The 57,671-nt window shown below is 70.9% G+C and carries 49 protein-coding genes, 4 pseudogenes and 1 riboswitch (2 of these 54 only partly in view); of the genes and pseudogenes, 19 read left to right on the top strand and 34 right to left on the bottom strand.

The annotated features are described in order from the left end of the window. Positions 1–141 carry the 5' end (the start) of a PadR family transcriptional regulator gene (locus OG937_03420; protein ID WUD70792.1) on the bottom strand. 444 nt of this gene lie to the left of the window's left edge, so only the first 141 of its 585 coding nucleotides appear in the window; its start codon is at positions 139–141; the stop codon falls past the left edge of the window. Positions 142–210: 69 nt separating this feature from the next. On the opposite strand from OG937_03420, the gene OG937_03415 reads away from it, so the two are divergent. Both OG937_03415 and OG937_03410 read left to right on the top strand, forming a co-directional pair. Further along, positions 211–909: an ABC transporter ATP-binding protein gene (locus OG937_03415; protein ID WUD70791.1), complete on the top strand. Its 699-nt coding sequence runs from the start codon at positions 211–213 to the stop codon at positions 907–909. Between the two features lie 5 nt (positions 910–914). Then, complete coding sequence (locus OG937_03410) at positions 915–3,710, top strand: ABC transporter permease (protein ID WUD78616.1); 2,796 nt, start codon at positions 915–917, stop codon at positions 3,708–3,710. Between the two features lie 100 nt (positions 3,711–3,810). Here OG937_03410 and OG937_03405 read toward each other — a convergent pair whose 3' ends face one another. Next, entirely contained in the window at positions 3,811–5,409 is a 1,599-nt protein-coding gene (locus OG937_03405; GenBank protein ID WUD70790.1) for a 2,4,6-trichlorophenol monooxygenase, read from the bottom strand. Between the two features lie 82 nt (positions 5,410–5,491). Further along, on the bottom strand, positions 5,492–6,100 hold the full coding sequence (locus tag OG937_03400; protein WUD70789.1) for a flavin reductase family protein: 609 nt from the start codon (positions 6,098–6,100) through the stop codon (positions 5,492–5,494). A 125-nt stretch (positions 6,101–6,225) separates the two neighbouring features. Here OG937_03400 and OG937_03395 point away from each other — a divergent pair, with 125 nt between their 5' ends. Next, positions 6,226–7,230 carry a LysR family transcriptional regulator gene (locus OG937_03395; GenBank protein WUD70788.1) on the top strand — a complete coding sequence of 335 codons (1,005 nt, stop codon included), beginning with the start codon at positions 6,226–6,228 and terminating at the stop codon, positions 7,228–7,230. Positions 7,231–7,473: 243 nt separating this feature from the next. Continuing rightward, positions 7,474–7,974, top strand: a complete 501-nt coding sequence (locus OG937_03390) for an SPW repeat protein (GenBank protein WUD70787.1) — start codon at positions 7,474–7,476, stop codon at positions 7,972–7,974. A gap of 213 nt (positions 7,975–8,187) precedes the next feature. Here OG937_03390 and OG937_03385 read toward each other — a convergent pair whose 3' ends face one another. Both OG937_03385 and OG937_03380 read right to left on the bottom strand, forming a co-directional pair. After that, entirely contained in the window at positions 8,188–8,487 is a 300-nt protein-coding gene (locus OG937_03385; GenBank protein WUD70786.1) for a hypothetical protein, read from the bottom strand. A 63-nt stretch (positions 8,488–8,550) separates the two neighbouring features. Then, on the bottom strand, positions 8,551–8,721 hold the full coding sequence (locus OG937_03380; protein WUD70785.1) for a hypothetical protein: 171 nt from the start codon (positions 8,719–8,721) through the stop codon (positions 8,551–8,553). A gap of 121 nt (positions 8,722–8,842) precedes the next feature. Here OG937_03380 and OG937_03375 point away from each other — a divergent pair, with 121 nt between their 5' ends. Together OG937_03375 and OG937_03370 are read left to right on the top strand one after the other, a co-directional pair. Beyond that, positions 8,843–9,274: an NfeD family protein gene (locus OG937_03375; protein ID WUD70784.1), complete on the top strand. Its 432-nt coding sequence runs from the start codon at positions 8,843–8,845 to the stop codon at positions 9,272–9,274. A gap of 3 nt (positions 9,275–9,277) precedes the next feature. Further along, a complete protein-coding gene (locus tag OG937_03370) occupies positions 9,278–10,318 on the top strand; it encodes an SPFH/Band 7/PHB domain protein (protein WUD70783.1) in 1,041 nt (346 codons plus the stop codon). A gap of 104 nt (positions 10,319–10,422) precedes the next feature. Here the strand turns inward: OG937_03370 and OG937_03365 are convergent, their stop codons facing one another. The 5 genes from OG937_03365 to OG937_03345 all read right to left on the bottom strand — a co-directional run bounded on the left by OG937_03365 (position 10,423) and on the right by OG937_03345 (position 14,086). Then, positions 10,423–10,761: a helix-turn-helix domain-containing protein gene (locus tag OG937_03365; GenBank protein ID WUD70782.1), complete on the bottom strand. Its 339-nt coding sequence runs from the start codon at positions 10,759–10,761 to the stop codon at positions 10,423–10,425. 445 nt (positions 10,762–11,206) lie between these two features. After that, entirely contained in the window at positions 11,207–11,515 is a 309-nt protein-coding gene (locus OG937_03360) for an SCO5918 family protein (protein WUD70781.1), read from the bottom strand. 48 nt (positions 11,516–11,563) lie between these two features. Further along, entirely contained in the window at positions 11,564–11,899 is a 336-nt protein-coding gene (locus OG937_03355; protein WUD78615.1) for a CBS domain-containing protein, read from the bottom strand. A 110-nt stretch (positions 11,900–12,009) separates the two neighbouring features. Next, positions 12,010–13,509, bottom strand: a complete 1,500-nt coding sequence (locus OG937_03350) for a DEAD/DEAH box helicase (protein ID WUD70780.1) — start codon at positions 13,507–13,509, stop codon at positions 12,010–12,012. Between the two features lie 373 nt (positions 13,510–13,882). After that, positions 13,883–14,086 (bottom strand): cold-shock protein, encoded by a 204-nt coding sequence (locus tag OG937_03345; GenBank protein WUD70779.1) that lies wholly within the window; start codon positions 14,084–14,086, stop codon positions 13,883–13,885. A 241-nt stretch (positions 14,087–14,327) separates the two neighbouring features. Between OG937_03345 and OG937_03340 the strand changes: the two genes are divergently transcribed. Further along, entirely contained in the window at positions 14,328–15,137 is an 810-nt protein-coding gene (locus OG937_03340) for a TetR/AcrR family transcriptional regulator (GenBank protein WUD70778.1), read from the top strand. A 31-nt stretch (positions 15,138–15,168) separates the two neighbouring features. On the opposite strand, the gene OG937_03335 is transcribed toward OG937_03340, so the two are convergent. From OG937_03335 to OG937_03315, 5 genes and pseudogenes are all read right to left on the bottom strand, one after another. Next, a complete protein-coding gene (locus tag OG937_03335; protein ID WUD70777.1) occupies positions 15,169–15,552 on the bottom strand; it encodes a VOC family protein in 384 nt (127 codons plus the stop codon). A gap of 235 nt (positions 15,553–15,787) precedes the next feature. Beyond that, the gene (locus OG937_03330; protein WUD70776.1) at positions 15,788–16,294 is read right to left on the bottom strand and encodes a hypothetical protein; all 507 of its coding nucleotides are present in this window, start codon (positions 16,292–16,294) and stop codon (positions 15,788–15,790) included. A gap of 62 nt (positions 16,295–16,356) precedes the next feature. Continuing rightward, complete coding sequence (locus OG937_03325) at positions 16,357–16,875, bottom strand: GNAT family N-acetyltransferase (protein ID WUD78614.1); 519 nt, start codon at positions 16,873–16,875, stop codon at positions 16,357–16,359. Between the two features lie 142 nt (positions 16,876–17,017). Continuing rightward, a pseudogene (locus tag OG937_03320) lies at positions 17,018–17,527 on the bottom strand (pyridine nucleotide-disulfide oxidoreductase). A gap of 285 nt (positions 17,528–17,812) precedes the next feature. After that, the gene (locus OG937_03315) at positions 17,813–18,802 is read right to left on the bottom strand and encodes a YafY family transcriptional regulator (protein ID WUD70775.1); all 990 of its coding nucleotides are present in this window, start codon (positions 18,800–18,802) and stop codon (positions 17,813–17,815) included. Between the two features lie 95 nt (positions 18,803–18,897). Between OG937_03315 and OG937_03310 the strand changes: the two genes are divergently transcribed. From OG937_03310 to OG937_03295, 4 genes are read left to right on the top strand one after another with little or no spacing between them, the layout of a single operon-like run. Continuing rightward, positions 18,898–19,296 carry a VOC family protein gene (locus tag OG937_03310; GenBank protein WUD70774.1) on the top strand — a complete coding sequence of 133 codons (399 nt, stop codon included), beginning with the start codon at positions 18,898–18,900 and terminating at the stop codon, positions 19,294–19,296. Positions 19,297–19,338: 42 nt separating this feature from the next. Beyond that, complete coding sequence (locus tag OG937_03305; GenBank protein ID WUD70773.1) at positions 19,339–20,166, top strand: alpha/beta hydrolase; 828 nt, start codon at positions 19,339–19,341, stop codon at positions 20,164–20,166. Continuing rightward, on the top strand, positions 20,159–20,470 hold the full coding sequence (locus OG937_03300) for a hypothetical protein (GenBank protein WUD70772.1): 312 nt from the start codon (positions 20,159–20,161) through the stop codon (positions 20,468–20,470). The genes OG937_03305 and OG937_03300 overlap by 8 nt, the downstream gene beginning before the upstream one ends. Further along, complete coding sequence (locus tag OG937_03295) at positions 20,467–20,835, top strand: hypothetical protein (GenBank protein WUD70771.1); 369 nt, start codon at positions 20,467–20,469, stop codon at positions 20,833–20,835. Before OG937_03300 ends, OG937_03295 begins: the two co-directional genes overlap by 4 nt. Before the next feature lie 47 nt (positions 20,836–20,882). Here the strand turns inward: OG937_03295 and OG937_03290 are convergent. Beyond that, positions 20,883–21,308 (bottom strand): annotated as a pseudogene (locus OG937_03290) (transposase). A 660-nt stretch (positions 21,309–21,968) separates the two neighbouring features. Here OG937_03290 and OG937_03285 point away from each other — a divergent pair. After that, a complete protein-coding gene (locus OG937_03285; protein WUD70770.1) occupies positions 21,969–22,115 on the top strand; it encodes a hypothetical protein in 147 nt (48 codons plus the stop codon). Between the two features lie 105 nt (positions 22,116–22,220). On the opposite strand, the gene OG937_03280 is transcribed toward OG937_03285, so the two are convergent. Together OG937_03280 and OG937_03275 are read right to left on the bottom strand one after the other, a co-directional pair. After that, positions 22,221–24,578, bottom strand: a complete 2,358-nt coding sequence (locus tag OG937_03280) for an FtsX-like permease family protein (protein ID WUD70769.1) — start codon at positions 24,576–24,578, stop codon at positions 22,221–22,223. Beyond that, positions 24,575–25,282, bottom strand: a complete 708-nt coding sequence (locus tag OG937_03275; protein ID WUD70768.1) for an ABC transporter ATP-binding protein — start codon at positions 25,280–25,282, stop codon at positions 24,575–24,577. Before OG937_03275 ends, OG937_03280 begins: the two co-directional genes overlap by 4 nt. A 214-nt stretch (positions 25,283–25,496) precedes the next feature. Here OG937_03275 and OG937_03270 point away from each other — a divergent pair, with 214 nt between their 5' ends. The 3 genes from OG937_03270 (at position 25,497) to OG937_03260 (ending at position 28,369) form a co-directional block, all read left to right on the top strand. Continuing rightward, on the top strand, positions 25,497–26,813 hold the full coding sequence (locus OG937_03270) for a histidine kinase (protein ID WUD78613.1): 1,317 nt from the start codon (positions 25,497–25,499) through the stop codon (positions 26,811–26,813). Continuing rightward, positions 26,810–27,508 carry a response regulator transcription factor gene (locus tag OG937_03265; GenBank protein ID WUD70767.1) on the top strand — a complete coding sequence of 233 codons (699 nt, stop codon included), beginning with the start codon at positions 26,810–26,812 and terminating at the stop codon, positions 27,506–27,508. The genes OG937_03270 and OG937_03265 overlap by 4 nt, the downstream gene beginning before the upstream one ends. Before the next feature lie 150 nt (positions 27,509–27,658). Then, positions 27,659–28,369: a class I SAM-dependent methyltransferase gene (locus OG937_03260; GenBank protein WUD70766.1), complete on the top strand. Its 711-nt coding sequence runs from the start codon at positions 27,659–27,661 to the stop codon at positions 28,367–28,369. An 18-nt stretch (positions 28,370–28,387) separates the two neighbouring features. Here the strand turns inward: OG937_03260 and OG937_03255 are convergent, their stop codons facing one another. The 5 genes and pseudogenes from OG937_03255 to OG937_03235 form a co-directional block, all read right to left on the bottom strand. Further along, positions 28,388–28,804 carry a GntR family transcriptional regulator gene (locus tag OG937_03255; GenBank protein WUD70765.1) on the bottom strand — a complete coding sequence of 139 codons (417 nt, stop codon included), beginning with the start codon at positions 28,802–28,804 and terminating at the stop codon, positions 28,388–28,390. A gap of 4 nt (positions 28,805–28,808) precedes the next feature. Then, positions 28,809–29,618, bottom strand: a complete 810-nt coding sequence (locus OG937_03250) for a hypothetical protein (protein ID WUD70764.1) — start codon at positions 29,616–29,618, stop codon at positions 28,809–28,811. A gap of 351 nt (positions 29,619–29,969) precedes the next feature. Next, positions 29,970–31,172 (bottom strand): cytochrome P450, encoded by a 1,203-nt coding sequence (locus OG937_03245; GenBank protein WUD70763.1) that lies wholly within the window; start codon positions 31,170–31,172, stop codon positions 29,970–29,972. A 36-nt stretch (positions 31,173–31,208) separates the two neighbouring features. Next, the gene (locus tag OG937_03240) at positions 31,209–32,513 is read right to left on the bottom strand and encodes an FAD-dependent oxidoreductase (protein WUD70762.1); all 1,305 of its coding nucleotides are present in this window, start codon (positions 32,511–32,513) and stop codon (positions 31,209–31,211) included. Beyond that, positions 32,503–32,729: pseudogene (locus tag OG937_03235) on the bottom strand (ferredoxin). Before OG937_03235 ends, OG937_03240 begins: the two are co-directional and overlap by 11 nt. Before the next feature lie 1,100 nt (positions 32,730–33,829). Here OG937_03235 and OG937_03230 point away from each other — a divergent pair. Further along, positions 33,830–40,810 carry a glycoside hydrolase family 92 protein gene (locus OG937_03230; GenBank protein ID WUD70761.1) on the top strand — a complete coding sequence of 2,327 codons (6,981 nt, stop codon included), beginning with the start codon at positions 33,830–33,832 and terminating at the stop codon, positions 40,808–40,810. 99 nt (positions 40,811–40,909) lie between these two features. On the opposite strand, the gene OG937_03225 is transcribed toward OG937_03230, so the two are convergent. The 5 genes from OG937_03225 to OG937_03205 form a co-directional block, all read right to left on the bottom strand. Next, positions 40,910–45,133 carry a carboxypeptidase regulatory-like domain-containing protein gene (locus OG937_03225; GenBank protein WUD70760.1) on the bottom strand — a complete coding sequence of 1,408 codons (4,224 nt, stop codon included), beginning with the start codon at positions 45,131–45,133 and terminating at the stop codon, positions 40,910–40,912. A 622-nt stretch (positions 45,134–45,755) separates the two neighbouring features. Further along, entirely contained in the window at positions 45,756–46,997 is a 1,242-nt protein-coding gene (locus OG937_03220; protein ID WUD70759.1) for a CoA transferase, read from the bottom strand. Beyond that, positions 46,994–48,220 carry an acyl-CoA dehydrogenase family protein gene (locus OG937_03215; protein ID WUD70758.1) on the bottom strand — a complete coding sequence of 409 codons (1,227 nt, stop codon included), beginning with the start codon at positions 48,218–48,220 and terminating at the stop codon, positions 46,994–46,996. Before OG937_03215 ends, OG937_03220 begins: the two co-directional genes overlap by 4 nt. Before the next feature lie 384 nt (positions 48,221–48,604). Then, a complete protein-coding gene (locus OG937_03210) occupies positions 48,605–49,270 on the bottom strand; it encodes a nucleotidyl transferase AbiEii/AbiGii toxin family protein (protein ID WUD70757.1) in 666 nt (221 codons plus the stop codon). After that, positions 49,267–49,614 carry a transcriptional regulator gene (locus tag OG937_03205; GenBank protein ID WUD70756.1) on the bottom strand — a complete coding sequence of 116 codons (348 nt, stop codon included), beginning with the start codon at positions 49,612–49,614 and terminating at the stop codon, positions 49,267–49,269. The genes OG937_03210 and OG937_03205 overlap by 4 nt, the downstream gene beginning before the upstream one ends. 177 nt (positions 49,615–49,791) lie before the next feature. Further along, positions 49,792–49,885: riboswitch (TPP riboswitch) on the top strand. Here OG937_03205 and OG937_03200 point away from each other — a divergent pair. The 3 genes from OG937_03200 to thiE all read left to right on the top strand — a co-directional run bounded on the left by OG937_03200 (position 49,876) and on the right by thiE (position 52,848). Then, complete coding sequence (locus OG937_03200; protein WUD70755.1) at positions 49,876–51,282, top strand: cytosine permease; 1,407 nt, start codon at positions 49,876–49,878, stop codon at positions 51,280–51,282. (Overlaps the previous riboswitch by 10 nt.) Before the next feature lie 70 nt (positions 51,283–51,352). Continuing rightward, positions 51,353–52,162 carry a hydroxyethylthiazole kinase gene (gene thiM, locus OG937_03195; protein ID WUD70754.1) on the top strand — a complete coding sequence of 270 codons (810 nt, stop codon included), beginning with the start codon at positions 51,353–51,355 and terminating at the stop codon, positions 52,160–52,162. A gap of 5 nt (positions 52,163–52,167) precedes the next feature. Next, a complete protein-coding gene (thiE, locus tag OG937_03190; protein WUD70753.1) occupies positions 52,168–52,848 on the top strand; it encodes a thiamine phosphate synthase in 681 nt (226 codons plus the stop codon). A 284-nt stretch (positions 52,849–53,132) separates the two neighbouring features. On the opposite strand, the gene OG937_03185 is transcribed toward thiE, so the two are convergent. The 6 genes and pseudogenes from OG937_03185 to OG937_03160 form a co-directional block, all read right to left on the bottom strand. Next, entirely contained in the window at positions 53,133–53,294 is a 162-nt protein-coding gene (locus OG937_03185) for a hypothetical protein (GenBank protein WUD70752.1), read from the bottom strand. A gap of 454 nt (positions 53,295–53,748) precedes the next feature. After that, the gene (locus tag OG937_03180; GenBank protein WUD70751.1) at positions 53,749–54,849 is read right to left on the bottom strand and encodes a Gfo/Idh/MocA family oxidoreductase; all 1,101 of its coding nucleotides are present in this window, start codon (positions 54,847–54,849) and stop codon (positions 53,749–53,751) included. Positions 54,850–54,914: 65 nt separating this feature from the next. Then, a complete protein-coding gene (locus tag OG937_03175; GenBank protein ID WUD70750.1) occupies positions 54,915–55,526 on the bottom strand; it encodes a nuclear transport factor 2 family protein in 612 nt (203 codons plus the stop codon). 680 nt (positions 55,527–56,206) lie between these two features. Further along, positions 56,207–56,593: a helix-turn-helix transcriptional regulator gene (locus OG937_03170; protein WUD70749.1), complete on the bottom strand. Its 387-nt coding sequence runs from the start codon at positions 56,591–56,593 to the stop codon at positions 56,207–56,209. A gap of 259 nt (positions 56,594–56,852) precedes the next feature. Next, a pseudogene (locus OG937_03165) lies at positions 56,853–57,227 on the bottom strand (LLM class flavin-dependent oxidoreductase). A gap of 68 nt (positions 57,228–57,295) precedes the next feature. Further along, positions 57,296–57,671: the 3' end of a helix-turn-helix transcriptional regulator gene (locus OG937_03160; protein WUD70748.1), read on the bottom strand. 512 nt of this gene lie beyond the right edge of the window; only the last 376 of its 888 coding nucleotides appear in the window; its start codon lies beyond the right edge, outside the window; it ends in the stop codon at positions 57,296–57,298.

Raw genomic sequence — 57,671 nt, 5'->3', positions numbered from 1 at the left:
GCGGTCCAGGATCTGGTAAAGGTGCCCGATGTTGAGGCCGCCCCACTGCGGGCCGATGGCGTCCTCGAAACGGCTCTTGAGCTCGTAGCCGTGGCTCGGTCCCTCGGACAGCAGCGCGAGCACTGCGTGGTGCAGTGGCATTTTGCATCCCCTCTGTATTGTGACAATGTACCCCTGCATTGCCGCAATGCATGAGGGGTGGTCGGAAGCATGAGCGTGACCCTGCGGGACGTGTCCCGCCGGCACCCGGGAGTCGTGGCGCTGGACGGCGTCGGCCTGGAGATCGGGGACGGCGAATCCGTCGCACTCACCGGCCCGTCCGGCGCCGGCAAGTCGACCGTGCTGCACCTGGTCGGCGGCATGGACCTGCCCGACTCCGGCACGGTGGAGGTCGACGGCACCGCACTGACACCGGGCGGGCTCGACGCCCATCGACGCAGGATCGGCTTCGTCTTCCAGCGCTTCCACCTCCTGCCCGCGCTGACGGTGCTGGACAACGTCCTGGCGCCGGTGCTGCCCCGCCGGGTGGACTTCGACCGGCGGGCCCGCGCCATGGAACTCCTGGAGGCCGTGGGCCTGGCACAGCGGGCCGGGGCGCTGCCCTCGGAGCTGTCGGGCGGTCAGCAGCAGCGCGTCGCGGTCGCCCGGGCGCTGATCAACCGGCCCGGCCTGCTGCTCGCGGACGAGCCGACCGGCAACCTGGACAGCGCGACCGGCCGGGAGATCATCGACCTGCTGCTCTCGCTGACCGAGCAGTACGGGATGACGCTGCTCGTCGCGACGCACGATGTGGAGGTGGCCGCGAGCTGCGACCGGATCGTGCGCCTGCGCGACGGACGGATCGTGGCCGACGAACGCGTGACGCCGGCGGCCGACGTCCTCGACCGGCTCGGGGGGCTCCGCCCGTGATCGCCATGATCTGGTCCCAGCTGCGGCGTCATCGGGCCCGCGCGCTGGCACTGGCCGCCGGCATCCTCGTGGCCGCGACCAGCTTCACCCTGCTCACCTCGACGGTGACCACCAGTCAGGCGCGGACCACCGAGACCGTCCGGGAGAACGCCCGCTCCGCGTACGACGTCCTGGTGCGCCCCCACGCGAGCCAGACCGCGGTCGAGCGCGACGACGGACTGGTCGAGGCGAACTTCCTGTCCGGGATCTTCGGCGGCATCGGCCTCGGCCAGTACGACCGGATCAAGAAGATGCCCGGGATCGAGGTCGCCGCGCCGGTCGCCAACGTCGGCTACCTGATGGTGTCGGGGACGCTGAAGGTCGACGTGTCGTCCTTCCTGGACGGCACGGCACCTTCCCAGATCCTGCGGATCAAGCCGACCCTGACGGCGGGACTGGGCCGCTACCGGACCGCCGACCAGTACGTGTACCTGAGCCGCAACCCGATCGAGCCGTCGAAGACCTTCTCCGACTCCACGTTCCCGGGCTTGGTGGAGGAACACGCGGACCACCGGACCTATCCGGTCTGCTGGTATTACAACTACAACAAGACCGACACCCACATCGAGCACACCGACGACGGCGGATTCGGACCCCTCAAGCCCAGTCTCCTGCGCGAGGACCGCCGCGAGGAGTCGCCGTTCGACCCCGACATGAACTCCTGGCTCACCTGCCGGTCGGGACAGGACAAGGCGATCGCCGAGATCCCGGTCTCCTACCCGGTGCTCCTGTCGGCGGTGGACCCCGCCGCCGAGGACCGGCTGGTGGGCCTGGCACACGCCATCACCTCCGGCCGTATGCTCAACGACCGGGACAAGCCCGTCTGGGGCCGCAAGGAGAACTGGTCGAACGAGCCCTACTGGACGATCCCGGCCGTGCTCAGCGACCAGACCCTCACCTCCGGCACGGTGAACGCCACCGTGGAACGGCTGGACGCGGGCGATCCCGCGGCCCTGCGGGCGAAGCTGGGCAGCCCCGCCGCCCACGACTTCGTCGACGACCTGCGCGGAACACCGGTGGGACGCGTCAGCGCCGACCTGGAGCGGGGCTTTCCCGGGAAGTCCCTCTTCGCCCCCCTGGTCGACAGCTACTGGACGGTCGGCCCCGTCGGCTACCGCCGCGCCGGGGCGGGCCTTGCCCCGCGCGCCCGCGCCGACCAGTCCCCGGAGGTGTGGCGCACCAACGCGGACCGCCAGTTCGTGGAGTTCGTGCCCGAGGAGAACACCGGCACCCAGTTCCGCGAGGTCGTCAGCCACCCCGGAACCGCCTGCTGGGGCACCCGGACCTGTGCGCACGAGGACTACGGCAGGACGCCGATCCCGTACCTGACCCCGGTCGGCCGCTACGACGCCACCGAGCTGCCCGGCTTCTCCTCGCTGTCCGAGGTGCCGCTGGAGACCTACCGCTCGCCCCAGGTCACCGGCGCCGACGAGGCCGGGCGGACGGCGCTGCGCAACCGGCCGCTGCGTCCGGACCGCAATCTCGGCGGCTACCTCGCCGCACCGCCCACCATGCTCACCTCCCTGGACGCGCTCCCCGTCCTCACCAAGAGCCGCCGGCAGCCGACCCCGCAGGACAAGGCCCCCATCAGCGCCATCCGCATCCGGGTCGCCGGCGTCACCGGCGTCGACCCCGCCTCACAGGCACGGGTCAACGCGGTCGCGGGCCGCATCCGCGCCGCGTACCCCGGTCTCCAGGTGGACATCACCATCGGCAGCTCACCGGCACCGCAGACCATCGCGCTGCCCGGCGTCGACGTCGTCGAGAACTGGACCGCCAAGGGCGTGGCCCTGCGCATCCTCAAGGCCGTCGACGCCAAGAGCGCCGTGCTGTTCGTGCTGGTCCTCGTCGTCTGCGCGCTCTTCCTCGCCCAGGCCGCCCTGGCCTCCGTGCGATCACGCCGCACCGAGATCGGCACCCTGCGCTGCCTGGGCTGGAGCCCGCCGGAGATCCTCCGGCTCATCCTCGGCGAACTCGTGGCCATCGGCCTCGGCGCGGGCGCCGCGGGCGCCGTGCTCGCCTACGTCCTGGGCCTGCTGCTGAAGCTGCCCGACGCGGGGACCAAGGCGGCCCTCGTGCTGCCCGTTTCGCTGCTGCTCGCGGTCACCGCCGGGCTGTTCCCGGCCTGGCGCGCCACCCGGCTGAAGCCCCTGGACGCGATCACGCCCCCGGTGACCGCCACCGGCCGCGCGGCGCCCGTCCGTTCGGTCCTCGGACTGGCCGTACGCAACCTGCTGCGGGTACGCGGCCGTACCGCGCTCGGCGCGGCGGGACTGGCCCTGGCGGTGGCGGCCTTCACCGTCCTGCTCGCCCTCACCCTGGGCTTCCGCGGCGAGGTGGCCGGCTCACTGCTGGGCAACGCCGTCGTCGCACAGGCCCGTACCGCGGACTACCTGAGCGTCGCCCTGTCGCTGCTCCTGGGAGCCGCCGGCGCCGTGGACGTCCTGGTGCTGTCCATGCGCGAACGGGCCGCCGACCTCGCCGTCCTGCGCGCCACCGGCTGGACGACCCGTGAACTCGCCCTGCTCAGCTACTACGAAGGTGCCCTGCTCGCCCTCCTGGGCGGCCTCACCGGCGCGGTCACCGGGCTCGGGACGGTCCTCGCGATCGGCTGGGGCACCCTGGACGGACGCCTCCCGGCCGTCGGCGGCGCGGCGCTCCTCGCCACCCTCGCCGCCGTGGTCCTCGTCTGCGCCGCCCTCGCCCTCCCGGTCCGCGCCCAGTCACGCATCGCCCCCGCCCATCTGCTGGCGGTGGGATGACGGATGCCGGGAACGGCGGGGGACACCCCCCGCCGCCGGGGCCGTCCTGCGGCCCAGGACCCTCGGGCCCCGGGCCGCAGGACGGCCGGGGGAGGCATCGTCACGGCCGATCGGCCGCCTCCTCCGGCCGAGGGCCGATGTAGCCCTCGTGGACGTCCTGGCCACGGGCGTACCCGGGCTGGAAGCGCACGCCGGCGTAGTGCGAGGCCTTCTCCGCCTCCTGCGCCCGCCGGCCCAGCTCGGAGGTGTCGCCGAAGCCCAGCACGTCGCGGGCGAGCTGGGTGAGCGGCCCGTCGACCTGGTACTCGGTGCGCTGCATGGTGAGCATGTTGATCAGGTAGAGCGGCGTGCCGTTGAACTTCTCGAACATCTCGTGGCGCGTGCCCCACTCGGTGAGGAAGCGCTCGCTGATCTGCCGGAAGATCTTGATCCGGTCCCGGGCGCTGATCTCGGCACCACGCAGCGCCTCCTCCAGCTTGGGGCCGATGTAGGGGTCGTCCAGCTCGCGCTTGGTCGGCTGGATGACCACGCCGCGGCCGCAGAAGTCGATCAGCTTGTTGACCATGTCGTGCTGGTTCTCGAGGTAGTGGGCCCGGCCGAAGTCGATGTAGATGTTGTTCGGCTTGTACAGCCCGCCCGGGGTCTCAAAACCGGTCTCCTCGGCCGCGAGCATGAACGCGCGGCAGGTCTCGCGGAACCGGATCAGTTCGGCGAGCTGCGACTGCACCACGGGCTGGCGGCTGGTGCCCAGGGCCTGGGTGATGAGCAGCGCGAGGCCGACCATGAGTTCGGCGTGCGTGCACTGCCGGATCTGGGTCTCCAGGTGCACCCAGTCGAACTGCCGCTGCGGGTACCACTTGGCGTGGTCGGGGTTGCCGATGTGCTGGACCTGTGCCCAGGGGATCAGCACGTCGTCGAAGTAGACCATCCCGTCGAGCTCGTCGCCGATGGTCGCCAGCGGACGGTCGTAGGGGTCGGCGTCGGGCTGGGCCCGCGATTCCCTGGCCACCACGGTCACGCCCGGAGTGGCCAGCGGCACCATCGCGTAGATGGTCTGCTCGGGCGTCTGGCCGGGCCGCCACAGGTTGCCGATCAGGAGGTTGTTGACGAAGGGGAGCGAGGTGCCGATGGCCTTCCAGCCACGGACGACGATGCCCTCGTCGTTCTCCTCCATGATGCGCAGCATGGGGGTCTCGGCCAGCGCGTCGTCGCGGCCGCGGTCGAACTGCACGTCGACGAACATGGGCGAGATCGCGAGGTCCTTGGAGGTGACCTCTTCCCACTGGCGCTGGATGTTGCCCGAAAGGTCGCGGCGGGGTCCGGTGAAGCGGGAGTTCTCGGCCCACGGCTGCTGGTCGTCGACCTGGGTGAACATGACGACGTTCATACCGGCCGGCGGGCGGGTGAAGATGCCGCCCTTGAAGTGCCGGAACAGGAACTCGGCGTACTTGCGGCGGCGGACGGCGTCCTCCTTCGACCGCGGCAGGAACCAGTGCATCGACTGGCGCTTGCCGTTCCCGTCGATGAAGGTGGTGGTCTCCTGGTGCTCGGGGTCCAGGTGCAGGTCGTAGTACTCGGCGATCGCCTGGGCGTATCCGCGGGTCTTGGGGTGCGTGGTGACGTCCTCGACGAGTTCGCCTCCGACGTAGACCTTGCGGCCGTCGCGCAGCGACTCCAGGTATTCCTTGCCGGTCCTCATGGCGTGTCTCCCGTGGTGGTGTCGTTCATGTGACGGTGGAAGGTGGCGGCCCCGTACAGGCGGGCGGGCAGACCGGTCGGCGTCATGCCACCGCCTCCGTCATCGCCGGAACCGCCTCCATGTCCACGCCGCGTTGGTAGCGTCCCTGCCCGAACAGCAGGGGGGAGCGGAGGCCGGGCGCGATGACGGCCCGCACGGTGCCGATGACGACGAGGTGGCTGCCCACGGGCCGTGCCTCGGCCGTCTCGCAGTCGAAGGTCACCAGCGAATCCCGCAGCACCGGCGAATTCACCTCGGCCGGCAGCTCGCTGCCCGCGAGGACGTGGTCGTCGACGAATTTCACGGTTCCCTGGCGTGAGCACAGCTGTGACACGGGGACTTGGTCCAGGCTGAGCAGGTTGACCGCGAAACGGCTCTCGCGGTGGATGTCCGCAGCGGTGACCGTGCGCTCGTTGACGCACACCAGCACCGTCGGCGGCTCCAGACAGACCGACGCGAACGCGCTGACGGTCATTCCCCAGGCGCGGCCGTCATGACGGGTGGTCACCACGGCCAATCCGCCGACCACTCGGCGCATGGCCGAGCGGAAGGCATCGGCATCCGCCGTCTTTTCCGGCGGCCGCGGCGCGGCGTCGAGCCGCACGGTGTCTTTACCGCACAGGCCGCCGCCGGTATTTCCTGATTCCATCATCCGATCTCTCCAAACCGGCGACGGCGCGAGTGCCACCGCCCAGGAGGGGAAACCTGACGCAGTTTCGGCCGTCCGGGCCGCACCGCTCGACCGGGACGCTATGATCTGCGCAACACACCCGTCAAATGGATATGTTGAATTCACGGTATTCGCGCCGCGAATATATGGACTGGTCAGGGATGATGAACCTGCGGAACGTCGATCTGAATCTGCTCGTGGCGCTGGACGCCCTGCTGTCCGAGCGCAACGTCAGCCGCGCGGGGCGGCGTCTGGGCCTCAGTCAGCCCGCGACCAGCTCGTCACTCGCCCGCCTCAGGAAGCTGTTCGGTGACCCGCTCCTGGTGCGGCAGGGCAGGGAACTCGCGCTCACGGCGGAGGCCGAGCGGCTGGTGCGACCCGTACGGGAGATCCTCGACCTGGTCGAGCGGACCATAGCGCAGCGTTCCGAATTCGACCCGGCCACGGATGTGCGGAGCTTCTCCATCAGCGCGTCCGACTACGCGACGCTGGTATTGCTGAGCCCCTTTGTCCAGGCGGTGGCCGCCGAGGCCCCGGGGGTGACGATCCACGTCCTTCCCCGATCGAGAGATGCGCGGCAATTGCTCGACTCCGATGTGGCCGACCTCATCATCGAACCGAAAGAACTGATGGGCGACACCGGATTCCCGTCGTATCCGTTGTTCGGCGACCAGTGGCTGTGCGCGGTGGACGCCGCGAATCCGGCCGGTTCGGCGCAGCGAATAACGATCGACGAATATCTCCGTCTTCCGCACCTCGTGTACAGCATCGGGCCGGACCGGCAACTCAACCTGGCCGACCAGCACCTCGCCCGGCTCGGCACCCCACGCCGGATCGAGTTCACGGTGGAGAGTTTCCTCCTCGTCCCCTTCTTGATCCGGGGTACGTCCCTGGCCAGCCTGGTCCTCGAGCGGGCGGCACGCCAACTCGCCGCCGCGACAACCGACATCCGCTTCCTGCCACCGCCCGTCGCCCTGCCCGACATCCACGAGAGGATGTACTGGCATCCCCGTCACACCACCAACCCCGCACACCTCTGGCTGCGTGAGCGCCTGCTCGCCTCCGCGAGTGTCCTCGGCGGCATGGACGGACCCCACACGCACCAGGACTGACCCACCCGCTCGGCGGTGCGGGCCGGCCGTCCGCGGTTCCCGCTCGTTTCGCCCGGGGCCATCAGCACTGTCATTGAAAGCATTCATCGCTCTCGGGGCGTGTGCGCCGCCGAGCTCTCCCGCGTCACCGCCGCCGACGCCCCCCCGCCGACCGCGCCCCCGTCCTGCCTGGTCGGACCCGATCCGGACTCGAATGCATGAGGCCGGGTAGGGGGATATGTGGAATGACCAAAATGGCGGGAGATGGTCCGTATGTCGCGCACACAACCCGGCATCGAGCAGCACCCCGATCTGCTGGAACTTCGCGCCGATTACGAGCGTGCGACCGCGACTCATCGCGGTCAGGCCATAAGGGCCATGGCTCTGCTCACGGGCTTCTATCTGGCCGCTTCACCGTGGATCGTGGGTTTCAACGCGCTGTTGGGCTTCAACGCGCTGTCGACGATCGCCGTCAACAACCTCATCGCCGGTATCGCGTACGCCCTGCTCATGGGCGGGGTGGGGCGAGGCTTCGAGCGCACCCACTCCAAGGCCTGGGCTGCGGCGATCATCGCCCTGTGGACGATCATCTCGCCCTGGTGCATCGCCGGAGATGTCAGTACGTGGCGCACCATCACGAACAACGTGATCGTCGGAGTGATCGGCGTGGCGCTCGCGCTCGCCGCGGCAACAACGCGTCCCGCTGGCGCTCGCGCCCAGGAGCACGGCATGTCACACACCCCTGGAGGACTGGGGCGCGGGTGACGCCGACCGGTCGGCGCGGGCCCGGCTGAGGCCCGCGCCCCGCGTCATCTGCGCGGAGCTGCCTCACCAGGATGCGGTCGACCGGACGGAGGGGCACGCTGGAGGGGCGGAGCACCGGGTGACCGTGGTGCCGCCCTCGGACACCGGCGGCTCCGTGGTGCGCGTGGACCTCGGCACTGCGCCTGCCCGTGTGCGCCACGCTATTCCCGCCCGTCACGCCGAAGCCGCGTCGTACTCGTCGAGGGCGGCGACGATTCGTGCTGCCCGGGCGTCCTCGCGGGCGATGTCGCGCATGCTGTGCAGGTCGTGGACGCCCAGGGCGCCCGTCGGATGTTCGATCCCCGCGTCGCGCAGCACCTCGTCAACGGCTTCGAGCTCGGCGCGCAGCCGCTCGATCTCGGCCCGCCGGGCGTCGGGGGTGCGCAGTGCGTCCACGATGGCGACGAACGTGGCGAGGTGCTCGTCGGCGATGCCGAGGCAGTCGGCGGCCTCTTCGGCTGTCATGTGCGGCATGCGGGAATCCTCTCGCGCCGGCGCCCGGCCCGGCGGGGAGCCATGGGGCGTCCGGCGAGCCGTTCAGCCGAGCGCGGCCGTGAGGGAACCGCTGAACCGCGGTACCGGCTGACGGGCGAGGTGCTGATCGTCGACGCCGTCCGTGACGAACAGCGGCGCCCCACTCCACACGTCCAGGGCATGTGGTGGCTGCGACGGCGTGCGCTGCTCGTCCACCTCGGCGTTTCCCCTCATTCCGGCTGAAGCTTTGATTTCCGGCATCTGGTACGGGTAGGCCACCTAAGGGGGAACCTGGTCGCCGACCGAAGGGGCGCGTCGGCCGGCCATTCACCTACCGCACGCGGCAGGAGGGGCCATGGACCCGTGGCTGATCTGGCTCATCGCCGCGGCAGGGCTGGCCGTGGCGGAGCTCTTCACGCTCACTGCCGCGCTGGGGCTACTGGGTGGGGCTGCGTTGGTCACGGCGGGATCCGCGGCAGTCGGGCTTCCGCTGCCCTTGCAGTTCGTGGTGTTCACCGTCGTTGCTGCGAGCACCGTTCTGTTCATCCGTCCCGTCGTGCTGCGCCACGTGCGCCGGCCCCAGGCGGAGCGGTTCGGCGTAGAGGCGCTGGTCGGCAGGAGCGCCTATGTCGTCTCGGAGGTCACGGGCATGGGCGGCAGGGTCCGCATAGGCGGCGAGGAATGGACGGCCCGAGCCTATGACGAGACGCTGGTGATCCCTCCCGGAACGACCGTCGACGTCATCGAGATCAGCGGCGCCACCGCACTCGTCTACCCCCAGGAGTGAACCATGGAATCGGGGCTCCTCGTCGCTGGAGTGATCGTCGCGCTCTTCGTCGTCTTCACCGTGCTGCGGGCGGTACGCATCGTGCCCCAGGCACGTGCTCGCAATGTCGAACGGCTCGGCCGTTACCACCGCACCCTGAAACCCGGCCTCAACGTCGTCATCCCCTACATCGACCGTGTCTATCCGGTGATCGACCTGCGAGAACAGGTCGTCTCCTTCAGACCACAACCGGTGATCACCGAGGACAACCTGGTCGTGGAGATCGACACCGTCCTGTACTTCCAGGTCACCGACCCGCGGGCGGCCGCCTATGAGATCGCCAACTACCTCCAGGCGGTCGAGCAGCTCACCGTCACCACCTTGCGCAACGTCGTCGGGTCCATGGACCTGGAGAAGGTCCTCACCTCGCGCGACACCATCAACAGCCAGCTCCGCGGTGTGCTGGACGAGGCCACCGGCAAATGGGGGCTGAGGGTCAACCGGGTGGAGATCAAGGCCATCGACCCGCCGCAGTCCATCAAGGACGCGATGGAGAAGCAGATGCGGGCCGAGCGGGACAAGCGGGCCGTGATTCTCGGGGCCGAAGGACAACGTCAGTCGCAGATACTGACTGCCGAAGGCGACAAGCAGGCCGCCGTCCTGCGCGCGGAGGGCAACCGCACGGCTGAGATCCTCAAGGCCGAGGGCCAGTCACGGGCCATCGACGAGGTGTTCCAGGCCGTGCACCGCAACGACCCCGACCCCAAGCTGCTCGCGTACCAGTACATGCAGATGCTGCCCCAGCTCGCGCAAGGCGCGGGCAGCACGTTCTGGGTGATCCCCAGCGAGGTCACCTCCGCACTGGAGGGTGTCTCCCGCGCGTTCAGCGAAGTGCTGCCGCAGTCGCCGGCCACCCGGGAGAAGTCCTCGGACGACAAGGCCGCCCAGGCCGCCGCCGACGCCGCGCGGGCCGCAGAGGCCGCCGCCGAGGCCCTTGCCGACGCGGCCCAGGCCGAGACGCCGTCGGCACGGCCCCCAGCCGACCCCCTCGCCGGTCCCGGGTGAGAACCGGCGGACCATCCGGTCGAGCATCCGTCGGGCCCGAGCGCCGTCCCATGGTGACGTGGGCGAACTCGCCACGCTGGGGAGGCCGCAGGGCCCAGCCCGTCTCAGGCTGCGCCTGAGGGATCCGTCGATCTGGCGGCGCGGCGGTATTCGGCGTTGATCCGCTGGGCTTCTGTGAGCTGGTCCTCGAGGATGACGATGCGGCAGGCGGCCTCGACGGGGGTGCCCTGGTCGACGAGTTCACGGGCTCGGGCCGCGATGCGCAGCTGGTACCGGGAGTAGCGGCGATGTCCGCCTTCGGAGCGGAGCGGGGTGATCAGGCGGGCCTCGCCGATGGCACGGAGGAAGCCCGGGGTGGTGCCGAGCATCTCGGCGGCCCGGCCCATGGTGTAGGCGGGGTAGTCGTCGTCATCGATACGGCCGAAGGAGTCAGCTGCCGTCATTGCACCTCTTTAGTGGAACATGTGGAGGGGCCTTGACGCCGTCCCGCCACCAGGGCCCCGAAGGAACTGCTACGCCTTCTGACGGCCCTGGTCCGCGCCGACCTCTTGTTTCCTCGCAATGGTTTTGGTGTGTCGAGGTCGAAGATATACGGATCCGGTCATGCCGGGCATGGTCCCGCTCCGTGGGCCGGCACGGGCAGCGCACGAACGAAGTTCGGCGCCAGTCCGGGCGGGTGAAATAGAGGTGGCGAACGCGGCAGGGGCCCACAGACGTTGACCTGGCGCGCGTCAGTGCGAGGACGGCCGGGGTGTGCCGTCTGCCGTCCACGGACGGCAGACCACGGAAAGCCGCACCGGGCGCCCCACGTGATGAGGGCTCGGCCGGCATGCGCCGGCCGAGCCCTCATGCCGCCATGGTCGGGCCAGGGCGTCGTCTTTTCCCCCGCTACCCGGCGGTGGGGACGCCGAGCAGGGCCGACGCTTCCTGGAGCGGGGTGAGCCCGGGCGCCGGTGCTGCGGCAGGGAGGGTGCGGCAGGTGAAGCCGAGGCGCGTCATGGCCCGGAGGACCTCGCCGGCGGTGAAGTCACGGCGGTCCTGCCGGGTGATGACCTCGCCCACTTGCATGACGGGGTAGTGGCGGCGGCCGATGATCACGGACTCACCGGTGACCGGCTCGGGCCTGACGCCCTTCATCGACGCCACCACCCCGGTCTTGGACAGGTCGAACGCGAAACGGGCGATGACGCAGCGCATGGTGCCTCGCAGGAAGAGTGGGAAGCGATGGGACCGGTGGGCGACGGGTCAGCGTGAGCGCGTGAGAACACCCACGGCGCAGCCGTGCTCGTCGACGACGGGCACGGCTGCGAGCTGCCGGTGGCGCATGATGTGCTGTGCTTCGGTCATCTTGGTCATCGGCGAGGCGAACGGCCCGCCGTCACCGGCGACCTCCCGCAGGCGGACCTGATCGGTGTAGCCGTAGCCGTCACGGACGGCAGTGAGCTGGGCATGGGTGACCAGACTCGTGCACCGGCCGTCCTCGTCACAGACGACCAGATGCCCGGTACGGGCGCTGGCCATGACCGACAGGGCCACCTCGATGGTCATGTCGTCCCAGACCTGCGGTCCGGGCACGTCCATGGCGTCGGCCACGGTTCCATGGGCGGAATCCGCAGGGCGTGGCAAGTCGTGTGCCAGGGTCAAGAAGTGCCTCCTGGAGAAGTGGATGGGCGACGTGACAGGAAGAGGTCCTAGGCCACCGCGTCGTAGGCGGTCCGCCGCTGGGCCGTGCGGCGTGCCGCCCGGCCGGTGCGGCGGTCCTGAGCGGTGGCACGGCTGCGCCCGCCGCGGGAGGCGGGGGCGCCGTCCTTGCGTTCGGCCGACGGTGCGGTGATGACGACCGGGATGCCCGAGGGGGTCTGCGCGCCGGTGATGCGGATCAGGTCGTCCCCGGACGGGTGGACCTCAGTGGTGTGCGGGCGGATTCCGGCGTGCTGCATGAGACGGGCCATGTCTCGGCGCTGGTTGGGCGTGACCAGCGTGACCACGATGCCGGACCGGCCGGCGCGGGCCGTGCGGCCGCCCCTGTGGAGGTAGTCCTTGTGGTCGCCGGGCGGGTCCACGTTGACGACCAGGTCGAGGTTGTCGACGTGGATCCCGCGCGCGGCGACGTTGGTCGCCACCAGAACGGTCACGTGCCCCGTCTTGAACTGGGCCAGGGTCCGGGTGCGCTGCGGCTGCGACTTGCCGCCGTGCAGTGCGGCGGCGCGGACGCCGCTTCTGAGCAGGTGCTCGGTCAGCTTGTCGACGGCGTGCTTGGTGTCCAGGAACATGATCACCTGACCCTCTCGCGCCGCGATCTCGGTCGTCGCCTGGTGCTTGTCGGCGGCGTGCACGTGCAGCACGTGGTGCTCCATCGTGGTGACCGCGCCCGCGGAGGGATCCACGGAGTGGACCACCGGGTCGTGCAGGTAGCGGCGGACCAGCCGGTCGACGTTGCGGTCCAAGGTGGCCGAGAACAGCATGCGCTGTCCCTCGGGGTGCACCTGGTCCAGCAGAGCCGTGACCTGCGGCATGAAGCCCATGTCGGCCATCTGGTCGGCCTCGTCCAGGACGGTGACCGCGACTCGGTCCAGTCGGCAGTCGCCGCGCTCGACGAGGTCCCTCAGCCGGCCCGGCGTCGCGACGAGGACCTCCGACCCGCTGCGCAGCGCGCCGGCCTGACGGCCGATCGGCATCCCGCCGACCGCGGTGGCCAGCCGCAGCCTCATCGAACGGGCGTAGGGGGCAAGAGCGTCGCTGACCTGCTGGGCCAACTCCCGCGTGGGTACGAGCACCAGGGCCAGTGGTTGCCGGGGTTCGGCGCGCTGTCCGGCGGTGCGGGCCAGCAGCGCGAGGCCGAAGGCGAGGGTCTTGCCGGACCCGGTCCGCCCGCGGCCCAGCACGTCACGGCCCGCGAGGGAGTTGGGCAAGGTCGCCGCCTGGATCGGGAACGGCACGGTCACGCCTTCCGCGGTGAGCGCGGCCAGCAGCGGCCGGGGCATGTCGAGATCGGCGAACGCCCCGGCGGCGGGCAGTGCCGGAGTCGCCGTGTCCGGCAGGGCGAACTCCCCCTGCGGTGCGGCGGGGCGACGGCGTCGGCCGCCGGAACGGCTCGGGTCGGTGCTTCCCGTGCGGCTGCCGTTCTTGCCGGCGCCGAAACTTCCGGTGCGCGTGGGTGTGGAACGGTCGTTCGTACGTGTGCGGCTCATGCAGAACCTTCCTTGAAGCGGCCGCATCAAGGGATTCCGCTGCGATGAGCAGGACAGAGAATCGCAAGAATGGGCCAAGCAAATGCGATGGCGAATTCGGCCGGCGGGCGATGTCCGCGGGCTGAGGCGCCGAACTGGTGGGGTGATCTGGTCCGCGTCCGAAAGACCGGGGTTACGGGCGTCGGGAAGCTCTGACGGATGTGTATCCGGAGTCTGACGGGAACGTCCGTTGCCGGTGGGATCGCGGCACCCTCAAAATCGTGAGACCGGTGAGGTCTTCACGGCGTGATCAGGTCAGGGTGCGTCCTGATGTGCAGCAGGCTGGGGCCCGCACCCAAGGTGCGGGCCCCAGCTGCGATGCGTGCGCTCAGCGTCAGGCGGGAACGATGTTCTCGGCCGTGGGGCCCTTCTGGCCCTGCGCGATGTCGAAGCTCACCTTCTGGCCCTCCTGCAGCTCGCGGAAGCCCTGGGCGGCGATGTTCGAGTAGTGGGCGAACACGTCAGCGCCGCCACCGTCCTGCTCGATGAAGCCGAAACCCTTTTCCGCGTTGAACCACTTCACGGTGCCAGTAGCCATGTGGTGCATCTCCTTTGGGGCAGTGCCCGGAGTCTGTACTGTACGGACCCCGCGTCGCCGCGATGATTGCCCCGCCAGCAAATGAACCGGAATAAAGAAGCACTCCCATCGGCATGGAGCCGGTGAGGGCACTTATTTTGGGAACCACAACTGCAACTTATTCGAGAGTAGCATGGCGCGATCGGCTGTGCACGGTTAATAACCGGGCCCCGCCCCGGCGTGTGAGAAACCTCATCGTGCGTTGCGCCAATTTCTCACTTCGCGAGCGCAGATTTTCAGCGTCCCGGAACACACCGTTCGGCACGTAGCGTCGCGCACCACAGCCCGGCGACGGCCGGCCCTCGGTCTCGCGCGAGCCCCCGCACACAACGAGGGCGGCGGATCCGAGGCGCGCCTGGAGGCGGGCTTCTACCCGGGCGACCCGGCGGTTGCCGACAGCACCAGGGCGCACGACGCGCGCACCGAGGTCAAGGCTCCGGCGCGCGAGCGTCTGCTGTCCGCCGCCAACGAGCTCTCCTACGCCGAGGGCGTGCAGACCGTCGGGATCGACCGGATCATCGAACGCGCCGGGGTGGCCAAGGCCTCCCTCCACAACACGTTCGGCAGCAAGGACGAGCTGGTCCACGCGTACCTGAAGTCCCGGCACGCCACCACCTCCGCCCGTCTCCTCGCCGCCCTCGAACGCTTCGAGAACCCCCGCGACCGGCTGCTCGGCGTCTTCGACGCGCTGTCGGAGTCGTTCAAGGGCCCCAGCTACCGCGGCTGCGCGTTCATCGCCGCGAGCGCGGAGGCCGAGCCGGGCAGCAGCACCGAACAGGCCTCCAACGACTACCGGGCATGGGTGCGGGGCCTGTTCACCGACCTCGCCCGGCACGCCGGCGTTCCCGACCCGGAGACCCTCGGCCGCCGTCTGCGCCTGCTCTACGACGGGTGCGCGATCTCGGTCCGCATGGACGGCGACCCCGGCGCCGCCGCCGCGGCCCGGGCCGCCGCCGAGGTCCTCCTGGACGCCGCCCTGGCCACGGCGCCGCAGGCCGGCCACCAGGGCTGAGGCGTACAGCAGCGGGGATGGCGCGTGGGCTTCAGGAACTCATCGCGGCTCGGTCTGAGTCGCTGCGCAGGACGCAGAATTCGTTGCCTTCAGGGTCGGCCAGGACCGCCCAGCCAGAGCCGTCAGGATTCCGTTGATCGGTGACAAAGGTGGCCCCGAGGCCCAGCAGCCGTTCCACCTCCTGCTCGCGTGAGGTCTCAGGGCGCAGACACAGATGGATCCGGTTCTTGATCTTCTTGGGCTCGGGCACCTGGTTGAAGTACAGCACCGGGCCCTCCGCCAGCATCACCTGAGTCTCCCGGTCCCCCGGCTTGTCCTCCGGATGCAGCGGACGGCCGGTCACCCCGCTCCAGAACCGGGCCAACCCGTAGGCATCCGCACAGTCAATCGCCACGTTCTGCAAGACCGAAACCATGCGCGCAAGCCTTCCCGACTCCCACCCCGGACGCCACCGAGTTGCGCTCAGCCTTCGCAGTGCTCGGGCGCATCCGCAACGCGCTGCCCGACGGCTTGTTGAGGCGTCGCGACAAAGGGGCGGCCTCGGCTGCACGTGAGTGCTGCCGAACGTTCGGACGAGGCGGGGCATCCGGGTCGTCGGCCCACGGTGCCCCTCGCCTGCCGGCGAACTCTCCCGCTGTCCGAACAGCGGCTCAGCGGTAGTCCTCGGGGTGGCCCTGCATCCAGCGGTTGATCCGGTCGCGCGTCGCCACGAGTTCGTCCTGGTGCGCCTTGAGGTTCTCGAAGGCGGTGTCCGCGCCGAGGACACCGCGCAGATCCGTCATCCAGGCGAGGGGCTCGCGGAAATGGCCAGGGCCCTGCGGGTCGGCCTTCATCGCGGCGTCGAGTTCGACGAGTTCGGTGTGCACCCGGGTCAGGAAGTACTCACACTCGCCCCGGGACGTGGTGGCTGTGCAGCCGGAGTGGTAGGTGGCCTGCAAGGTGGCGAAGGCGTCGCGTACCTTCTCCACCGGTCCCGCCGGCTCGGCAGCCGGAGCAGACGCGGACGCGGACGCCGAAGCGGCCACCGGCGCGGGGGTGTCGCCGGCTGCCCGGTCGGTGCCGGTGTCCGATGGGGCAGAGCACGACAGCAGCAGAGCGGCGAGCGGGACGGCGAGCAGCGTGGCGCCGGGCAGGCGTCGTCTGGGTTCTTTGATCACGGCGGATACGACGTACGCGGGGACCGCACGGTTCCGCACGGCGTACGGGGAAACCGCCGTGACTAGTGCTGCAGGGTGTAGCGGAAGACGCGGGAGTCCCGTACCTCGAAGCCGAGCCGCTCGTACAGCCGGTTCGCCGCCTGCCGCGAGGGGCGCGAGGTGAGATCCACCGTGCGGGCTCCCGCCGCGTCGGCCAGGCGTACCGCCTCCTCGGTGAGGGCGGCCCCGACGCCGTAACCGCGGGCGGCCTCATCGACCACCACGTCCTCGATCCAGGCCCGCATCCCGGTCGGCAGGGGGAACAGGACCAGCGTGAGCGTCCCGACGACGCGGCCGTCGACCCGCGCCACCAGCACGGTGTTCGCCTCGGCGGCCAGGAGCCGTCGCAGCGTCTCGTGGGTCAGCGGGGCGGCGCTGCGGGACAGTTGGGGCAGCAGGCGGGTGAACGCCTCGACCATCTCGTCGTCCGCCTCGCGGACGACCGCAACCTCAAGGCTCATGATCCGGTTCCTATCCAGGCTGTCACGGCACCGGACGGCCTCAGCGACGCCCGGCGGTGCGGCCGCGTTTGGCCACCGCACCAGTCTTCTCACGAACCGCCCGGTGGGCCATTCCTGCTCATCCAGACGGGCAGGACTGTCGGCGCCTGCACGGGTGAGGGACCCAGTCCTGCGTTGCCGTCACGCCCCCGGGGACTGAACGCATGCGCCCGGCACAACGCCGTCAGTCACCGTCGCGGTGGTACGCGGCGAGGAGGAACGTCCAGATCTCGCTGATGGTGGGGAAGCAGGCGACGGCGTGCCGCAGCCGCTTGAGGGGGATCTCGCCCGCGACGGCGACGGTCGCGGAGTGCAGCAGTTCGCTGACGCCGTGGCCGACGAAGGTCACCCCGAGCAGGACCTGGCGGTCGGTGTCGACGACCATCCGGGCGTGACCGCGGTAGCCGTCGGCGTAGAGGTTGGCGCCCTGGGCGGCGGTGAAGTCCAGGTCGACGACCTTGACGGGGAGACCGGCCTGCTCGGCCTGTGCTGCGGACAGGCCCACCGCGCCGGCTTCGGGGTCGGTGAAGAAGACCTGCGGTACGGCGTGCTGATCGGCCGTGGTGGCGTGGTCGCCCCACGGGGCGACGTCCAGGGGGCGTCCGGCGGCACGCGCGCCGATGGCGTCGCCGGCGGTGCGAGCCTGGTACTTGCCCTGGTGGGTGAGGAGGGCGCGGTGGCTGACGTCGCCGAGGGGAGTCGTTGTGCATGACGCGAGTGCAACTGACATATGTGGAGTGGGAGTTGATCGCCGTTTCTGCCGATCGGCGATCACGGCCCGCATCCCGCGCGGCTGCGGCAGCAGTTCGAGGGCTCGCGAACGGCGACGACTCGGCGTTCCGCCTCCACGGCAAGATCAGTAGAGGTCGGGTGCTCGAGGGTGCGGCGGGGGTCGGCGCAGGACGCCTCCCCAGCGGGGGTGAGTCATGTCCATGCTGACCGATCGTCGCCACGAAATGGGCGCCGGCTGTTCGCGCTGTCAGGCGTCGCGGGCGTAGGAGGCGAGGCGACCGGCGAACGCGGTGACCATGTCGCGCAGTTCGGCGGGACGCTCGATGACGAACGGCCGGTCGAGTGAGGCGAGTACCGGCGGCAACCAGTCCAGCCGCTCCGCCCGCAGCTCGGCGCGCAGCCAGCGTTCGGCCGCCTGGTCCTCGCCCGTCACAGGCGCGTCCTCTTCCAGGCTCGCGACACTGGCCGGAAGGTGGGCACGGATCTGTGCGACCGTGCCGTGGATCCGCAAGGTCACCTCATGCCGGTACTCGGCCGTGGCGAACGCCGTCACCACACGCCGCGCCGGATCGAGGTCCTCGGGCGCTTCGAACGAGCCCGGCAGGGTCCGCGCGTCCGCGATGCGGTCGAGGCGGAAGGTTCGGTCCTCGTCGAGCCGGGCGTCCTTGCCCGTGACGTACCACCGGCCCGCATGGGCCACGATCCCGTACGCGTGCAATGTGCGTTCACTGCGCCCACCGCCGCGGTCGGTGTAACGGATCGAGACCGGCCGGCGGTGGCGCACCGCATCGGCGAGGGTGAGCAGAACCTCGCCGTCCGGCGTGTCGAACTCACCGGGCTGGTCGGTGAAGGCGAGAGCTTCCAGGAGGGTGTCGAGGCGGTGGGCGATGTGCTGGGGCAGCACCCGCCGGATCTTCGCCGATGCCGTCTCGCTTGCCGTGCGTTCCGTCGTCGTCAGCCCGGCCCGGCGGCCGGCGACCAGGCCGAGCAGCACCGCCAGTGCCTCGTCGTCGCTGAGCATGAGCGGAGGGAGCCGGTACCCGGGGGCGAGCCGGTACCCCCCGTAGCGGCCCCGTACCGACTCCACCGGCACGTCGAGGTCGATCAACTGGTCCACGTACCGCCGCACCGTGCGCCCTTCCACACCGAGTCGCTCGGCGAGCTCCGCCACAGTGCGGGTGCCGCCGGACTGCAGCAGTTCCAGGAGGGTCAGCACGCGGACAGTGGGGCGGGACACATTCCCAGCCTAACCCGAATACGGGACCGATTGTGTCCTCTATTTCTCCTAGCCTGCGACATGCAACGACCACCGGCACAGCCAAGGAGATTCCCATGGACTTCGTCTCGATCCGCATCATCACCGGCGACGTCGCCGGCCTCGTCGACTTCTACGAGCGAGCCACCGGGGCGCGGGCGACATGGGCCACCGAGGACTTCGCCGAGCTCAGGACCGCGGGCGCCACCCTCGCCATCGCCGGAACCCGCACCGTCCCGCTGTTCGCCCCGGGCTCGGCCCGCCCGGCGGACAACCACAGCGTCATCACCGAATTCCTCGTCGACGACGTGGACCGCGTCCACCAGAACCTCACCGGCTTCGTCACCGACTTCGTCACCGAGCCCACCACCATGCCCTGGGGCAACCGGTCCCTGCTGTTCCGCGACCCCGACGGCAACCTCGTCAACTTCTTCACCCCCGTCACCCCGGCAGCCATCGAGAAGTTCGCGCGCTGACTGACTGACCCGGCACTATCGAGATTGACTACGGAGATCGACATGACTGAGTTCCTGAACGTGGAAGGTGGCACCATCGCCTACGAGGTGACCGGCTCCGGGCCGCTGATGGTGCTTGCGCACGGGATCGGCCAGAGCCGCGACGCCTATCGGTTCATGGTTCCAGAGCTGGTGGCCACCGGTTACCGGGTCGCGGCCGTGGACCTGCGAGGCAGCGGCGAGTCGACCGCGACGTGGCCCTCCTACACCCGCACCGACATCGCCGGCGACCTGATCGCACTGATCGAGCATCTCGGCGGTCCCGCAGTGCTGGTTGGCCACTCCATCTCCGGCGGTGCCGCGACGATCGCCGCTGCCAAGGCGCCGGCGCTCGTGAGCGCCGTCGTCGAACTGGCGCCGTTCACCCGCAAGGTGGAATATTCACTGAGCGCCCTGGGCGTGTCCCGCTACCGCAAGGCCGCGACCGCGATCTCGGCCGTCGCGATGCTCGGAAGCCACAAGAAGTGGCGGAGATACCTGGAGCTCGCGACCCCGGAGCCGCGCCCGGCGGACTGGGCCGCGAGCCTCGAGCGCACCGACGCCATGCTGCACGAGCCGGGCCGGATGAAGGCCCTGCAGAAGCAGATGAACAGCGCCGCCGACGCCGGTGCCCAACTCGGCAACGTGCACTGCCCGGTCCTGGTCGTCATGGGCACCCTAGATCCCGACTGGAGTGACCCGAAGGCCGAAGGCGAGGCCATCGTGGCCGCGCTGCCGGAGGGTGTCGGCCGGCTAGAGATGCTCCCGGGGGCGGGCCACTACCCGCAGGTCCAGTTCCCGTCGACAGTGGTCGGCCTGGTGCGCTCATTCCTGAAGACGGCCCGTGCCTAGGGCCGGACTCGACCGGGCCACGGTCAGTGCGGCCGCGTCGGAACTCGCCGACGAACTCGGCTTCGCCGGCCCGACCATGGGCCTGCCGACCGGGCGGGTCGGCGTGCGGACACCGTCGGTCCGGGCCCTGTGCACCGTCATCCACGGGTTCGTCGGCCTCGACAGCAACGATGCCTTCCAGACGGAGCGCGACCCCGCCGACAGCCACCGGTTCGTCGTCGACACGCTCATCAACGGCATGCGACCCGAGGCCGCCAACGGCGGGCCCGGCACGGCGCCGCTCCATGCCGGGGAGGGAGCATGACCCAGGCGGCCGACTCCCCCAACCGCACCAACGCCGCCTCCGGGCTACGGTTCCTGACCGAACTGATCGGCTGGACGGCCACTCCGTGGGCGCTGCACCGGGTCGACTGGGCGGTCGCGACCGCCGCGCTGGTCCTGCTGATCGGACTTCCGGCCGTCGTCGGAACACCCGGCGACCGCCCCTTCGACCCGCCGGTGGCGATCCCCGGCGCAGCGATGCTCCTGCTCGTGCTCCTCGAAGTGGCCGCCGCAGCGGTGGCGCCGTGGTTCGCGTGGCCCACGTGGGCCGCGGTCGTCGCAACCGCGCTGGCCGCGACGTCGGTCGTGCTCGAACAGCCGCGCTGGCGTTGGCTGTTGCGCCACTAAAGCATGACTCGATACGCACCCTAGGAGGACTCTCTGAGCTTTGCTGATCAGGTTGATGTTGGGTGGATTTCGAGTCCGGTGTGGGTGAGGAAGGCGGTCAGTAGGGCGGGGCGGTGCTGGATGTGGCGGAGTCCTGTTCGAACGGCGTGGGTGAGTTCGTCGAGGTTGAGGGCGGCGAGGTTGGCCAGGGCGGTGCGTTTGAGGTGGGCCCAGACTTGTTCGACGGGGTTGAGGTCGGGGGCGTAGGCGGGCAGGTAGTGGACGGTCAGCCAGTCGCGGCCGTCGATCGAGCGTTGCATCCAGCGGCTGTGGTGTCCGGCCAGGTTGTCTCAGATCAGCACGATCGGGGCGCCGAGGGTCTGGTGGGCCTTGTCGAGCAGCGGGATCAGGTCGCGGTCGCGGTACCAGCCGGTGCGGGTTCGGTAGATCAGCCTGGGGGCTTCGCCGGGGCGGTAGCAGGCCAGGGCGGCCATGGACAGTTTCGGCTGGCGGCCTTTGACAACGGTCAGCACCGGGGTCTGCCCGGCCGGTGCCCAGGTACGGACAACGGCGCCGGTCAGCGAGGTTCCGGCCTCGTCCTGGAAGCAGAGCCAGGCTCCGGAGGCCCTCCTTTTTCGATCTCCGGCCACTCGGTCTCCACCCACTCCTGGATCGCATGCGCGTCCCGCTCGACGGCTTGGCGGGCGGGCACTTGCGGGGTGAAGCCCATGCGGTGCAGCAGTCGGCTGACCCCTGACAGGGAGCCGTAGACCACCGAGAACCGTTCGATGATCACGCGGCGGACCCGGGCCAGGGTCCAGCCGTCGGTGGCGAAGCCGTAGTCCTTGGCGCCGGCCCGCAGTAGTTGCCTCAGGTCCTGGCGCTGGTTCTCGTCCAGGGCGCACTGCGCGCCGGCGATCCCGTGCCCGAGCAGGGCCTCCGAACCGTCCTGGTTCCAGGCGTGGTGTCAGTTGTGCACCGCCTGCGCGCTCACCCCCAGCATGCGCGCGATCTCCGCATCCGACCGGCCACCCTGTTCGAATAACTGGCCCGCCGTCAGACGCCTCTGCTCCCGCACCCGGTGAAAGTCACCGGCCCCTCGCCCAGTGCCCATGAATACGGCATAGCACCAACGACATGATCAGCCAAGGTCAGTGAGCCAGTTGCACATGCTCGCGATGCTGTCGGGGCAGGAGCGTGACCTCCCCGAGTTCGACGTTCTCTTCGCCGCATCCGGGTGGCGGCGCACCGCCGTCACCCCGACGGGATTCCAGTTCAAGATCATCGAGCTGGAGGTCTGAGACTCCATCACTCCCGCCTCCCGCGCCAGACGGCGGGAACCAGCCGACCGGTCCCCACCGCTCCCTGCGGTGGGGACCGGAGGCACGATCCCTGAACCCGGCCTCCTACTCGGTGCGCAGTGCCGTGGCGGTGCGGGCCCCGGCGGCCCAGCCGGCGGGCAGCAGCGCGCCCAAGGTGGCGATGAGCAGGCCGCCGAGCGCGAGCGGCAGCAGTTCGGCCCCGTGGTAGACGGCGATGACGGAACCGGGCAGGCGCAGCCCCACACTGTCGCCCATCGCGGGGATGACCCAGCCGTGCAGGGCCACGCCCAGTGGAACGCCCAGGGCGCCCGCGACGAGTCCGGTCACGACGACCGAGGTGATGACCATCGCGACGGTCTGCCGGGGGGTCATGCCGAGCGCCTTGTGGACACCGAGCTCCCGGACGCGCTCGCGGGTGTCGAGCAGTACGCCGTTGAGCACGCCGAGCGCGGCGACGGCGACGAGCATCAGCGTGAGGATCACGGACAACGCGTTGAGCGTGACGACCATGTCGCTGCCCGAGTCGAGCCCGCCGGCCCGGGCGGTGACCCCCAGCGGTCCCAGGTGCTTGTTCAGCGCCTTGACGTAGCCGGTCACGTCGGTGCCCGGCGCGACCGCGATGTGATGGCTCGTCTCCGTCAGGTCGGGATGCGCGGACGCCAGGGTCGGGGCCTCGGTGAAGACCTGCATGCCGCCCTTGCGGGTGTCCAGGACCTCACCGACGATCCTGACCGTGACCGGCTCGGCCAGGCCGTTCAGGGTGACGGTGTCGCCGGTGCGGGTACCGGTGGCGGTCAGGAACGGGGTCGGGACCACGGCCTCGCCTGGCCCGTCGATCCAGCGGCCCGAGACCATCGTGTAGCCGCCCCAGGAGGCGTCGCCGGTGAAGGCGATCACGTCGACGGTGCCCGTCAGGCCGGACACGGTCGCCCGTACCGTCGCGGTGCTGTAGTACCTCGCGGTTCCCGCGGCGGTCCCGATGGCCGCGGCGACTGCGGCGGGATCGGCTGAGGGCTGGGCGGGCTGTTTCTCCGGGCCGGGGCCTTGAGGCCCGAAGTCCGGCAAGGGCGCGGGCACGACGACATCGGCGGCGTCGTGGGCCCTGGCTTTCATCACCTGGCCGAGCGAGGCGCTCATCCCCACGGTGAACGTGACGGCGACGGCGCCGAACAGGATCGCCGTGCCCATCGCCAGCGCGCGGGCGGGCCGCACGAAGGGCCGGACCAGGCCCAGGGCCACCGGCTGCGGCAACGGCAGCCGTCCCGCCAGGCGGGCCGCCCACCGGCCGCGCCCCGCCGAACCGGTACGCCCCACGGCGAGCGCGTCGACCGTACGCAGCCGGCCGGCCCGCCAGGCACTCGCCCACGCGGTCGCCGCCACCAGGACGAGCACCCCGGCGATCACCGCCAGGTCGACCCAGGGCGCGACGGCCAGGGACACGGTGCCGTACACCTCCCCGGTCTCGGCCAGTACGGGGACGGCGAGCAGGTGGCCGGCGAGGACACCGAGGGCCGTGCCGACGGCGGCCGGGATCAGCGCCTGCCCCACATAGGCCCGCACGACCTGGGCCGGGGTGAAGCCGAGGGCCTTGAGGATGCCGATGCGCCGCGTCCCCATGCCGACGGCCGACGCGACGACGTTGCCGACGATGAGCACCGACATGACCAGGCCCAGGGCGCCGAACGCGACGAGGAACGGGACGTAGAGGGCGGTGTCGCGCTCGGCGCTCTTCTTGACGGTGAGCCATGACTGTTCGCCGACTGCCGATCCCGGCGGCAGGGATCCCGTCACGGCCTTGCCGCCCGCGGTGATCTGCGCGGCGGTGCCCGCGTCGGTGAAGCGGTACAACATCTGGTAGCCGGCGCTGCCGGGCGCGGTGAGCGCCGCCATCTGGGACGGAACCACCCAGGCGTCAGCGGTCTGCGTGACCGAACGGGCCACACCGACCACTGTCAGCGCCGGGCCGCCGGACAGATCGGGGAAGGTGATCTCCATGTCCATGGTCGGGATGAGCGAGGAGTCGGCGGACAGCACGATCTCGCCGTCGCGCGTGGGCCACCGCCCGCCGAGCAGCGCCACCTCGTCCACGTCCCGGCCGGCATCGCCCCGGCCGACCACGGTCATCGGCCATCCGGGGCCCGCCCCGTCGGACCGCGGGGTGACCGTCGCCGTACGGAACGGCCCGGCCGCACCGCTCACCCCTTCGGCGTCCCTGGACGCAGACAGCTGCCCGGCGCTCACCTTGCCCGCGTCGAACTGCACGGACAGGTGCGCGCCGTGCTGCCTGGCGAAGGCGTCCTCGAAGGGCGCGCCGGACACCACGAGCAGCGATCCGCCGAGGACGGAGGCGGCCACCGCCATCATCGTGGCGAGCCCGATCACCAGGGTCTGCACCCGGCGGCGTCCCACCCCCGAGCGCACCACCGCGCCGAGCGCGCTCATCGGACGGCCTCCGGGGCGACGGCCTGCGACCGGACGTCCTCGGTGATCCGGCCGTCGGCGATCCGGACCGTACGGCTTGTGCAGGACCGGGCCAACGCCAGGTCGTGGGTGACCACGACGATGGTCTGGCCCTCGGCGTTGAGGCCGGCGAGCAGCCTGCTGACGTCCTGTCCGGCCGCCGTGTCCAGGGCCCCGGTCGGCTCGTCGGCCAGGAGCAGCGCCGGCCGGTTCATCAACGCCCGGGCCACCGCGACGCGCTGCCGCTCACCGCCGGACAGCCGCCCCGGGTAGGCGCGGGCGTGCCGGTCTATGCCCAGCAGTTCCAGGAGTTCCGCCGCCCGGCGGTCCGCCGCGGCACGTGCCATACCTGCCAGGCGCGCCGGCAGAGCGACGTTGTCGGTGACGGTCAGATCGTCGAGCAGGTTGAAGAACTGGAAGACCATGCCGACCTTCGACCGCCGGAACAGCGCCGATCCGGCCTCGCCCAGCCGGTCCACCCGCACCCCGTCCACGGTGACGGTCCCCGTGTCGGGCCGGTCCAGGCCCGCGATCAGATTGAGCAGCGTGGACTTGCCGCTGCCGGAGGGGCCGAGGATCGCGACGGCCTCGCCGCGCCGCACGGTCAGCGACGCCTCGTGCAGGGCGGGCGGGCCGTCGTCGTAGCGGCGGCTCACCTCGCGCAGTTCGATCACCGGCACGGTCATGAAGCGCTCCTCGGGTAGCGGTGGTTGGCTGCGTGAACGCTAGGAGCGGGTCCGGCCCGCACGCGTCGCCCGACCGGACCCATTGCGGTACCGCGCTGGGACGACCCCCGGAAACGTCATCCCTGCGATGTAGGCGGGCGATGTACCCGGAGCGGTGGGAATGACCACCGGGACGGACTCCGCGGGTCCGCGCGGCCGCGACAATGAACCGGTGATGGACGCAACTACGACGCGGGAGCGGCTGCGGCAAGCCGCCCGCCGCACGGTCCGCGACGCCAGGCTTCCGAGCGGTCCGGCGCTGCGGCCCACCCGGCGCGCCTGGCAGTTCGACCTGCTGCTGGCACTGGTCATCGGGATCTCCACCGTCTACTACGGCATCGACAACGCCGACAACGTCGTGGTGCGGGAGATCGCACCCGGCGTGGTGCGGGTCATACCGCGCCCGTCCGGTCCCGGCGGCATGGCCTTCATGGTGACCCTCGCGGCCGTCGCCTCGGGTGCCCTGGCCTTGCGCCGCCGCTACCCGCTCGCCGTGCTGTGCGTCGTGACGGCCGCGACCCTGGCGACACCGCAGAGCGTCCTGCGGCTGACCTTCTACGCGTTCGTCATCGCCGTCTACAGCGCCGCCGTGTTCAGCCCGTACCGGGTGGCGACCCTGGCGGCGCTGCCGGTGTCGGTCGTCCTGGTAGGCACCTCGGGGAACTCGGTGACCCCGATCGTCCCCAACGAGTACATCGCCTTGCTGATCCTGGTCCCGATGGCCGTGGCCGCCGTCGGCCTGCGCACCTGGAAGCTCCGCACCGACGAGGGCCGCACCCGGCTCTCCGCCCTGCAACGCGAGCAGGGCGAGGCGCTGCGCCGGGCCGTCGAGCACGAGCGGGCCAGGATCGCCCGCGAACTGCACGACGTCGTCACGCACAACGTCAGCGTGATGATCATCCAGGCGGGCGCCGCCCGCAAGATCATGGGAACCTCCCCCGAGCAGGCCGGCGAGGCGCTGCTCGCCGTCGAGGCGGGCGGCCGGGCGGCCATGACCGAACTGCGCCACGTCATGGGACTGCTCACCATGGCCGAGCAGGGCGAGGAGACGGACGGAGGCGCAGACCTCGACCTGGCCGACACCGCGGCGGAGCTGGCCCCGCAACCGGGCCTGGACCAGCTGGAATCGCTGGTCGGACGGGTCCGTGCCACCGGACTGCCCGTCGACCTGACCGTCGCCGGCCCTCCCCGCCCCCTCCCGCCCGGCCTCGAACTCGCCGCCTACCGCGTGGTCCAGGAAGCCCTGACCAACACCGTGAAGCACGCCTTTGGCGCCACCGCCGCCGTGACCGTCGAATACGGCCCGGACCGGCTCCGGGTGGAAGTCACCGACACCGGCGGACACCCGGGCGCGGGCGCGCCCACCGGAAACGGCCGGGGCCTGATCGGCCTGCGCGAGCGCCTCGCCGTCCACGACGGAACCCTGACCACCGGCCGGCGCATGACCGGCGGCTACCGTGTGGAGGCCCTCATCCCCTTGGAGACGCTGTGACCGAGCCGCTGCGCGTGCTCCTCGCCGACGACCAGACCCTGGTCCGTACCGGGTTCCGGATGATCCTCGGCGCCGACGGCATCGACGTCGTGGGCGAGGCGACCAACGGCGCCGAAGCGGTCGACGCGGTCCGCCGCACGCGGCCCGACGTGGTCCTCATGGACATCCGGATGCCCGAGATGGACGGCCTGGAGGCCACCCGCCGCATCCTCACCGGCGCCCCCACCGCACCCCGCGTCATCATCCTGACCACCTTCGACCTCGACCGGTACGTCTACGCGGCACTGTCCGCCGGCGCCAGCGGCTTCCTCCTCAAGGACGTCACCCCCGAGCATCTGACCGCGGCCGTCCGCACGGTCCGCAACGGCGACGCCCTCCTCGCGCCCGCCATCACCCGCCGCCTCGTGCAGCGCTTCACCCAGCGCGGCAGCGACACCGCCGCCCTCCACCGCGACCTCGCCTCGCTCACCCCCCGCGAACTGGAGGTCCTCGGTCTGCTGGCCCGAGGACTCAGCAACACCGAGCTCGCCATCCGCCTCCACCTGGCCGAGGCGACCGTCAAGACCCACGTCGCCCGCATCCTCGCCAAACTCGGACTCCGCGACCGTGTCCAAGCCGTCATCGTCGCCTACGAGACAGGGCTGGTCAGCGCCGGTGGACGTGAGGCCGGCCGGCAGTCAGACGAGCAGACGTAGCCCGGATCCGAGACGGGGGATCGCCGCGCCGCGCAGCCTCTTGACGCCCGGTCGAGCCACGGCCGCAGCGCCTCACCGGGGGAGGGGGCGGAGCGCCCCGCTTCGGTGATGCCGCCTTTCACGCAGGTTGAACGGCCTTACCCTGGACCGGTGTTCTCACCCGAAGGCCCCTCCCTGCGTGAGCTGGCCGTGCAGGCCCTGTCGTCTGTCGAGCGCGGCTATGACCTCCTCGCCCCGAGGTTCGACCACACGCCGTTCCGCACCCCGGACCGCATCCTCGATGCGACCGCCGCCGCCCTGAGTCCCTTCGGCCCTTTCGATGACGGGCTGGACGTGTGCTGCGGCACGGGAGCGGGCCTGCGGGTCCTGGAACCGCTGTGCCGGCGCCGGGTCGCGGGCGTGGACTTCAGCGCCGGCATGCTCGCGCAGGCGCGCCGTGCCCACCCGGACGCGGAGTGGATACGCGCGGACGCACGGAAGCCGCCCTTCGCCGCGGAGTTCGACCTGGCCGTCAGCTTCGGCGCCTTCGGGCACTTCCTGGCCGCCGAGCGGCCGGCCCTGTTCGCCGGGGTGCACCGCGCCCTCCGGCCCGGCGGGCTCTTCGCCTTCCCGGTCTTCGCACCGCCGCGTATCGCCTCCCGGCGCTACTGGATACCCGCCGGCTTCGACGCGGCGATGCGGATACGGAACGCGGTCTGGCGGCCGACCTTCGTCATGTACTACCGCACCTTCCCGCTCCGCGCGGTGCGCGCCGAACTGACCGCGGCGGGCTTCACCGTACGCACGACCGCGGTGCCCGACTTCGGTCACCGCCCGGACGGCGCCCCGTACTCGCGCCTGGTCCTCGCCCGTAAGGCGTGACGGCGGGCCCCGGCCGGATCATGGCACGTCGCCGTCCGGGCGGTGCGAAGTGGCCAGGCGTGAAGAGGGCGATGCTGCGGCGCCGTTGGCCAGCGCCGCTTCGATGATGCGTATGGCCTCGTCGGTGTCGATGCCCACGCCGGCGATGACGGCGGCGTACTCGGCGGCGGCGTGGCGCGCTCGCTCGCGTCCCTGCTCGCCGGCTGCGGTGACGAACGAACCCGCCCGTCCGCGGGTCTCGATCAGCGCCGCCTCCTCCAGCGCCCGGTAGGCCCGGCCGACGGTGTTGACGGCCAGGCCGAGGTCTGCGGCCAGGCGGCGGATGGTCGGCAGTTGGGTGCCCACGGCCAGTGTGTGGTCCTGGATCTGCCGGGCGAGCTGGGCGCGGAGCTGCTCGAACGGCGGGACGGGCGAGGCCGAGTCGATGACGATCATCGGTTCACCGGGCGCTCGTGGCGTACCGCGCCACAACGCCGCTCTGTGCGGTCCGCTTGGTGATCAGGGCGAGCGAGACGGTGCTCAGGGCGACGAAGACGAGCCAGGCGGCGTTCCACCAGCCAAGCGCGGTATCGAACACCGACACGATCGGCAGCAGCCACACCACGGTCGGCGTGGCGACCTCGCGGGCGTCCTCGACCCGCATGATGACGTCGGCGGTCAGCGCGACCTCGTCGTCGGCCACGACCGGGTGCGTCAGGATGTGGCGCAACTGGACAGCCGTGCCGACGGCGACCCCGCACAGTCCGATCAGCAGGACGAGTGCCGCGTACCGCGCGGTGGAGTCCCGCACGGTCAGGGCGACGACCGCCGGCACCAACGCGCCCGCGAACGTGGCGACCGCGAACGCGGCACGCGGCCGGCCGAGCACGGTGCGCCAGCCGAGCCGGACCGGGTGGGCCGCCCGGCGCGGCAACGTCGCGCCGGCCCGATGGTCGACCCGTCGCACCCACCAGTCCAGCAGCGCCTGGGTCAGGACCAACCCCGCCACCACCGCCGTCAGGACCAGCAGCGACGAGTGCCGGTTCGACCCGGACCCGTCAACCGCGGCGCCGGGCCGGTCGGTCGTGTAGACGAGGGCGACCGCGATGATGAACGCGGCCAGCAGGACCTGAGCGGCCAGACGGGCACTGCGCCGGACCGCCAGACGCGTGGCCAGCAGCGGTGTCGGCCGGACGTCGGCAAGGCCGTGCCGGGCCAACCACACGCCGGCCTGCTCGACATCCGCCGGACGCACGGACTGCTCGGGCATCCAGCAACCCTCCCTTTGACGTGACCCCTCTATGTCGCAAGCGTTGTCTCAAGATAGTGCGTCAAGCCTTGCGACAAGTCAACGGAATACAGTGCGGCGGCGCCGACGCCACGCCGGCCCGAAACGTAGGTCCGCCGGGGTCAAGGCGCCCGGCGGCGCTCACGCTCCGGGCAGGTCCACAGACTGCCCGACGCGCCGAAAGGTTACGGATCCATGATCACTCGTGCCAAAGCAGCTCCCGGCCAGCCGCGTTCCGCCGACCCCGTGGGCCATGTGCCCGCCTCAGAGCTTGAAGGTGCGCACCGACGCCGCCACGGGGGTTCTCCTCAGTCGGCCCTGCGTCGGTGGTCCTCAGGCCGTCAGGCCCTCGATGGCCACGGGAAGATGGCGCGGGCCGCGCAGCACCGCGTTGGCGCGGTACGGCGGGGGGTCCTCGAGCAACCGGGAGAACTTGACCCGGCGGAAGAGTTCGGGCACGGCCAGATGCAGTTCAATACGGGCGAGAGGGGCACCGAAGCAGTAGTGGATGCCGGTGTAGAAACCCAGGTGCTCGTTGTCCTTGCGGTCGGGATCGAACCGGTCGGGGTCCTCGAAGCGCTTGGGATCGCGGTTGGCCGCGGCCAGCATGAGCCACACCGGCGAGCCCTTGGGGATCGTGGTGCCGGCGACCTCGATGTCGGCCAGCGCGGTGGTCCACGGCACGAACTGGACCGGGGGCTCGTACCGCAGCACTTCCTCGATGAGCGGGGCGGCCAGGTCCGGCTCCCTCCGGAAGCGCTGGAGGACGTCGGGGTGGCGGAGCAACGTCAGGGTCGTATTGGTGATCGCGTTGACGGTGGTCTCGTGGCCGGCGACCAGGAGCAGCACCGCGGTGGCCTCCAGGTCGGCCGGTGTCATGTCGGGCGCGAGCGCGCTGAGCATCCCGGGGCCGGGGTGGCGGCGTTTGGTCTCGATCAGGCCGGACAGGTAGGCGCCCAGCTCCCGGCGTGCCTGCTGTCCCTTCTCCTGGCCGGCTGCGCCGGACTGGGGATCGAGTGACGACGCCAGGGCATCGGCCCACTCGTGGAAGCGCGACTCGTCGTCGCGCGGCACGCCCAGGACTTTGCAGATCGCGGTGACGGGAAGGGGGTAGGCGAAGTCCTCGACGATGTCGACCTGGTCCTTGCCCGCGAAGGCGTCGAGCAGTTCGGTGACGACCTTGGCGAGGTCTCCGCGCAGGTCGTCGAGGAACCTGGGACTGTGCGGGGGACCGAACGGCCGGTTGATGGTGTCGCGCAGTCGGTCGTGCACCGGCGGGTCGGTGAAGATGAAGCTCGGCGGCAGGTTCGTGTCGCCCGCGGCCGCTGTGCGTGCGTAGCCGGCGGCCCGGTTGCGCGTGTCGTTGCTCAGCCGTGGGTCGTTGGCCAGGCTCCGCACCTCGTAGTACGTGCTGACCACGTACGTGCCGTCGTCCTCCAGCCTGACCGGTGTCTTGCGCAGCTCCTCGTAGAGCGGGTACGGATCGGCTCGATTGGCGTAGTCGGTGATCTGTTCGATGATGGTGCCGGGCGTCATGGCGTCTCCTGGGGCCGGGCGGCACAGGGCCGGTGATCAGGCATGCGATGGAGTGAACGCAACACGTCGTTCGCCCGGTGAGTGACCCGTCAGCGTGACCGTGGCCCCGTGGGTGGGCAGATGGGGATCGGGGAAGGCCGGGTCGACCGGCTGCGAGGTCTCGTTGCGGCGGTCGACCGTGCGGTACTCCGGAGGGAAGGGGGCGCCGGACGCGATCTGCTGCTCATGGAACCCCAGCCACTTGGCTCCGTCGAAGGACACCGCGGCGATGACGCGGCCGTGGTAGCCGTGCACCGCGACGAACCGGTCCTCGGCGAGGGCCCCTTGGGCGACGACCAGCTGGTCGCCCAGCGGGGGCACGCCCACGGACTTGATGTCGACACCGAACTGGGAGGACCAGAACATCGGCAGCCACAGGTGGGGACGGCGCTCGGGACCCGCGCAGATCATGTTGTGGGCGCCGGCGGCGTACATGTCGTCGGTGACAATGCCGTTGACGTCGAACACCCGACATCCGGCGCCGCAGGCGACGCCCCGGGGACCCGCGGCCACCCCCGAGCCGGCGAGCCATTCCGTGTTCCGGACGGCGCCGAGCGAGACGACCGCCACGTCCACGTCGATCACCGAGCCGTCCGATAGATGGGCGCGCTTGAGTCGTCCTACATCGTCGCCCTCCAGGGCGGTGACGCTCATGCCGCAGCGTAGGTCGACTCCGTGCTTGCGCTGCAGCCGGTCCGCGACCGTGCCGATCACTCCGCCGAGGGCACCCACCAGCGGTGCCGGGCCGCGTTCGGCGACCGTGACCGCAAGGCCCAGCTCTCGGCAGGCGGAGGCGACCTCGGAGCCCGTGAAACCGGCGCCGATCACCAGCACCCGGGGCACGCCCCCGGTCAGCTTCCGGCGCAGGCGGGCGGAGTCGTCGCGCGTGCGCAGCACGAACACGCTGTCCGATGAGGCCTCTTCGGGGTGGATCCAAGGCCGCGCTCTGGTGCCGGTGGTGATCGGCAGGCGGTCGTAGGGGACGGTGTCGCCGTTTGTCAGGCGTACCTGTTCGGCGTCCCTGTCGAGGCTCTCGGCGGCGACGCCCCGACGCCATTCGGCGTCGATGTCGCGCCGCCGCGGCAACGCGGTGTCCTCGGGCCGTGCCCGCCCGAGCAGTGCCTGCTTCGACAGTGGCGGCCGGTCGTAGGGATCGTACGGCTCGTCGCCGATCATGGTGAGCAATCCGGTGAAGCCCTTCTCGCGCAGTGTCTCCGCCGCGCGCAGACCGGCCAGCGAGGCCCCGACGACGACAATGCCGCCCTGGCGCCGCAGGACCTGGACGCCCGCGTCAGACGACACGGGACTCCACCCGCTTCGTCGGCTCGTCAGAGCGGTCGACGAGGATCGCCCGGACCGGGCAGGCGGCAGCGGCCTTCTCCACCCGGTCACGTTGTGCCTCGTCGAAGGGAGGGGAGAACAGCAGCGCCTCTTCCCCGTGCAGGGCGAAGACGTCCGGGGCGAGGACGGCGCACTGCGCGAACCCTGGCACCGGTTGAGATCGACGACAAGCCTCATGGGAATCCGTTCCCTGCAGGGGCCGCGGTGCCCGGGCCCCGCTGCCGTCCGCGCTCGGTCCATGTGGTCGGTAGGCATGCCTCACTTTCAGGTTCAGCCTTACGCCCAGGTCTCGCAAGGCGAGACGGCGCTGAGGGACCGGGCCTCGCGCGAGGCAAAGGGAAGCTCCTCGGGGAACTGTGAAACCAGCGCTTCGGCCTACTGACCGAGCTGGGATTCGAGGTCGGCCTGTGGGCTTGTGTGCTGCCTCGGCCGGCACCCCTGGACGGTCGCAGCGACCCTCACCATCCGGCTCCGAACATGGTCGGCCGGGCAAGTCCTAGTCAGCGGGACGTAGGGCATTCAGGACGGCTGACGAGGCACGGTGCTCCTCGCAGACAGCCCACCAACTCTCGGCACCCTTGTCCTCCACGCGCACGCTCCACACTGCCTCATGTGGGCACGGAGAGGCCCAAGCGCAACGCTGCTCCCGAGACTTCGTGCCGGCGGCATGCCGCTGCGGTTCCCACGTGACCGGTCCTTCGGCAAGTTCCACGGCACCAGTGAAGCGCGTCGCACTACCTGCCGCAGTCGAATGCGCGTCGAAACGGCGGCAACGCCGGGGGGCCGCCCGGACCTTCCAGGCAGAAATGCCCGGAATGCTGAGAGCCGCTGAGGCTCTGAGCAACGGCAGCCACGGAAGACCGACCGGCAGCGGCGCGTATTCGGTGGCGCCCACCCGAGACGGGGGCGGACATCTCGCCCATGACGTAGGACCGGGCCCGGATGACGTGTACAGGGCGGCCCCACCGGGCTACTCTCTGACCCGTCGTCGGCCGAAGTCCTCACGCCCCGCCGCACGCCGAGCCGTTGCGTCGTCTTCACGGCCCCCGGCACGCACGTGCCGTACGAATTCCGTTCGCCTTCCGTACGCCTTCTCCGTGTGTGATGGCATACGGTCGTGAAAGCGGCGGCTGCGATGCCGTTCGTCCACTACCGTCTCGCTCTGGGTTGCACGCCCGGCGTTTCCGGGCTGACAACGTTGTCTTCTGGTGAGGCCGAACCGTGCGTGCGTATTGCGACGCTGGAGAGGTTACGTGTCCATCAGATCCCATCCCCCCTTGCCCCGCGCGGTCCTTCCGAGAACCGCAGACGGGCGTCGCCGGCCACTGCGCGCGACGGTCGCCGCGCTGCTCACCGGGGCGCTCGGCCTCGGCGCGCTGGCGGGTGGCGGCGCGGCCGCCGCCGTGCCCGTCGCCACCACGTCCACGGGGTCCGGCGGGACGTCCGGCGGGACGGACTACACGAAGCTCGTCGACCCGTTCGTGTCGACCGCCGGCGACGACGGCAACGACCTGCCGGGCGCGCAGGCGCCCCACAGCCTGGCCAAGGTCAACCCGCTGACCACGCCGAACCGGAACCACACCGGGTACGACTACAACGAGGACCACATCGCCGGGTTCACCGCGACGAACCTCGACGGCGTCGGCGGCTCCGGAGGCGGTGGCGACCTGCTCGTCGTCCCGACCTCCGTGCAGTACGAGAGCCGGCCCGCCGCCGGCACGTACGCCCACGCGTACAGCCACGACGACGAGAGCGCGGCGCCCGGCTCCTACCAGGTGGGCCTCGGGGCCATCTCCGGAACCGCGTCGTCGGTGAAGCAGGACCCGGGCACCATCAAGGCCGAGATGACCGCGACGACGCGCACGGCGCTGCAGCGGTACAGCTTCCCCGCCGGGTCGAACCCCGAGCTCGTCCTCGACCTCGCGAACAACTTCACCAGCCGCACCCGCTCGACGATGAAGGCGACGACGCTCCCGAACGGGACCACGTCGATCACCGGGCTCATCGCGGGTTCGTTCAACGGCGCCTCGTACAAGCTGTACTACGCCGCCACCACGAACGTCCCCGTGACCTCCCTGAAAAGCTGGGGCAACGACGGCAAGCTGAGCGACGCGACCGCGCAGGACGGGTCCGACACCGGCGCCGTCCTCGGGTTCGACAAGGCCGCGGGCGACGACATCGAGCTGCGCATCACGCTGTCGCCGATCAGCGCCGAGCAGGCCACGACCGACCAGTACAACGAGGTCGGCGACCTCACCTTCGACCAGGCGCGCGCGCAGACGAAGGCGGACTGGAACAAGGCGCTCGGCGCCGTCGACGTGCGCTCCTCGGTGAAGTCCGACCCCGGGTCGACGCTCACCAAGGAGTTCTACACGCACCTGTACCGCATGTACGCGCTGCCGGTGAACGCCACCAGCACCAGCGGGACGTACCGCGGCGCCGACGGCGCCGTGCACAAGGCGAACGGCTTCACGTACTACGACGGCTGGTCCACCTGGGACGACTTCCGCAAGTACTCCGTCGAGTCCTACATCGACCCGGCCACGTACCGGGACATGATCCAGTCGCTCATCGTGCTCTTCGCCGACGCGCGTACCTCGGGCAAGAGCCTCGGCAGCCTCACCCACTCGGTTCCGACCGTACGCTGGGAGCGCTCGGCCGTGCTGGTCGCCGACGCGCTGTCGAAGGGCTTCAAGAACTTCGACCGGCTCGACGAGGCGTACCCGGCGCTGCTGTCGTACTCCGGGTACTACACCGGCGCGCAGCTGCGGCAGGGGTACGTCACCGGTGACCCCGGTACGACCGTGCAGCGCGGCTACGACCAGTGGGCGCTGTCCGTCGTCGCCGACGGGCTCGGCAAGAAGGACGACGCGAAGAAGCTGCGCACCCAGTCGACGATGGCAATCGACAACCTCGTGAAGTCCGGCGCCTGGACCGCGGCCGACGGCACCAAGGTCGGTCTGCTCACCCCGCGCGCCGCGAACGGCGACTGGCAGAGCGCCGACTACGAGAAGTTCGAGGCGGCGGGCCTCTACCAGGGCACGCTGTGGCAGTACCACTGGTACGACGCGTACAACATGGGCGGCCTGATCAAGGCCATGGGCGGCGACAAGGCCGGCAAGGCCGCGGTCAAGCACATGTTCGGCGAGGACTCCAGCGTCGACGACGGCTCGACCATGCTGCACTCCAACGCGAACGAGATCGACCTGCAGGCCCCGTACCTCTTCAACTACGTCGGCGAGCCGAGCCTGACGCAGAAGTGGGTGCGCGCCATCTACACCGGCACGACCTGGAACCGCTACATCGCGACGGGCTCGACGAACGAGGCCCCCAGCTCCGGCGGCCAGTTCACCCCGCCGGTCAAGACCCAGGTCTACAAGCTCTCCCCGAACGGCTTCCTGCCGACCATGGACAACGACGCCGGCACCATGTCGACCATGTTCGTCGGCGCCGCCCTGGGCCTGTTCCCGGTGACCGCCGGATCCAGCCAGTTCCAGATCGGCAGCCCGTTCTTCGACTCGACGACGATCAGCTACGCCAACGGCTCCCGGTTCACGGTGAAGGCCGACGGCGTGTCGCCGAGCAACTACTACGTGCAGGACGCGACCCTCAACGGCAAGCGGTTCGACAACACGTGGCTCGACTACTCCCAGATCATCTCCGGCGGGACCCTGGACTTCACCATGGGTTCCAAGCCCTCCCAGTGGGGCGCCCACACGGAGCCCGCGTACTCGCTGGACACCGACGGGGGCGACACGGGCGACGGTGACGCGGGCACGGACAAGGGCGACACCGTCGTCTCCGCCCGCCCGGGCACCGTCGACACCGACGAGGACGGCACCCTGCACGACAGCGTGCAGCTCACCCTGGACGGACCGGCGTCGTTCGACGCCCGCAAGGGGACCAGCCTCACCAAGGGCGGAGTGGCGAGCGTGACCGGCCTGCCGGCCGGCGTCACGGCGGACCTCCGCGTCAGTGACAAGCGGGCGGCGACGCTGTCCCTCACCGGCACCACGAAGACCGACGCGCGCTTCGGCATCACCTTCCGGGACGCGGCCTTCGCCCACGGCGTGCGGGCCTCGACGGTGAGCGGCACCGGGATATCGCCGACCGACCCGCTCCTCATCTCCGCCGCCGCGGTGCAGCGCAAGGCCCTGGGCGCACTCGTCGACGAGGCGTCCGTGGTGCGCAGCGCCAACTACTCCGACGGCTCCTGGAACCTGTTCCGGTCGGCCCTCGAACGTGCGCGGACCGTCCTCGCGGACACCGCCTCCGCGACGGGCACGATCCTGGCCGCGCAGGACGCGCTGCAGACCGCCATCGACGCCCTGACCATCGACGAGGGCGGCTACGCCGTCCTGCAGGCCGAGAGCCCCGACCAGAAGGAGGGCCCCAGCCTCATCAGCGAGCGGAACAACTCCGACGGCAACCTCGGTGGCGTCACCGAGGGATCGTGGGAGCGGTTCACCAAGCTGGACTTCGGCGGGGTCGCCCCGCGGACCATCTCGGTGCGCTACGCGAACTCGCAGGCGACGAATGCGAAGCCGAGCAGCGTGGACATCCACGCCGGCGCCGCCGACGGCCCGATCGTGGCCACCGTCTCGCTCCCCGGGACCGGCGGCTGGCAGTACTACTCCACGGTGCAGGCGGCCGTCACCGACGCCGACGCCCTGCTGGACGCGAAGAGCGCGACGTTCGTGTTCCACGCCCCGTCGGGCCAGCAGTGGGTGTCGAACTTCGACTGGTACCAGTTCTCGCCGTACGAGGTCTCGACGTCCCCCACGACCACGCTCGCCACGCTGACCGCGGTGAACAGCACCGCGACCGGCAACGGTTCGCTGCCGCTCAACCTCGGCAACGGCATCTTCGAGAACGTGACGAACGGCGCGTGGGCGCAGTGGAAGGACACGAACCTCCGCAACGGCGCCGACACCGTCACCGTCCGCTATGACAAGCCCCAGTCGCGGGCCGCGTCGGACTCGCACATCGAGCTGCACCTCGGCTCGAAGGACGGCGCGAAGAGCGTCGACATCCCGCTCGACTACAGCGGATCGGGCTGGGGAACCATCGCCACCACGAGCGTGCACCTCGACCCGAGCGTCTTCACCGGCGTCCAGGACGTGTACGCGGCGTTCGTCTCCAGCACGCAGACGGCCTCCCAGCCCTACGTGGGCAACGTCTACTCGCTGGCCCTGACGCAGACCGCCGACGCCCCCGTGGGCTTCGACGCCACCGCGTGGCGCTCCAACAGCGGCGGCGGCCTCAAGAGCGAGCCCGTCGGCTGGACCGGCTCGGGTTCCACCACCGACCTCGGCGGCACCTACAACGGGGCCTGGGTCAACTACGGGGACGTCGACTTCGGCAGCTCCCCGAAGAGCACCGTCACGATCACCTACGTCAACAACTCCGCCCGCTGCGGCACCGGCTCCGCCGTCCAGCTCTACCTGGACTCCTTCGACACGGCCAACCCGGGTACGCCGTACGCGACCGTGCCGCTGCCGGTCACGGGATCCGCGTGGTCGTCCGGAGGGACGACGAGCCTGACGCTCCCCAAGGCGATCACCGGCACGCACACCGTCTACCTGCGGCTGACGACGAACCCGGACTCCTCGCACCCGTACGTCGCGAACCTGGGCCGGATCACCTTCAACCACGTCGAGACGCCCGCCGTCACGGACAAGTCCGCCCTGCGCAAGGCGATCGAGCAGTATGAGGGGCTCTACGCCGACGCGGAGCGCTACGACGCGATCGACTTCGGTGTGTACGGGCGTGAACTCGCGGCCGCACGCACCCTCGTCGCCGCCGAGGACGCGACCCAGCTCGAGGTCGACACGCAGACGCGCAGCCTCACCCTGGCTGCCAACCAGCTGATCCCGCTCCCGCGGCTGAAGCTGGAGGACCTGGTCGCCACCGCGTCGGCCCTCGACGACGACCGCTACACGGACGCGTCGTGGAAGGCGTTCACCGGGGCACTCGCCGCGGCGAAGACCGCGGTCGCCGACGGCGCGGCCACGGACGCGACCCTCACCGCCCGGTACGACACCCTTCGACACGCCCTGTCCGCGCTCACCGTGAAGCCCAAGACGGTGCCGGCCTCGCCTGACGCGGTGTCGGCGACCTCGTCCGGCACGAGCGTGACCGTCGCCTGGTCCGCACCCAAGGACACCGGCGGCTCACCGGTCACCGGCTACGAGATCACCCTCAGCGACGGCCACCAGATCAAGATCAAGGATCCGGACAGCCGGAGCACGACCTTCACCTGGCTGCGGTCGGGCAGGTCGTACACGGCACGCGTCCAGGCGGTCAACGCCGTCGGCACCTCGCAGCGAAGCGGCGCCACGGCACCCGTGGTCACCGGCGGCGGCAAGCCGCAGAAGCCGGCCGTGACGGGTGTGATCACCGACGGCAAGCAGGTCCGCGTGACCTGGCAGGCGGCCGGCGACGGCGGATTCCCGATCATCGGCTACACCGTGGCCCTCGACGACGGAACCACCGCGCACGTCCCCGCCACGACGGGCACGACGCTGCTCACGACCACGGGCAAGGCGAAGGCCCACGCGGCCACCGTCACCGCGGTCACCCTGGCCGGAACCTCGGACGACTCCGCCGCGACCGTCCCGGTGACCACCTCGGCGACCGCCGCGGCGGACGCCTCCGACCCGGCGTACGAGCCGTCCCCCTTCCCGGACGACACGCTCAACGCCACCTACGCGTCGGACAAGTGGCCGGGCACCGGCGACGGGACCGACTACTTCTACGGCCTGCTCAACGGCTTCAAGGACCTCGACTCCGACATCCTCGCCGCCAACACCAAGGTGCCTGTCGGTACTCCGCTCACCGCGGAGAACGACCGGATCGCCGTGCGCATCAACAACGCGGCGACGCAGAAGGAGGTGGACCGGGCCGAGGTCGACGCCACGAACAGCTCCACCGTCACCATGGCCGACGGCCTCGGCTCCCGGCTCGGCCAGATCTACCTGGACGCCCTCAACGGCGGCCGGCTGCCGAAGACCGGCGCGCTGTTCTCCCGCGTCACGCAGGGCCTCGACAAGGGCGGAGCGGCGAAGGACCACTTCGGCTACCAGCGCCCGTACGTGCGGCTCGGGTTCGTCGGCGACGGCGGCGCCATCTATGAGTCGCAGGACGGCTCCTACGGCAGCCTCACCACCAGTGGTTCGTACCCGAGCGGCCACACCTACGGCGGCTACGAAGCGGGGACCATCCTCGCCACGCTCCTGCCGGAGCTGGCACCGTCGATCCTGGCCCGCACCTCGGAGTACGGGGACAACCGCATCGTCCTCGGGTTCCACTACCCGCTCGACGTCATGGGCGGCCGCATCGCCGCACAGGCCACCGTCGCGCACCGGTGGGCGGACGCCGACTTCGCGAAGCTGCTGACGCAGGCCCACACCGAGATGGAGAACGTGCTGCTCGCCAGTTGCGAGAAGCAGGGCTATGGCGACACGCTCGAGGCCTGCGGGGGCGACTCCTACGCCGGCCTGAGTACGGCGCAGCACGTCGACCTGTACACGCAGCGCCTGGACTACGGGTTCTCCCAGGTCGGGAAGTCCGGGCAGCCCCTCAAGGCGCCGTCCGACGCGGCGGCCCTGCTGATCACGGCCTTCCCGGACCTCACCACCGAGCAGCGCACCCAGATCCTCGAGCAGACCGCGACGGACTCCGGCTCCCCGCTGGACCTCACCGCCGACGGCGGAGCGAGCTGGGAGCGGATCAACCTGGCGGCCGCGATGACGGCGCACGTCGTCGTCAACGCCGACGGGTCGGTCAAGGTGACGAACCACACCGACGCCACCAAGGCCAGCGTCGCCGACGCCAAGGCGATCACCGTCGGCGGCATCGCGATCGACGGGTTCGACCCGGCCGTGTCCACGTACGTCGTGGACTGGCCGAAGAACAAGAAGATCCCGGCCCTCTCCGCCGTACCGGCCCAGTCCGGCGCGAGGGTGGAGGTCACCGACGGCAGCTCGGTCCTGTCGTCGACCGGGCACCGGTTCACCACCCGCACCATCAAGGTGACCTCGGCCAACGGTTCGGTCACCCGGACCTACACGGTCGGGTTCCAGCCCACGGACCACGACGACCGTCCGGTCGCGGCCGGCGGCAACGGTGGTGACCGCATCGCCGGGGCATCCGACCTGCTGAGCCGCGGAGGCAACGGACCAGGCTCCGCTGGGGGCGCCGGATTCTGGGCGCCGTCGACGGAGTGGGCCAACCCCATGTGGATCCCCCAGGGGTAGCGCACACCGCCGTCGGCGGCCGGCCCCTCCGGGTGAACCACAGTGGTTCACCCGGAGGGGCCGTCGGCATTTCTGCCCCACCGTGTCCTGCACGTCCGCCTAACGCCTGGTCAGAACCACGTCGGCGGTGACGGCGTCACGACCGCGCGGTCGCACCGTGCGCTCGGCCGTCCGGTAGCCCTCGGCACTCACGGTGAGGGAAACGGTGGGTCCGGCGTCCGGGAGCCACAGCTGGTACGAGCCGTCGACCGCGGTGTTCAGCGTGTGCGCGCCCGCCCCGGTACCGACCCGGACCGTGGCTCCGGCCAGCGGGGTGCTGCCGCCATGCCGCCCGGCGCCGCTGACGGTGCCGGTCAGGTGCGTCCACCCCGGCGGCGCCACCACGGTCATGGCGACGGGCACGGTGACGGAGGCGTACGGCCCGTCGCTGTCGATGACCAGCCGCGCCTGGTGCACGCCCGCGTCGGCCGGACCCATGTCCCGGGCGTCGACGGTGACGGTCAGCTCCGCCGTCCTGCCCGCGCCGACGGAGGAGGAGCCCGCCTTCGCCGCCAGCCATGTCACGTCCCCGTGGGGCGCGTCGTAACCGGACAGTTCGAGGGCGGAGGTCTGCATCACCCTGTCGGCGCTCTGGCCGCCCAGCACCGACCAGCCGGGCGCTCCGGCCGCCGCGTACAGCGGCTGCGGCAGGTTCGGCAGCGCGCTCCACGTGTCCGCGGCCGGATCGTAGGCGTAGGCCTCGTTGGTCACCGCGGCGGCCCCGACCAGCACACCGCCGGCGGCCATGAGCCGGCCCCCGCCGCTCGCCGTCGCGGCGCCCCAGAAGTCCACCGGCGGGTCGGCGATCGGCGTCCAGCGGCCCGCGGCCCGGTCCAGGGCGTAGCCCACGGCCGTGGCGTGCGGAGGCTGCCCGTCGCCCTGGTGGACACCGCCCGCGCAGTACAGCGTCCCGTCGACGGTTCCGCAGCTCTGCCAGGAGGTCGGCACAGGGTAGGCCGGTCCCGTGGACCACGTGTCGCCGGCCGGGTCGTAGACCTGGACGTCGCGGGTGCCGCAGGAGACGCCGGTGCAGCCGCCGATCACGTAGAGCCGGTCGCCGACCGCCGCCGCGGCCGAATTGCCGTACGCCTTGGGCGCGTCGGCGATCCGCGACCATGTGTCGCTCGCCGGGTCGTAGACCTCGCCCCCGGCGATCGGCGTGCCCGCGCGGTTCTTGCCGCCGACGACGTACAACTTGCCCCGGACGAACCCGTAGGCCGCGCCGCTGCGCTTGGTGACGGCCGGGGCGAGGTCCTTCCAGGTCGCCGTGGCCGGGTCGTAGGAGCGCAGGGCGGTGGTCCACTGACCGTCGGGGGTCTGGCCGAGACCGGTGTAGAGGACGCCGTCGTACACGGCCGCGATCCCCCCGGTCATGGGCTGCGGGAGGTCCGCGAGCGGCTGCCACGCCTGCCCGGCGGTCGCCCCGGCGGTCCGGCCCGCCGCCGTGGTGCTGGTCGTGGCGGTGGCAGCGACGTCGAGCGGATCGGGGCTGGCCGCCGTCCGCTCCCTGGCGGCCCCGGACACGCGCGCCGGGGTTCCCGCGACGGCCTGCTCGCCGACGGCGAGAGAGGCCGGGGCACCGCCGGTGTTGCGCACCTTCACGGTGACGGTCTTCTTCCCGCCCCAGGGAACGGTGACGCCCACCGCACCGGGGGTGGCCTTCAGCCGGGACGGGCGCAGCACGAGGTCCGCGGCGGTGACGGCGTCGGCCTTGACCGTCACGGCCGACGTCCCGGCCGGATAGCCGAACGCGGGCAGCTCGGCGGTGAACTCCTGCCGGCCGGCACGGGAGGAGAAGGCCCAGTACAGACCGTCGCCGACGGCCGGGTCATCCAGCGTGGCGATGCTGTGGCCGCTGTCCTCGGGTGCCTTCGCGGCGGAGACGGTCGCGCCGACCACTCCGGCACCGGTGTTGGCGTCCGTCACCCGGCCCGTCAGCAGCCCACCGGGCACGGTGACCAGCGAGCGGGTGCCGACGGCGACGTTGTCCAGCTGCCAGATGCCGGTCAGGGAGCCGGCGAAGTGGAAGCGCAGCCGCACCGAGGACTCGCCGGCGTAGGCGGTGAGCGGAACGACCTGGTGGGAGGGGCCCTCCACGACGTCCGTGTGGTGCCAGAGGTTCTCCCAGTGGTCCCCGCCGTCGGTGCTCACGTCGATGTCGGCCGTGGGGTCGTTGAAGCGCCACAGACTGGGCAGCGCGGTGTCGAACTCCAGCGCCGGCCGGGTCTGCGCCGAGAAGTCGTAGTCAGGGCTGATCAGTTCGGTGTCGACCTCGCCCCAGCCGAGGGCGTAGTCGTCGACCTGGGCGAAGCCGCCGTCACCACCGGTCTGGTTGCCGCGGGCGAGTGGGTCGTCGAAGCCCCAGCCGCCGGCGGCGGTGTGGTTGACGATGCTCCACCCGGCAGGCTTCGCGGCGGTGTCGAAGGACTGGAAACCGCCGCCGTGGTAGTCGACGGCGTAGCCCGGCGGGAGGGTGCCGGAGCCGACCAGAGGGAGCGTCAGGTCGGCCGTCTTCGGGGACGATCCGAGCACGACCTTCGTCTCGGCCGGCCGGTAGCCGGGGTAGAGGCCGGTGGCGCGCAGCGTGTACGTCTTGCCGCGCTCGAGGCGGACGGAGTAGCGGCCCGTCCTGGGGTCGGTGTGCACGGTGCCGGGCACGCCGTCGACGGTCAGCCGGGCGTAGAGGCCCCAGCCGTGTCCGCCGCCGTCCCGGACCGTCCCGGACACCGTGGCGGTCGGCACGGGCGCGAGCGCCGCGTTCCTGGTCAGCTCCGTCCCGTCGGCGAGGGTGACCTTGCCCAGGTCCTTCTGGGAGTAGCCGAAGGCGTTGACCGTCAGCGTGTACGAGCCGGTGGGCGCCGTCAGCGACCAACTTCCGTCCGCGGCGGTGACCGCCGCATGCGCGCCGAGCCGTACCGTCGCCCCGGACAGCGCCTTGCCGGTGGCCTTGTCGGTGACCTTGCCGGTCACTGCGCCGTGCGGGCCGGGGCGGAAGGCACCGACGCCGTTCGGCGTGCCCAGTCCCGTCGGCCCGTCGTATCCGGGGCCCGCGGTGCAGCTGTTCGCGGGCTCGCACGCGGGCGTGGTGTCCGGGTCGCAGGGCGCGTCGTCGGAGCACTGCGCGTTGCTGCCGGTGGTCACGTCGTTGAGCGCGCCGGGCGCGCGGTACGGATACCCGGCCGGGTAGGTGCCCTCGACGGGCGTCCCGGCCAGCGCGTACAGACCGGCGATGATCGGGGCGGAGGCACTGGTGCCGCCGTAGACGCCCCACCCGCCGCCGGAGTAGGTGTTGTAGACCGCCACGCCGGTGTCGGGGTCGGCGACCGCGCTGACGTCCGCCACCGACCGTTTGTCGCAGCCGGTGCCGGTCTGGAACGCCGGCTTGGGCTGGTACGCGGAGCACCCCGAGCCCGTGCCGCTCCACACCGTCTCCGTCCAGCCGCGCTCACCGGTGTCGCTCCTGCTGAGCGAGGTGCCGCCGACGGACGTCACGTAGGGGGAGGAGGCCGGGTAACTCAGCCCGTGGCCGTAGTCGCCGGAGGCGAACACCACGGCGGTGCCGGGGTGGTCGAAGTACGCCGCGTCCAGGGCGGCGAGGTCCGGGCCGTCGTAGTAGGCGCCGTAGGAGTTGGAGACGTAGCGGGCGCCCAGTGCCACCGCGGTGTTGACGGCGGTGCCCAGGTCGTCCGTGGCGGAGCTGTCGGCCTCGACGAGGAGGATGTGCGCCTTCGGCGCGACGGCCGAGACCATGTCCAGGTCCAGGGATATCTCGCCGGCCCAGCCGTCGTTGGGCTGCGGGTAGTCGGTGCTCCCGCGCTGGTCGACCTTGCGGAAGCATCCGTTGTCCGCCGTGCAGGGCGGCAGCCCGTACTGGGCCCGGTAGGCGGCGAGGTCCTGCTCGGCCATCGGGTTGTCGTAGGCCGCCACGACCGCGATGGTCGCCCCGGCGCCGCCGTCCGCGGGCAGGTCGTACGCCGAGCGAAGGTCGGCCGGTCCGAATCCCTCGGGGGTGGCGGACCGTGCGGTGCGACCGCTGTCGGTGTCCGCCCGGCGCACCGCGAAGCAACCGAAGTGCCCGGGCTGCGGGGCGCCGCAGAGCGACTCCGTCGCCTGCCCGGCGTCATCGGCGACGGCCGGGCTCTGCTGCGGCAGTTGGACCGCGAGGGCGGCCAGCAGCAGGGCCGCGGCCCCGCCGACGGCACGTCTCCACTGGGATCTCGTTGGCCGGGCGGGGGCACCCCTCGAGTACCGGGAGAGGGGGCGTGAAGGACGGGGAACGAGCACGGGGCGACTCCGGCAGTGGTCCGATAACGTTGTCGGGCACATGACGCGTTGCCCGAAGAAAGATCGCGCGCCCTCGACGACCAGGTCAATGGATGGAGTTGGCGACTTGGCGCCGCGTGTCGTATTCACGACTTCTCGGCCACCGCCCCACCGCGGCGCCCCACTTCACCGTCGGGCGGCCGGCCCGGCTGGCCCGGTCGCCCGGCCGCACGTGCGAGGGGCCGAGCGGTCATCCCGTCGACCCTGTTCACAACCGGGCAACGCCTGAATCCTGTTGCACGTGGCGCAGGCGCGTGGGGGAGTCATCCCCTTCACGAGGCGGCTGGGCATGTCGCTTCCCAGGAGGAACCTCGGGTGACCGGAAGGGCGTTCGGCAGGACGTCACCGTACTATCCCGTGACGTCAGTCCGGTGGATCGTCGCCGGAGTTGATCCTCATGACAGCGACGACGCCCAGGCTGAGGAGGGCCGTGACGAAGTAGATCGCCAGGCGATTCCGCCCGGAACCCACGGCGATGCCCGGCGCCGACCGGCGGTTCCGGGTCGGCGTCGAGCAGATCAACAGCCGCCACGAGCCGCAGCGCGGCTCGTGGTGCCGGCGTGGCGTTCGTGGAGCACGATGATCATCGTGGCGCCTGCGTTTGCGTCGTGCCGGGGATCGCTCCCCGGGCGCGCAGCTCGGCGATCTCGGCGGGGCCGAATCCCAGCTCGGCGAGGATCTCGTCGGTGTGCTCGCCCAGGTCCGGCGCACGCTTCGCCGGCACCTTCGGCACCCCTCGCAGGTTGACCGGGCTGCTGATGGTTTCCGTGAGCCCGGTCACTCCTTCCAGCGGCACCACGATGTCGTTCGCGCGCAGCTGCGGGTCCCGCGCGACCTCCTCAGGGGTCTGGATGAGGCTGTGGGTGACGCGTTCTCGTCCCAGGGCGTCCTTCCAGTGGGCGAAGGGCCGCGCGCGGAACTCGGCGTCGAGCAGCTCGCTCAGCGCGGCGGCGTTCTCGATGACCCCCTCGACGTCGGCGAAACGCGGGTCCTCCAGCAGCTCGGGGCGCCCGATGGCCCGCGTCAGTCCCGGCCAGTGCGGGGGAGACGCGACCAGCATGAACCACTCGTCGTCCGCGGTCCGGTAGGGGTTGACCAGCGGATTCGCCGGCGCCTTCCGGTCGTGCAGCTCGAACGGCGTGCCCCCGGCGAGCGCGCCGGCCACGAGCGTTCCCGTGGCCCAGACGCCCGCGGCGAGCAACGACGTCCCGACACTGGCCCCTTGTCCCGTGCGCTCACGGCGGTAGAGGGCGGTCACGATCGCCGCGTAGACGGCGATCGCCGACATGTAGTCGCCGCTGCCCCAGACCGGCACCGTCGGCGGTGCTCCCGCGTCCCGGGTGGAGGCCAGCAGCCCGCTGCGCGACCAGGCGGCGGTCAGGTCGAAGCCCGGCTGCCCGGCGTCGGGGCCGGTGTCCCCGAAGCCGGTGATGTCGGCGTAGACGACCCGCGGGTTCCAGCCCGCGACCTCGTCGTAGCCGAGGTGCAGTCTCTCGCGGGTGCCGTGCGGGAAGTTGGTGATCACCACATCGGCCCACTCGACGAGGCGCTTGAGGATCCCGGTGGCCGCCGGGGACTTCAGGTCGATCACCATGCCGCGCTTGTTGCGGTTGGCGAGGTGCCAGCTGTAGTTGGCCTGTGCCTGGGGACTGGGCGGCACGGAGCCCAGTCGACGCTGGGGATCGCCCTTCCCCGGCGGCTCGATCTTGATGACGTCGGCTCCGAAGTCGGAGAGCATGGTGGCCGCGGCCGGTGCCGCGATGAAGCTCGATGCGTCGAGGACCTTCAGCCCGGTGAACACGGATTCGGTGGTCAACTTCGTCACCTCGTGAAGGCGCTCAGGCCGTCGGTCACGGCACGTCCGACGATGAGGGTCTGGATCTCGCGCGTGCCCTCGTACGAGTAGATGGCCTCGGCGTCGGCGACGAACCGGCCGATCTTGTAGTCGAGGATGATGCCGTTGCCGGCCAGCAGTTCGCGTGCCCATCCCACGGTCTCCCGCATCCGCACGGTGCAGTAGGCCTTCGCCAGCGAGGACTGCTCGTCCCGGTACACCCCGGAGTCCTGCAGCTGGGCCAGCCGCGTCACCATCCCGCACGACGCCGTGGCATTGCCGAGCATCTTCACCAGCAGGTCCTGCATCAGCTGGAAGCCTCCGATGGGCCGGCCGAACTGCTCCCGCTGCTTGGCGTACTCCAGGGCGATCTCGTAGGCGCCGAACATGATGCCCACCGCCTGCCACGCCACCCCGCTGCGGGTCCGGCGCAGGATCTCCGCGGTGTCCTTGAACGAACGGGCGTTCTGCAGCCGGTCGGTTTCGGGAACACGGCAGCCGTCGAGCACGATGTCGGCGTTCTGCACGATCCGCAGCGCCATCTTGTTCTCGATCTTCGTCGCGGTGAACCCGGGGGTGTCCTTCTCCACGACGAAGCCCAGCACGTGACGGGTCTCGACGTCGCGGGCCCAGATGACGACCAGGTCGGCGAACGTCGCGTTGCCGATCCACCGCTTCGCGCCGTCGAGGATCCATCCGTCGCCGTCCCGGCGGGCGGTCGTCTGCAGCCCGCCGGCCACGTCGGAGCCGCCGTGCGGCTCGGTCAACCCGAAGGCGCCGATCTTCTCGAAGCGGCTCATCGCCGGCAGCCACCTCTGCCGCTGTTCCTCGGAGCCGCAGGCGAGGATGGTGCCCATGGCCAGACCCGTGTGCACGCCGAAGAACGTCGCCACCGAGGCGTCGGCATGGGCGAGCTCCAAGGCCATGAGACCCGCGAAGAGGTTGCTCGGCCTGGATTCCGTCGAGTCCGGGTCGGCCCAGTCCACAAGCCCGAGCCTCCCGAAGCCTTCGACCAACTGGAAGGGGAACTCGGCCCGGGCCCAGTGGTCGTCGACGATCGGGGCGACCTGCGTGCGGAGGAACTCGCGGACGGACTCGACCTTCTCCCGTTCCCGGTCCGACAGCAGTTCCTCGTAGGCGTAGAAGTCTGCGGGCAGCAGCCCTTCGCCCAGGTAGGGACCGGACGGTGCCGGCAAGGTCGTGGTGCCGCTCATGGCAATCTCCCTCAAGCGCTGTGGGGCCTGGCCCGCGAGATCCGCGCCCGCCGGCGTTCTCAGCCCCCGGCTTTTCGGATCCGAGCGCGATTAAACGCGGATCCGGAGCGGCGCCCCCGGATCCGCGGCGCCCAGGGTGGTGGTGTCGCCGCGGACCACCCGAGTGGCCCGTCGCCGACGGTGCGGGAGGGACGAGGCAGGATGCGGGAACTGCCGGAACGTCATGTCGGGTGGTGGTGCGCAGGAGCCGCTGCGTGGCGCTTCGGCACGGCGCCTGCCGGGCCAGGCACAGTGGACCGCACGTGCGGCTGGTCCACGGCTGCCGGTGCTTCCACGGGCGAAGCGTCCGGTTTCCGCGACCGAGCCTGCCGTCGGTGAGGGCGGTCAGCCGTCGAGCGGTTGCTCGTGGAGACGGGCGGTGAGATCGTCGGCCCATCTCTGGGCCCATCGGCGCAATTCGCTGATCGCGGGCTCGGTGAGACCGTAGGCGGCGAATTCGGTGTCGTCGATCCAGTCTGCGCCGCCCAGCCGGGCCAGAAGGTCCTCCAGGTCGAAGGCGTCGCGGGCGTGGCGGCGGCCGAGCGCTTCGAGCTCGATCGAGGACCACAGGTGGGCTGCGGCACGGACGTCGATGAGGTCCCGGGCGATTCCGCGGTCGGCCAGTGCGCGGACCTTGGTACCTACCACGTCTTCGAGGGACAGGACCCGTCCGTGTTCGGTGATCACGGCGGGGTGGGTGAGGACTTCCTTGAGGATTTCGAGCTCGCATTCCTCACCACTGTCCGGGTCGGTCACGGTGAGACGTGCGGCCAGCGGATCCGTTTCCACGACGCGTACCTGCCAGCCGCGGTCGCGAAGCCCGGCGGTGACGGTCGCGGCGATCTGGTCCATCGGGTCGTTGTTGTCCGTGGCGACGTCGAGGTCCTGGCTGAGCCGTTGGACCAGGCCGTGCGCCTGCACCGCGTAGCCACCCGTGAGGACCAGGGGGTACGGACTGCCGATGGTGAGGACGTCCGCCAGCAGCCGGCGGTGCAGTGGATCGAGGTTCACGCTGCTCGAGACGCCCGAGTGGGGAGTTCGCTGAACGCGGCTTCCCAGACGTCGCGGATGTCGTGGCTGATCAGCGTGCGAAGCACGGGCCAGAGGTTGATGAGAAGGTCCCGGTCGAGGTAGCGGACCAAGTCGTCGTGGAGGCCCTCGGCCAGGACGGTCCGGTAGCAACTCATACGCAACCGCGGCTGGTCCAGATCGAACTCCGTCAGGCCCGACCAGGCCAGGTGCAGCGGCAGGGCGACCGTCCCGTGCGCGGGTCCCCGCAGAGCGGACAGCTCCGCGGGCAGCCGCCTGCGGAACCGATCGCGGCGCAGCTCTGTGGTGTTGGACGTCGATGCCATGCCCCGATTATTTCCCAGCCTGCGGTACCGGGGCCACAAACCCGCCGATCCGTGACGGGCGCTGTCGCCGTGACCGTCACGCCGCCCCAGGCGCCGGGCGAACGCTCGCCAACGGGTCCCTGCCGGAGGCCGCCCCGCCGACGCGCCGGGCAACGCCGTCGGGTTAGTCTGTCCCCCGTACCGGACACGGGGTGCCCCGCCGAGGGCTGAGATCACACCCGTCGAACCTGAACCAGTTCGTACTGGCGGAGGGATGTCTCCATGCCATTGGCGCATGTTCCCGGCGGTCTGCCCGCCGACAGCCGACAGACCGTCTTCGACGGGCGCATGCCGGCGGCCGCCGGCGATCTCCGGATCGAAGCGCACGGCATACGACCGGTCCCCGAGAGCAACCGCTACGGCGGCCCGGGGCGCCTGTTCACCGTGTGGTTCGCCCCCAACCTCACCATGACCGGCGTGTTCACCGGCACCATCGGCATCGTCCTCGGGCTGGACTTCGCCACCGCGCTCACCGCCGTGGTGCTCGGCACCGTGATCGGGGCGATACCCACCGCCTACCTGGGCACCTGGGGGAGCCGGACCGGCGCCGGGCAGCTGCCGCTGGCCCGGCTCGCCTTCGGCCGGGCCGTCGCGCTACCCGGCGTCCTGCAGTGGCTGTCCTCGGTCGCCTGGGACGCGCTGATCGGACTCTTCGGCGGGGACGCGCTGGCGCGGCTGTGCGGCCTGCCCTTCTGGCTCGGGGTCCTGATCATGATGCTCGGCCAAGGCGCTCTCGGCGTCCTGGGCTACGAGGCCATCCACCGGCTCCAGATCGTCATGACCTTCGTGCTCGCCGTCGCCTTCGCCCTGATCGCCTGGAAGCTGCTCGACGGCGTCGACCCCGCGGTCACCGGCTCCGCCCACGGCGCCGACCGGGGCGGGGCGTTCGTCCTGACCAGCACCATCGCGCTGAGCCTGTCCCTGTCCTGGGCCCCCTACGCCAGCGACTTCAGCCGCTACCTGCCACGGACCACCTCGCGCTCGCGCATGTTCTGGTTCACCCTGGCGGGCCTGGTGGTGTCCTTCGTGGCCGTCCAGGTCCTCGGGCTGTGGGGCGCGTCCGTCCTGACCGACCAGACCGCCGCAGGTGTGGCCGATCTGCTGGGCGGCGGGCCGCTCGGGGCGTTCGGACTGCTCGCCGTGGCCCTGGCGGCGCTGTGTAGCAACGCCATGAACGACTACAGCGGATCCCTGGCCCTGCAGACCGTCGGCGTACGCGTTCCCCGCCCGGCGGCGGCCGCCTTCGCCGCGGTGCTCGGCTTCCCCCTGGTGCTGTGGATGCACGCCGCCGACACCACCGCCCGCTTCCAGAACGTGCTGCTGTTCGTCGGCTACTGGATCCCCGGTTTCGTGGCGATCGTCATCGTCGACTGGCTGGTCCGGGCACGGGCACGGGCGGGCGCGGAGATCGACCTCGCCGCCGAGACCGGCCGGCCGCAGCCCGGCCTGCCCGCCGTGGTCGCGTTCGTGGCCGCCTTCGCCGCGGCCGTGCCGTTCATGGACACCACGCTGTACGTCGGCCCGGTGGCCGAGGCCCTGCACGGCGCGGACCTGTCGTACTACGTGGCCTTCCTCGTGGCCCTCGCGGTGTACACCCCGCTGCGGCTCCGCCGGCGCTCGCGTCCCTGAGCCGCCGCGTCGCAAACCGCCGACCGTCGCAGGCGCCCGCACACGTCCGTCCCCCAAGGAGCGACACCGCATGCCCCCGACTCCCGCCGATCACACCGCCTTCGACGCGCAGGCGCTCACGCGCGTACGGGACCACTCCCCGCTGGTCCAGTGCCTGACCAACTCGGTGGTGACGGGGTTCACCGCCAACGTCCTGCTGGCGCTGGGCGCCTCACCCGCCATGGTCGACATCCCGGGGGAGGCCGGACCGTTCGCCCAGGTCGCCTCGGGGGTCCTGGTCAACCTCGGCACCCCGCACGCCGAGCAGCGCACCGCCATGGTCGAGGCCGCGCAGGCGGCTGCCCCGGCCGGCACCCCGTGGGTGCTCGACCCGGTGGCGGTCGGTGCGCTGCCCGTGCGCACCGCGCTGGCACGCGAGCTCCTCGAACTGCGGCCGACGGTCGTACGGGGCAACGCCTCGGAGATCATCGCGCTGGCGGGAGCGGGCGGCGGCGGTCGCGGAGTGGACTCCTCCGACGGCGTCGAGGCGGCGGAGGAGACGGCACAGCGCCTGGCCGGCGCGACCGGCGGCGTGGTCGCCGTCTCCGGACCCGTGGACTTCATCACCGACGGCGTGCGTACGGCCCGCATCGCCAACGGAGACGCCCTGCTCACCCGGGTGACCGGCGGGGGCTGCGCACTGGGCGCGGTGATGGCCGCCTACGCGGCGGTGGACGAGGACCGGTTCGCCTCGACGGTGGCGGCCGTCACCACCTACACGGTCGCCGCCGAACTGGCCGCGAAGAGGGCTGCCGGTCCCGGCAGTTTCGCCGTCGAGTTCCTGGACGCGCTCGCCGCGCTGCGGGAGTCCGACATCGCCGAGCGGGCGGCCGTGTCATGACGGTGATGCCGGTCGATCTGTCGGTCTACCTGGTCACGGACGCGGACCAGTGCCGGGCCCGGGACCGCGGTGTTGCCGAGACGGTCGCCCAGGCGGTGGCGGGCGGTGTCACCGCGGTGCAGATCCGCGAGAAGCACGCCGACGGCGGTGCCTTCCTGCGCGCGGTCACGGAAGTGGCCGCGGTCCTCCCGGAGCGCGTGGCGTTGATCGTCAACGACCGGGTGGACGTGTTCCTGGCCGCCCGCGCCGGGGGCATCCGCGTGTCGGGCGTCCACATCGGGCAGTCGGACCTGCCTCCGGGCGCCGTCCGCGAACTGATCGGACCGCACGCGGTCCTGGGCCTCAGCGCCGCCACCTCCGGGGAACTGCGCGCCGCCGCCCAGGATCCGGCAGGCGTCCACCACGTCGGCATCGGCGCGCTGCACGCGACCCTGACCAAGGCGGACGCCCCGCCCTCGCTCGGCCTTGACGGCTTCGCCCGCCTCGCCCGGCTCAGCGCACTGCCCGCCGTGGCCATCGGCGGCGTGACCCCGGCCGACCTTCCGCGACTGCGGGAGGTCGGGGCAGCGGGAGCGGCCGTCGTGTCCGGCATCTGCGCCGCCGAGGACCCCCGTGCCGCGGCCCGCGCGTACGCCCTCGCCTGGGGCCGTGTGCCGACCCGGAGCCGGGAGAGGCACCTCGCCTGACGGTGCGAATCCGCAGGCCAGTTGATCGCTCGGCTTAGCGCAGGACCGACAAGGAGATCGGCTCGGTGAACGGTCCGTATCGGGCACGATTCCAGCGCCGTGCCTACACCAGCCAATCCAAAATCAATTGTTCCCGTCGATCCCCATAAACCAACTGAGTATCGTGATCGGCCCGCAGCTTCGGTAGAGCTTCCGCCTCTACCCCAGTGCCGGCTCGGCGTGCTGCGTTGGCGCGGGCATGGAGCCGGCCCCACCAGCATCACTGCGGCGGTCGACGTGCCCGGCTACACCCGGGGCTCGGCCCTGGAGTTCGACAGAATCACCGCCGGGATCATCTCCCGCGCGAACGCCTTGAAGGGCACGGAGGTCGCGCTGCGCGCGGCCGACCAGCGGCGCCTGCCGCAGCAGAGCCCGCCGGGGACGCCGCGGGACGTGGTGCTGTGCATACGTGTCTTCTCCGTCGTGGTCGTTGCATGGCTCTCGGAAGTGACGCCGCCGTTGGGAGACATTCGGTTTGCCGCCTCTCGCCTCGGCCCCGGCACGGGACCTGCCGGCGCCTCGAGCTGAGGGCTGGCTCAACTGAGTGAGTCGGGAGGTCCCGAGTCGGAATGTCGCCAACGGTGCCGACACAATCTTCGTCCGTCAATCGGATGGTAAGTGGCTAATCCCTGGTTAGTGACGTTTGGCGTGTCCCCGCGTGCCATGGCAGTCGGCTCCTGGCAGGGTGCGTCATCCCAGGCGAGGGGCATCGGCGCCGGCACGGGCGAACCCGCCCCACACTCTTGGCGCCCAGCCTGGTGATGGTGTGGAGCCGGCGCCGATGCAATAGCGAGCGTTCGTTAAAGTTTTGCCTCAGAGCTGTCCGTACCCCAAGGGAGCGAAAGGGCGTACCTCGCGAGGTCAGCCGAGGATCTGCGCGGTCTGCTGCCGGGACGAGTTGCCAATGGCGTCCATCAGCTCGTGGCGTGTGTGGGCGTAGGTGAAGTCCGGGGCTGTGTGGGTGCCTTCGCGGAGGTCCCGTCCCAGGTGGGTGTAGAGCGCGGCGACGTTCCTGGCGGGGCCGACGAGGCTGTCGGGGATACCGGCGGAGTACTCGGCGGGCACGTCGAGCTTGGCCACGATGGCATCTTCGCCGAAGCCGGCCTGGAGCGTGAGGTCGGTGACCTGGATGTTGCCCCAGGGAGCGGTCAGGACGATGTCGCCGTCGGTGCCGTTGATCTCCCAGCGGAAGTTGTCTCCGCGAGAGGCGCCGCCGCGGTAGAAGACCGAGGCCGCGGCGCCGTTCTCCAGGGTGCCTATGACCGAGATCTGGTCCGGGGCGGTCACCGGGACGATGGTGTTGCCGTCATCGGTCACGGTCACCTCCGTGCGGCCTCGCACGAGGTTGGCCGACAGGTGGTCGAATTCTCCGAGGGTGACGTTGAGTGCGTCGATGGCGTGCAGGGCAGCGCCGGACAGGGGGGTGGCGCCCTGGGTCTCGTCGTACCAGTAAGTGTGGGCCTTGGTGGTCTGCCCGTTCCAGACCATGCCGGAGGCGACGAGGGAGGTGCCGATGACCCGGCCGATCCTGCCGTCCTGGATCAGATCGCGCACGTAGCGCAGTTCGGGGTGGAAGCGCCCCTGCAGGCCGATGGCGGTGTGCACCCCGGCGGCCTCGGCGCGCCGGGTGAGCTCGGTGGCCTCCGCCAGGTTCAGAGCCAGCGGCCACTCGCTGTAGACGGTCTTGCCGGCGTCGATCGCGGCGGAGATGAGTTCCCGGTGGTGGGGGACCTTGACCGCCACCACGACGACGTCTATTCCAGGGTGGGCCACGAGGTCGGCGTGGTTGTCGTAGGCCGCCTCGATGCCGAACTCCCGCATGGCCGCCTCTGCGGACTCGCGGCGGGAGGTGCTGACGGCGCGCAGTGTGAAGTCCGGCAGTGCCTTGAGGGCGGGGATGTGGCTGATGGAGGCCCAGCCGCCCGGGCTGCCGCCGATGATGCCGACACCGATGGTGCTCATGTTGTACTCCTGTGAGACGGGCTGTGAGACGGGCCCTGTGCGGGCCGAGGGGGAAGTGGTTGGTGTTACTTCTTCGCTGCGGTGGACGGCGTCCAGTTGGGGACGGTGTCCACCCGGAACCGGGACAGCACGGTGCTGGAGATGTACCAGTGGCCGTGGATCCGCTGATAGGTGTCGCGGTACTCGCCGTAGCCATGGAAGCCGTTCTTGTAGCTGGATCCGGCCGGGAAGCTCACGTAGTCCTCCATCGCCCAGATCGCCGTGGCACGGTTTCCGTGCACCTGGATCTCGGGCAGGAAGCCCTGGTGGGCGGTGGGGGCGTTCCCCAGGAGCGCTGCCGTCTTCTCGGCGAGCTCCTTGCCGCTGCTGTACTTCGCGCCCACGTCGATGGTGGGGTGGGCGGTGAAGAGAGCGGCCAGCTTGGACCACTGCTTGCTGTCGAGGTAGCGGAAGTAGCGCGCCTTCACCTGGCGGATGTCCTCGATGTCGGCGAGCCGCTGCACAGTGGCCGCGTTGTGTGCCGCAGCGGACTGCGCCGGGTGGTACGCGGCGGATGCGGGCTGGGAGGCCCAGGCGGCCGCGCCCGCGCCCCCGCCGGCCAGCAGCGCGGCCACGGCGGCTGCGCCGACCACACGCGAACGCCATGCGGAGGGCGTGCGGGATTCCTGCTTGCTCATGCTGTGTCCTTTCGGCGCCGCATCCGTGCGCGGGCGACGGTCGTTGAGTTCCGGGCCTGTGGGCTACCGACTTGGCGCTCACCGAGGAAGCGCCGCACTACCGGTCGGTCGCGACCCGGTCACGTCAGCCAGTGAACCTTATGTGGAACGATGCGTCAAAAAAATCGTCCGAATTTCCTGCCTCAGATGGGGGAATATTTGTAGCGATCGTTCGAGAGGGGGTACGGCTCTTACGAGATCGTCGGCGATAGAGCTGATGAACCTGTCGCCTCGACGCCACCCACGCGGGTCGCTGACGCAGTGAGTCGACCGCCCAACCGGCCGGCCGGCGACTCGATAGGGGTCCGGACGCCCGGTCGGCCCTCGCGTGCCCATGGGGGTGTCGTGTCGCCGGCCGTGACGGTACCCGCGGGGCTCTCGCCGGGTGCACGGCCGTCGGTCTGCCCGATGCGGGTATCGGGAGGGAGACCGCGGAGGCAGCGAGAGCGGCGAGTGCGAGTGTGGCGAACGCCCAGGTGCAGCCGCTTTCCGCAGGCAGCCCGCTCGGGGGAGTGTGCCCGGTGATGATGTTGCCCACGATGGCGGTGCCGAAAGCCCCGCCAATGGTTTACACGGAGGGAAAACGACGGGTGCGGGTGTCTCCGCCACCGTTGGCGGCAGTGTGCCGCTGCCCCAAGCGGTCAGCCGGGGCGGTGGACGGGTGATTGTGCCGCGCCCGCCCGGACGGAGCGGTGGGCCATCCACTGGGCCAGGGGTTGGAGTGCGCTCAGCAGTGATTGGCCGTCCGGGGTCAGGCTGTAACGGATCTGCACGGGCGTGGTCGGCATCACCGTGCGCTCGATCAGTCCCTCGGCGGCCAGCTCCTTCAGGCGCTGCGTCAGTAGGCGGTCGGAAATACCACCGACCATCGCTCGGAACTCCCCGTGGCGCCGGGCCCCATGTGCGGCGGCCGCCAGAATTCCTCCTGTCCAACGTCGCCCGACAAGCTCCAGCGCGCCCAGCAGATTCGGACAGGTGCTGTCGTCGATGGTGCGTTCCTTGCACTGCGCGGATGGTGAAGCGGGCATTCCGGAAACTCCCATTGAGGTAGGTTGCCTGCTGACGGGGACTGAGGGCCGGGCAGAGATTCAGCACACCTCCGGGCACCGGACGGCAGGGCACGTCGTTGCACGACGGTTGCCGTGTCTGAATCTCGCAGTGGCATCCGCCCTGCTGCTGCCGTTGTCAACGAGACCGGGACGAGCGCCGTTTTCGACTCCTCGGAAAGGACAACTGTGGGGCAGCGCGTTCCCTTCCCCCGATGGGTAGGCCGAGGGCGCTTGTCACTCAGCCGGGCGTCGCACATGCCGGGAGCAGCCGGACGTAGTCCCCGCGATGCCAGCGGGTGACCACGGAGGGCATCGCACCACTACGCCGCTTGTCCTGGAAACGCAGGGAGCCGTGCTCGCCGCTTTGCCGGGCGCCGCGGAGGATGTCGATCGCCTCGTCGAGCGCCTCGACGCCCTGCCCAGGGCTGAGACGGGGGCCGCCCATGCAGTGCACGGCGTCGGGGAAGGCGCCCGCGCCGAGTCCGAACTCGAACCGGCCCCCGGACAGGATGTCGAGGCTCGCCGCCGTCCGGGCGAGCATCGCCGGTGGTCGCAGGGGCAGGTTTGTGACGTTCGCCGAGACGTGGATGCGGCTGGTTCGGGCCGCGACCCAACGAGAGCTCCGATGGGCAGGGACGGCCGTGAGCGGAGGGTCGTCGCACGGTTACGACAGCGTGTCCGTCACTGGGTGGTGTTGCCGCGGGCAGGCTGGTCGGCGGCAGCCGGTGAACTGCCGGCACGGTCTGGGGCGTGCATGCTGGCGAGCAGGCGTAGGCGTTCCTCGGAGGCGCTGCCCGGCTGCGCGTGGTAGGTGATCAGCGTTTGCCCGGCGCCCGGTATGAGCAGCTTTTCGTAGCGCAGTTCCAGCGGGCCGGCCTGGGGGTGGCGGAACAAGGTGGTGCCGGTGGTCTTGTGCTTGACGTCCTGGCGGGCCCAGAGCGTACGGAAACGTTCACTGCTCAGGGTGAGCTCACCGACGATCTCGACGAGTCGCGGGTCGTGGATGTCGGCGCCGACGATGGAGCGCAGGTAGGGGACGACCCGGGCGGTCATGTCG

The organism is Streptomyces sp. NBC_00510 (assembly GCA_036013505.1).
Classification (GTDB): Bacteria; Actinomycetota; Actinomycetes; order Streptomycetales; family Streptomycetaceae; genus Actinacidiphila.
The sequence above is the reverse complement of the archived record's forward strand: the minus strand, read 5'-3'. Positions and strand labels throughout refer to the sequence as shown.

What these genes read in the sequence shown, in the direction of transcription:
- OG937_03185 (WUD70752.1), bottom strand. Translation starts at nt 53,294, where the DNA reads ATGCACAGCACCACGTCCCGCGGCGTCCCCGGCGGGCTCTGCTGCGGC.
- OG937_03295 (WUD70771.1), top strand. Translation starts at nt 20,467, where the DNA reads ATGACCCAGGCGGCCGACTCCCCCAACCGCACCAACGCCGCCTCCGGG.
- OG937_03355 (WUD78615.1), bottom strand. Translation starts at nt 11,899, where the DNA reads ATGGACGTGCCCGGACCGCAGGTCTGGGACGACATGACCATCGAGGTG.
- OG937_03270 (WUD78613.1), top strand. Translation starts at nt 25,497, where the DNA reads ATGGACGCAACTACGACGCGGGAGCGGCTGCGGCAAGCCGCCCGCCGC.
- OG937_03215 (WUD70758.1), bottom strand. Translation starts at nt 48,220, where the DNA reads ATGAGCGGCACCACGACCTTGCCGGCACCGTCCGGTCCCTACCTGGGC.
- thiE (WUD70753.1), top strand. Translation starts at nt 52,168, where the DNA reads ATGCCGGTCGATCTGTCGGTCTACCTGGTCACGGACGCGGACCAGTGC.
- OG937_03375 (WUD70784.1), top strand. Translation starts at nt 8,843, where the DNA reads ATGGACCCGTGGCTGATCTGGCTCATCGCCGCGGCAGGGCTGGCCGTG.
- OG937_03345 (WUD70779.1), bottom strand. Translation starts at nt 14,086, where the DNA reads ATGGCTACTGGCACCGTGAAGTGGTTCAACGCGGAAAAGGGTTTCGGC.
- OG937_03200 (WUD70755.1), top strand. Translation starts at nt 49,876, where the DNA reads ATGCCATTGGCGCATGTTCCCGGCGGTCTGCCCGCCGACAGCCGACAG.
- OG937_03180 (WUD70751.1), bottom strand. Translation starts at nt 54,849, where the DNA reads ATGAGCACCATCGGTGTCGGCATCATCGGCGGCAGCCCGGGCGGCTGG.
- OG937_03385 (WUD70786.1), bottom strand. Translation starts at nt 8,487, where the DNA reads ATGCCGCACATGACAGCCGAAGAGGCCGCCGACTGCCTCGGCATCGCC.
- OG937_03405 (WUD70790.1), bottom strand. Translation starts at nt 5,409, where the DNA reads ATGAGGACCGGCAAGGAATACCTGGAGTCGCTGCGCGACGGCCGCAAG.
- OG937_03335 (WUD70777.1), bottom strand. Translation starts at nt 15,552, where the DNA reads ATGGTTTCGGTCTTGCAGAACGTGGCGATTGACTGTGCGGATGCCTAC.
- OG937_03380 (WUD70785.1), bottom strand. Translation starts at nt 8,721, where the DNA reads ATGAGGGGAAACGCCGAGGTGGACGAGCAGCGCACGCCGTCGCAGCCA.
- OG937_03245 (WUD70763.1), bottom strand. Translation starts at nt 31,172, where the DNA reads ATGACGCCCGGCACCATCATCGAACAGATCACCGACTACGCCAATCGA.
- OG937_03170 (WUD70749.1), bottom strand. Translation starts at nt 56,593, where the DNA reads ATGCCCGCTTCACCATCCGCGCAGTGCAAGGAACGCACCATCGACGAC.
- OG937_03395 (WUD70788.1), top strand. Translation starts at nt 6,226, where the DNA reads ATGGATATGTTGAATTCACGGTATTCGCGCCGCGAATATATGGACTGG.
- OG937_03390 (WUD70787.1), top strand. Translation starts at nt 7,474, where the DNA reads ATGGTCCGTATGTCGCGCACACAACCCGGCATCGAGCAGCACCCCGAT.
- OG937_03370 (WUD70783.1), top strand. Translation starts at nt 9,278, where the DNA reads ATGGAATCGGGGCTCCTCGTCGCTGGAGTGATCGTCGCGCTCTTCGTC.
- OG937_03175 (WUD70750.1), bottom strand. Translation starts at nt 55,526, where the DNA reads ATGAGCAAGCAGGAATCCCGCACGCCCTCCGCATGGCGTTCGCGTGTG.
- OG937_03255 (WUD70765.1), bottom strand. Translation starts at nt 28,804, where the DNA reads ATGATCGTCATCGACTCGGCCTCGCCCGTCCCGCCGTTCGAGCAGCTC.
- OG937_03360 (WUD70781.1), bottom strand. Translation starts at nt 11,515, where the DNA reads ATGCGCTGCGTCATCGCCCGTTTCGCGTTCGACCTGTCCAAGACCGGG.
- thiM (WUD70754.1), top strand. Translation starts at nt 51,353, where the DNA reads ATGCCCCCGACTCCCGCCGATCACACCGCCTTCGACGCGCAGGCGCTC.
- OG937_03305 (WUD70773.1), top strand. Translation starts at nt 19,339, where the DNA reads ATGACTGAGTTCCTGAACGTGGAAGGTGGCACCATCGCCTACGAGGTG.
- OG937_03205 (WUD70756.1), bottom strand. Translation starts at nt 49,614, where the DNA reads ATGGCATCGACGTCCAACACCACAGAGCTGCGCCGCGATCGGTTCCGC.
- OG937_03275 (WUD70768.1), bottom strand. Translation starts at nt 25,282, where the DNA reads ATGACCGTGCCGGTGATCGAACTGCGCGAGGTGAGCCGCCGCTACGAC.
- OG937_03415 (WUD70791.1), top strand. Translation starts at nt 211, where the DNA reads ATGAGCGTGACCCTGCGGGACGTGTCCCGCCGGCACCCGGGAGTCGTG.
- OG937_03310 (WUD70774.1), top strand. Translation starts at nt 18,898, where the DNA reads ATGGACTTCGTCTCGATCCGCATCATCACCGGCGACGTCGCCGGCCTC.
- OG937_03400 (WUD70789.1), bottom strand. Translation starts at nt 6,100, where the DNA reads ATGATGGAATCAGGAAATACCGGCGGCGGCCTGTGCGGTAAAGACACC.
- OG937_03350 (WUD70780.1), bottom strand. Translation starts at nt 13,509, where the DNA reads ATGAGCCGCACACGTACGAACGACCGTTCCACACCCACGCGCACCGGA.
- OG937_03250 (WUD70764.1), bottom strand. Translation starts at nt 29,618, where the DNA reads ATGCCCGAGCAGTCCGTGCGTCCGGCGGATGTCGAGCAGGCCGGCGTG.
- OG937_03280 (WUD70769.1), bottom strand. Translation starts at nt 24,578, where the DNA reads ATGAGCGCGCTCGGCGCGGTGGTGCGCTCGGGGGTGGGACGCCGCCGG.
- OG937_03410 (WUD78616.1), top strand. Translation starts at nt 915, where the DNA reads ATGATCTGGTCCCAGCTGCGGCGTCATCGGGCCCGCGCGCTGGCACTG.
- OG937_03365 (WUD70782.1), bottom strand. Translation starts at nt 10,761, where the DNA reads ATGACGGCAGCTGACTCCTTCGGCCGTATCGATGACGACGACTACCCC.